The following is a 55,738-nucleotide window of genomic DNA, read 5'->3' on the forward strand; positions in this document are numbered from 1 at the left end:
CGGCAGCGCGACCGGCGGGCTGCTGCCCAAGGTGATCGCCGCCTATAACTGCGGGCCGCTGCCGGTCGGCGAATGGAACGGGCGCGGCTTCGACAAGGGCGACCCGCTACTCTACATCGAAAGCATCCCCTATTGGGAAACGCGCGGCTATGTCGCGGTCGTCATGCGCAATTACTGGATGTACCAGCAGAACGCGGGCGACCCGTCGCCCAGCCGCAAGGCGCTGGCCGAGGGGCTATGGCCGCGCTTCCCCGGCCTGCCCGGCGCATCGGCGGTGCGGATCACCGCCGGACCGACCGAAACCGCGCTGCTCAGCGCGCAGTAGCCGGCGGCGAAACCGGCGGCGCGTCGTCGCGCTTGTCGATGAAGGTGGCGAGGTCGGCGCTCATTACCGCCCACCAGTCCAGCGCGTCGGCGAAATTGGCCGGGGTCATCCGGCCGATGGTGGTGACGTCCATCGTCGCGCCAAGGTCGCCTTCCTTGTCGATATAGGTCTTGAGAAAGCGCTTTCCGGCGTTCCATTCGTTGACCATGTCGAGGGTGAAGCCCGCTTCCTTGCGATACCAGCTATAGAATTGCAGCGAGGAACAGCCGCTGTCCGGGCGGCAGCCGTAGAATTCGATGATGAACGGCGCGCCGTTGGCGGCGCTGACGATATAAGGCGCGCCCTTTTCGTTATGCTTCAGTTCCGCCTTGTAGCCGGCATCGCGCACCGCGCCCGCCACCACCTCGGCCCGCGACACGTCGATCGGCCGGTCCCGGTCCGCGCGCGGCTGCGCCGCCGCGCCATCCGATAGCGCCGCCATGGCCATGATTGCGATCAACGCTGCCCGCATAACCCTCCCCGTCTACATCCGGGGCCAGCATAACCCCATGCTCCGCAGGGACAACGCCCCTAAGCCGCCGAAGGCTGCATAACCGCCAGTTCGTGCCCGTCCGGATCGCGAAAATGAAACCGCCTGCCGCCGGGGAAGGCAAAGATGGCGCGGGTGATGGCACCGCCCGCCGCCGTCACCGCCGCCAGAGTCGCATCAAGATCGTCGACCTCGACGACCGGCAGCGCCGCCGCCGTCTGTTCCGCCACGTCACCCTGAAAACCGACATCGGTATCGCCGCTGGTCGTCGCCGCATAGCCTGGCCCGAAATCGGCGAACGTCCACCCGAACGCCGCCGCATAGAACGCCTTTGCCGCCGCCACGTCCGCGCTCGGCAGTTCCAGATAGTTGAGGCGTGCCATCCTGATCTCCATTGTTCTTGATATGTTCTATAAGTACTGCCATCCTCCGTCAATGGATTCGCGCAAACGCCCGGTTCGCGGCGCGACGCTCAACCGCGAGAGCAGCCGCTTCAACCTGCCGGAACGGGCGGCGGATGGCGACTGGCTGGATGCGCAGGAGTCGATCGACGGCGCCGTCGCACCGGTCCGCACCACCGTCACCGTCGAGGCGCCCAGGACGATCATCAACCGCAACCAGTCGCCCGACATCCCGTTCGACCGCTCGATCAACCCTTATCGCGGCTGCGAGCACGGCTGCATCTACTGCTTCGCGCGACCGAGCCATGCCTGGCACGACCTGTCGCCCGGCATCGATTTCGAGACGCGGCTGTTCGCCAAGCCGGATGCGGCGCGGCTGCTGCGCGCGGAGCTGGCGAAGCCGGGCTACACGCCGGCGCCGATCGCGATGGGGACCAACACCGACCCCTATCAGCCGATCGAGGCGACGTGGAAGATCACCCGCGCCATCGTCGCCCTGCTCGCCGAAACGCGCCACCCGCTCAGCATCACCACCAAGTCGGACCGGGTGGTGCGTGACATCGACCTGCTGGCGCGGATGGCGGAGTACCAACTGGTCGGCGTCGCCCTGTCGATCACCTCGCTCGACCCGCGCATCGCGATGACGCTGGAGCCGCGCGCGCCGCACCCGGAAAAGCGGCTGGCGGCGGTCAAGGCGCTCGCCGCCGCCGGGGTGCCCGCCTATGTCTCGATCGCCCCCGTCATCCCCGGTATCACCGACCATGAGCTTGAACATCTGGTGGCGCGGGCGGCGGAGGCGGGCGCGCGCGGCGTGTCGTTCATTCCGGTGCGGCTGCCGTTCGAAGTGGCGCCGCTGTTTCGCGCCTGGCTCGACACGCATTTCCCAGATCGCGCGGCGAAGGTGATGGCGACGATCCAGGCGATGCGCGGCGGCCGCGACAATGATCCGCGCTTCTTCGACCGGATGCGCGGCCACGGCCCCTATGCCGATCTGCTGCGCACCCGCTTCCACATCGCCGCGCGCCGGCACGGGCTTAACCGCGAACGCGGCGTGCTGCGCAGCGACCTGTTCCAGCCGCCGGCAGGGGCGCAGCTGCGGCTGCTGTAAGGTGCCGCCGGAGCCGCGATGCCGGCTTCGTCCGTCGGGAGATCAGGCGACCTTCAGCCGGTAATCCTTGTACTCGGCGCGCAATGCGGTTTTCAACAGCTTGCCGGTCGCGGTGTGCGGCAGTTCGTCGACAAAAGCGATTTCGTCGGGAAGCCACCATTTCGCGACCCGGCCGGCAAGAAAGGCGATAATCTCCGCCTCGGTCACCGTCGCGCCCGGCTTGCGGACAACCAGCAGCAGCGGTCGTTCGTCCCATTTCGGATGATAGACGCCGATCGCCGCCGCCTCCGCCACCCCGGGGCAGTCGACGGCCGCATTCTCCAGATCGACCGAACTGATCCATTCGCCGCCGGATTTGATGACATCCTTCGACCGGTCGGTGATCTGCATCGTCCCGTTCGGGTGAAGCACGGCGACGTCGCCGGTGTCGAACCAGCCGTCCGCGTCGATCGCCGGGCCGGTTTCGTCGCGGAAATAGCGGTCCAGCACCCACGGCCCGCGCACCTGCAACCGGCCGGAACTGGCGCCGTCACGCGGCTGGACGACACCGTCATCGTCGACGACGCGCAGTTCGACGCCGAACGGCACCCGCCCCTGGCGCACCACCTGATCGACTTGCGCCTCGAAATCCAGATCGTCCCAGTCATGGCTTGGCGCGCCGCAGGTACCGATCGGCGAGGTTTCGGTCATCCCCCACGCATGGCCGACGCGGATGCCCATTGTCATCAGCCGCTCGATCATCATCCGTGGCGCTGCCGAACCGCCGATCGTCACCAGTTGCAGGTGCTGCGGCGCCTCGCCGGTTTCGTCGATATGCTTGAACATCGCCAGCCACACCGTCGGCACCCCGGCGGAATGGGTGACCTTTTCCCGGTTCATCAGCAGGCACAGGACCTTGGGATCGTTGACCGCCGAACAGACCATCTTCACCCCCGCCATCGGCGCCGCGAACGGCAGGCCCCAGGCGGCGGCGTGGAACATCGGCACGATCGGCAGCGTCACCGCGCGCGGCGACAGGTCGAACACCGCCGGCGACACCTCCGTCATCGCGTGGAGCAACGTCGAACGGTGGGTGTAGAGCACGCCCTTCGGGTTGCCGGTGGTGCCCGATGTGTAGCAGAGCATGCAGGGGGCGCGTTCCGGCCCCTCGACCCAGCGGTAATCGCCGTCTTCGGCCGCGATCAGGCTTTCGAAGCCGTCGGCGCCGGCCGGCGGGTCAAAGCAGATGAAGTGCTCGATCGTGGTGAATTGCGGTTTCAGCCGGTCGACCAGCGGCTGGAATGCGCGGTCATAGAACAGCACCCGGTCGCCGGCGTGATTAGCGATGTAGACGATCTGCTCGTCGAACAGCCGCGGGTTGATCGTGTGGATCACCCCGCCCATGCCGATCGCCCCGTACCAGGCGACGATGTGACGGCCGTGGTTCATCGCCAACGTCGCAATCCGATCGCCCGGCGTCATACCCAGCCGTTCCAGCGCCTGCGCCAGCCGCCGCGCGTCGCGGTGGACGCCGGCCCAGTCGCTGCGGCTTTCCTGCCCGTCCGCCCAGTAAGTGACGACTTCCCGCTCGCCATGCTCGCGCGCCGCATGGTCGATGATCCGCGGCACACGCAGTTCGAATTCCTGCATCCCGCCCAGCATACTCTCCTCCATCTTATTCAGGCATGGTCAGGCCTGAACGCGAGGGAATCAAGCGCAATCAGGATACCAGGGCAAGGCGGGGTGCTTCCGCCGCGCGCAGTGTCGCGTCGGTGACACCAGCCAGCTTCTCGACCCGCGCCTGCACTTCGGCGTCGAGCAGGAAGTCGCGGCCCAGGCGCAGGTCAACGGCGGTGCCGTCGTCCAGCACCGCGTGGAGAATCAGCGCGCCGCGCCCGCCGCGCAGCGACGAGACCAGCGCCGCCAGCCCCGGCAGCACCACAGCGTCGTCAACCGTCACATGCAGTTCAAGTCGGGCCGACCCGCTCAACTGCTCGAACGGCTGAATGCGCTTGACGGTGACGCGCGGGCTGTCTTCCCCCGGTTTGCGGTCAAGCTCGACATGCAGCAGGCCGCAGCCGCCGTCCCTGGCCGCCGCCTCCAGCTCCGCCGCAACACCGTCGTCAAAGCAGCTGGCGACAAACTGGCCGGTCGCGTCGGACAGGGTGCACATCAGATAGCGCCGTCCCCGCGCCGAGGTGCGCCAACGCGCATCCTCGACCAGCGCCGCCATCACTGCCCCGGTGCGGCTCGCCTCCTCGCCGGCCGGCTGGCCGCACAGCGCGCCGTAACTGCGGGCGCTGTGCGCCACCGCCAGATGGCGATAGCGGTCGACCGGGTGGGCGGAGAAATAGAAGCCGAACGCCTCCTTCTCCTGCGCCATCCGTTCCGCCAGCGTCCACACCGCGTCGGCGGGCAGGCGGATGCCGGCGGCCGGGCTGGCGGAACCGGCGCCGAACAGGCCGCCCTGCCCGCTGATCCGCGCATCGGCGGCGCGGGCGGCGACCGCCAGGATCGTCTCCGCCGCCGCATAGGCACCGGCGCGGGCCGGGACGAGCGCGTCGAACGCGCCACCGGCGATCAGGCTTTCCAGCTGGCGCTTGTTCAACATCTTCGGGTCGACCCGGCCGGCGAAATCGTCGAGCGAGGTGAACGGCCCGCCTTTCGCCCGTTCCGCGACCAGCTGGTCCATCGCCTTTTCGCCGACCCCCTTCAGCGCGGCGAGCGCATAGCGGACGGCCAGCCCGTCACCCCGCTCCTCGACGGTGAATTCCGCCTCGCTGGCGTTGATGTCGGGCGGCAGGCACGGCAGCTCCATGCGCCGCATATCGTCGACGAAAATGCCGAGCTTGTCGGTCAACGCCATGTCGTAGCACATCGACGCGGCGTAGAAGGCGTGCGGGTGATGCGCCTTCAGCCAGGCCGTCTGATAGGCGAGCAGGGCATAGGCGGCGGCGTGGCTCTTGTTGAAGCCGTAGCCGGCGAACTTGTCGATCAGGTCGAACAGCTCGTTGGCCTTTTCCGCGTCGATCGCGTTGGCGGCGCAGCCGTCGACGAAGCGCTGGCGCTGGGCATCCATTTCCGCCTTGATCTTCTTGCCCATCGCGCGGCGCAGGAGATCCGCCTCGCCCAGGCTGTAGCCGGCGAGCACCTGCGCCGCCTGCATCACCTGTTCCTGATAGACGAAGATGCCGTAGGTCTCGGCCAGTATCCCCTCAAGCAGCGGGTGGGGATAGGCAATCGCCTCCCGCCCGTTCTTGCGGGCGCCGAACATCGGAATATTGTCCATCGGCCCCGGCCGGTAGAGCGAGACCAGCGCGATGATGTCACCGAAATTGGTCGGGCGGACGGCGGCGAGAGTGCGCCGCATCCCTTCCGATTCCAGCTGGAACACGCCGACCGTGTCGCCGCGCTGGAGCAGTTCGTAGACCTGCGCGTCGTCCCACGGCAGGCCGTCCAGATCGACCGCGACGCCGCGTTCGGCAAGGATCGTCACCGCCTTTTTCAGCACCGACAGGGTTTTCAGGCCGAGAAAGTCGAACTTCACCAGCCCGGCGCCCTCGACATATTTCATGTCGAACTGGGTCACCGGCATGTCGGAGCGGGGATCGCGGTACAGCGGCACCAGTTGCGACAGCGGCCGGTCGCCGATGACGACGCCGGCGGCATGGGTCGAACTGTGGCGCGGCAGCCCCTCCAGCTTCTGCGCCAGGTCGAACAGCTGCTTCACCTGCGCGTCGGCTTTGTATTCGGCGGCCAGCTCCGTCACGCCATTCAGCGCGCGTTCCAGCGTCCATGGGTCGGTCGGGTGGTTGGGCACCAGCTTGGCCAGCCGGTCGACCTGACCGTAGCTCATCTGCAGGACGCGGCCGGTGTCCTTCAGCACCGCGCGCGCCTTCAGCCGCCCGAAGGTGATGATCTGGGCGACATGCTCGCGGCCGTACTTCCCCTGGACGTAGCGGATCACCTCCTCGCGCCGGGTTTCGCAGAAGTCGATGTCGAAGTCCGGCATCGACACGCGTTCCGGGTTGAGGAAGCGTTCGAACAGCAGGCCGAGGCGGATCGGGTCGAGATCGGTGATGGTCAGCGCCCAGGCGACGACCGATCCGGCGCCGGAACCGCGCCCCGGCCCGACCGGAATGTCGTGCTGCTTCGCCCATTTGATGAAGTCGGCGACGATCAGGAAATAGCCGGGAAAGCCCATCTGGGTGATGATGCCGATCTCGAACTCAAGCCGGTCGCGATAGACCTGACGGTCGATAGTGTCCGGCAAACGGTCCAGCCGCGCCTCCAGTCCGTGGCGCGCGTCCTCGGCCAGCCGCGTCGCCTCTCCCTCCCTGTCGCCGGCGAGGCTGGGCAGGATCGGCTTGCGCTTCGGCGCGGCGACGGCGCAACGCTGCGCCACCACCAGCGTGTTGGCGATCGCTTCCGGCAGATCCTCGAACAGCGCCTTCATCGCCTTGGCCGGCTTCATCCACGCATCCGGCGAGCTGTGCTTGCGGTCCTCGCTTTCGACATAGCTGGACGAGGCGATGCACAGCATCGCGTCATGGGCGGCGTGGAACTGCTCGTCGGCGAAGCAGCACGGGTTGGTCGCGACCAGCGGCAGTTTGCGGCCGTAGGCGAGGTTCAGCAGATGCGGCTCGGCCTTGCCCTCGACCTCGTCCAGCCGGCGGACGATCTCGATATACAGCCGGTCGGGAAACAGCGCTTCCAACCGGTCGGCATAATCCTCGGCATCGCGCATCTGTTCTTCGGCATAGAGGCGGGCGAGCGCCCCCTCGCCGCCGGCGGTCAGCGCGATCAGCCCGGCGGTCCGCCCCTCCAGCGCGGCGAAATCGACATGCGCCTGCTCTTCGATCGGCCGGTCGAGATGGGCCATAGACGCCAGCGCGCACAGATTGTCGTAGCCGGTTTCGTCCTGCGCGTAGAGCGCCAGCCAGTCGAACAGGCGCGGTGCGCCCGCCGGCAAGTCCGGCCGGGCGATGCACAGCATCGTACCGATAACCGGCTGCACCCCCGCCTTCTTCGCCGCGTCGGAAAAGGCCATCGCGCCATAGAGGCCGTTGCGGTCGGTGATCGCCGCCGCCGGAAAGCCCAGCTCACGCGCCCGCGTGGCGATCGCCTTCGGATCGATCGCCCCGTCGAGCATGGTGTAGGCGGAAAAGATCCGGAGCGGAACGAAGGCGGCATGCGGCATCGGCCGACTATGGGCGTTCGTTTCGATTCGGGGAAGGCGTCGGGGCTTGTTCGCGTTGGGCGGAACCGGCACCAGCCCGCGCCCCCGCCCGGCCTCCCACATGATACTGCCGTTGGGAGGCCGGGCGGGGGCGCGGGCCGGTGCCGCTCAAACGCAACAAACCCCGTTGATGGAGAATGATTGGTTAACCATGTCGACCTATGCTTGCCGCCACCTTGGCAGCAGGGGGAAACCGCGATGGACTATCAGGGAACGACCTTCAACGGCGGCCTGGTCCGGCTGGACGGCAACCGCTTCATCGACTGCGTCTTCGACGGCGCGGTGCTGTGTTACGACGGCGGGCCGATCCACATCGTCGGCTGCAGCTTCAAGAATATCGGCGGCTGGCGGTTCGGCGGCGCGTTCGGCACCGGGCTGGACATGCTCGGCCAACTTTACCGCGGCGACCATGAACAGGGCCTGCGGATCGTCGGCCAGGCGATGTTCCGCCCCGCCGCCCCCGCCGACAAGGCGGCCTGAAGGGGCGCGGGCCGGCGCCGCCCGCACCCGGCGCCTAGATTTCCACCTGACTGCCCAGTTCGACGACGCGGTTGGTTGGCAGGCGAAAGAATTCCATCGCGCTTTCGGCGTTGCGCAGCATCCAGGCGAACACCTTTTCGCGCCAGATCGCCATGCCGGGGCGCGCCGATGGCAGCAGCGTCTGCCGGGCAAGGAAAAAGCTGGTGTCCATCATCTTGATCGCCGGGCCGCAGCCGGTCAGCTGCTTCAGCGCCGCCGGCACGTCCGGCTCCTGCATGAAGCCGTAGACGACGACGAGCCGGTGGAAGCCGCGGCCAAGGTCCTCCAGCCGGCACCGCCCCTCCGGCTCGACATAGGGTGAATCGGCGATCTTGACCGTCAGCAGGATCACCCGTTCGTGCAGCACCTTGTTGTGCTTCAGATTGTGGAGCAGCGCGTGCGGCACGCCGTCCGGCGTCGACGTCATGAACACCGCCGTGCCCGGCACCCGGGTAGCGGAACTGGCGGCGGATTCGATGAAGATCATGATCGGCATCGCCGCTTCGCGCATCCGCTCGATCATCAGCTTGCGGCCCTTCGCCCAGGTGGTGAGCAGGGTGAAGGCGATCAGCCCAATCAGCAGCGGGAACCAGCCGCCGTCCGGCACCTTGGTCAGGTTGGCGGCGAAATAGGCGCCGTCGACCAGCGCGAACACCGCGACCAGCGGCACGGCGTACAGCGGGTTCCACCGCCACAGCGTGAACAGCAGCACCGCCAGCAGGCAGGTGTCGATGAACATCGCGCCGGTGACGGCGATGCCATAGGCCGATGTCAGGTTGGACGATGTCTGGAAAAACAGCACCAGCAGGATCACCATCACCATCAGCATCCAGTTGATCATCGGGATATAGATCTGCCCGACCGTCGATGCGCTGGTATGGAGAATCTTCAGGCGCGGCATGAAACCAAGCTGGATCGCCTGATGGGTGACGGAAAAAGCGCCGGAGATCACCGCCTGGCTGGCGATGATCGCGGCAAGGGTGGCGATGCCGACCAGCGGCAGCTGGAACCATTGCGGCGCCAGCAGGTAAAACGGGCTGACCAGCGCCGCCTGCCCTTCGACGAACAGCAACGCCCCCTGCCCCATATAGTTGAGCATCAGCGCCGGCAGCACGAAGGCCAGCCATGACACGCGGATCGGTCCGCGCCCGAAATGGCCCATATCGGCGTAAAGCGCCTCCGCCCCGGTCACAGCCAGCACCACCGAGCCAAGCGCAAGGAAAGCGGCCTGGCTGTTGGCCAGGAAGAAATGCACCGCCCAATAGGGGTTAAACGCGCTCAACACCGCCGGATAGCGAAAGATGCTGATCGCGCCTAACGTCGCGATCACGGTGAAATAGGTCAGCATGATCGGCCCGAACAGCGCGCCGACCCGCGCCGTGCCGCTGCTCTGGATCGAAAACAGAAAGACCAGGATCATCACCGCAATCGGCACGACCAGCCCGCCGAACGCCGGCATAGCGATCGCCAGCCCCTCGACCGCCGACAGCACCGACACCGCCGGGGTGATCATGCTGTCGCCATAGAACAGCGCCGTCGCGAACACGCCGAGCAGAACGATGCCGCCGGTCCATTTCTTGGTCCCCATGCTGGCGTTGATCAGCGCCAGCAGCGCCAGGCTGCCACCTTCGCCCTTGTTGTCGGCGCGCATGATGATCGCGACATATTTGATCGTGACGACCAGAATCATCGACCAGAACATCAGGCTGATGACGCCCAGGATATGCGCCGGGTCCAGCGTCAGCTTGTGGTGGCCGGCAAAGGTTTCGCGAAAGGCGTAGAGCGGGCTGGTGCCGATATCGCCGAAGACGATGCCGACCGCGCCGACCGCCAGCTTCCACCGGCCCTGCCCCGGCTCATGGCCGCGCGCGCCGGCATCGGGGCCGGCGGGCACCGCCGCATCGACGGGGATGTTCACCCGCGTCGTCCTTCGCTGTTCAGACGCATGACTGGCATAACGGATACTAAGCCCCGAAGCCCCCCTTGGCCGGCGCGGCGCCCTAGCACCGCGTTCACCGCACTGCAACAGCGGCGTTTATCGGCCTCAGCGCGCCTTCAGCATCATGTCGACCGCGCGCAGGCGCAGGGCGATGTCTTCCCGCCAGGGCGCGTCGGCCGGCGCCCGCGCCAGCATCCCGGCCCATGTCTCGCGCGCTTCCTCCAGCCGCCCAGACTGGGCAAGCGAAAGGCCGAGGAAGAACGGCGCGGCGGGCGCAGCGGGCGCGATCGCCATCGCCCGGTGATAGGCGTAGACCGATGCTGGCGACGCCTGCCCGCCGGCATGGACAACCAGCGCGTTGCCCAGGCCGGTCCACAGATCCGGGCTGTCCGGGTAGTCGCGCAGGCCGCGCTTCACATAGCCGACACCGGCCTCGGTCAGTCCGGCGCGCATCATTCCTTCCGACGCGATCAACCAGGCGACATCGCTGCCGAACCGGTTGCCAAGCTCCTGCCGCTTGGCGATCGTCGCCTCATCCACCCTGGGCTGGGTGGCGCGCGGCTTGGCCGGCTTGCCGATCAGGCCGGGGCTGCCCTGCAACGCATAACCGCCCAGGCCAAGCAACAGCGCCGCCAGCACCGGTTCACGCGTGATGCGCGGCATATGGCCGAACCGCCACAGCGCCAGGCCGACGGCCATCGCCAGTATGAACGCGATCAGCCAGCCGGTCACCGCCGCCTCCGGAACCGCCGCCGGGCGACAAACGCGCCGGCGGCGACAAGCAGCAGCGGCGCCGCCCATAGCGGCCAGTTGACCGGCTTCGTCGACGGCGCATAGCTGACCCAGTCGCCATAGCGTTCGATCAGCCAGCGGCGGATCGCCTCCGGCTCCTCCCCGGCGGCGACGCGGCGACGGATCAGCGCGCGCATGTCACCCGCCATATCGGCATCGCTGTCGGCGATCGACTGGCCCTGGCAGACGAGGCAGCGGATCGTCCGCATCAACGCCGCCGCCTTCGCCTCCTGCGCCGGGTCGGCAAGCTGGGTGTCGGCATAGGCGGCGGCGGCCATCCGCGAATCGGCCAGCGCCGGCGCCGCCGGGGCCAGCAACAGGGCCAGAACCAGCGCCCGCGCCCTCATCGCGCACCCTCCAGCGCCGCGAGGATCGCCGGCACATCCTCTTCGCGAATCGGGCCGACATGCTGGTGGCGGATGATGCCGCGCCCGTCGATGACGAAGCTTTCCGGCACGCCGGACGATCCAAACGCCATCTGCACCCGCGAATCATGGTCGGCGCCGATCCGCGCGAACGGATCGCCCCAGCGGGCGAGGAAGGCGGCCAGATCGTCCGGCCGGTCGCGGATCGCGATCGCGTCGATGACGACGCCCTTGTCCTTCAACGCCATCAGCACGGGCGCCTCGGCGGCGCAGGGCAGGCACCAGCTGGCAAAGATGTTGAGCAGACGCGGCCTGCCGTCGGCGAACGCGGCGCTGTCCAGCCCCGGCTTGCCCGGCACCGCCGCCGGCAGGGCAAAGACAGGCGCCGGCTGGCCGATCATCTTCGACACGACGACATGGTCGGCCGGGCGCACCAGCCCGAAGACGATAAAGCCGACGAGCAGCGCGAACAGCCCCAGCGGCGCCCAGAGCACGACCTTCCTCATAGATAGGCCCGCCGGTCATGTGCCGTGCGCTCCCGCCGCAGCCGGCCGATCAGCGACAGCGCGCCGCCGAGCGCGATCAACCCGCCGCCACCCCAGATCAGCGTCACGAATGGCTTCCACCACAGCCGCAACTGCCAGCGGCCGTCATCGTCGCCCTTGCCGAGCACCACGTAGAGCTGGCCGTCGAGGCGGGTGGCAATCGCCGATTCGTTGGTCTCGGTCGGCGGGTTGGGGAAGAAGCGCGCCTGCGGTTTCAGCGTCACCGGCGCGCCATCGCCCCGCCGCGCGACAATCGTCCCTTCCAGCGCGGTCCAGTTCGGCCCGGCGATCGGGTCGACGCCGACGAAGCGGACGCTGTACGGGCCGACCGCCACTGTGTCGCCCGGCCGCGCCGCGACCAGCTTCTCCTTGGTGAAGGAGCTCTCGCTCGCCATGCCAAACAGGCTGACCGCGATACCGAGATGGGCGATGACCATGCCCCAGGTGAACAGCGGCGTGCGGCGCAGGTTGCGCTTCCACAGCGGCGCCAGGCTGGCGGCGCCGACCCCGGTCGCCAACGTCAGGCCAAGCAGCGGCAAGACGCCGATCGGGCTGACGAGCAGCACCACGCCCAGCGTCACGACGCTCAGCAGCACCGGCAGCGCGATCCGCCGCGCCAGCGCGCCCAGTTCGTCCCGCCGCCAGCGCAGCAGCGGCCCGGCGGCCATCAGCGCGACGAGGATCAGCGCCAGCGGCCCGGCGGCGGCGTTGAAATAAGGGGGGCCGACCGACAGCTTCTCGCCGTTCACCGCCTCCACCCCCAGCGGATAGAGCGTGCCGACCAGCACGACGCCGAGGATCGCGCTCAGCAGCAGATTGTTGCCGACCAGCGCGCCCTCGCGGCTGACCGGGTCGAACGGCGTGCCCTCGCGGATCGTCGGCGCGCGCAGCGCGAACAGCGCCAGCGCCCCGCCGATGTAAAGGATCAGCAGCGCCAGGATGAAGCTGCCCCGGCGCGGATCGACGGCAAAGGCGTGGACGCTGGTCAATATACCGGACCGGACGAGGAAAGTGCCGATCATCGACATCGAGAAGGCGACGACCGCCAGCATCACCGTCCACGTCCGCAGCCCCTGCCGCGTCGCCAGCACCGTCACCGAATGGAGCAGCGCCGTCGCCGCCAGCCAGGGCATCAGCGACGCATTCTCCACCGGGTCCCAGAACCACCAGCCGCCCCAGCCCAGCTCGTAATACGCCCAATAGCTGCCGGCGGTGATGCCGATGGTCAGCATGATCCACGCCGCCAGCACCCACGGCCGCATCGCCCGGGCGAAATCGGCGCCGACGTCGCGGGTCACAAGCGCGCCGACCGCGAAGGAAAAGGCGACCGACAGGCCGACATAGCCGAGGTAGAGTGTCGGCGGGTGGAAGGCGAGGCCGGGGTCCTGCAACAGCGGGTTCAACCCCATGCCGTCCGCCGGTGCCGGGTTGAGCCGCGCGAACGGGTTCGATGCGAACAGCAGGAAGGCGTAGAACCCAATCCCGATCGCCGCCTGCGCCGCCAGCGTCGCGATCAGCGTCGGCTCGCGCAGCCGCCGCTCCGCGACGCCGACCAGCGCGCCGGCGACGGCGAGGATCGTCACCCACATCAGCATCGACCCTTCGTGGTTGCCCCACGCGCCGGCCCATTTGTAGAGCATAGGCTTCATCGAATGGCTGTTCTCGACGACCAGCTTCACCGACATGTCGGACCGCACGAACAGAACGATCAGACAGGCAAAGGCAAACAGCGCCAGCACCCCCTGCACGATCGCCAGCGGCCGGATCGCGGCGCCCAGCGCGGCGGCACCGGGCCCTCCCCCCACGCCGCCCATCCCGAGCGAAGTCGAGGGACCCGCACGGGCTTCCCCCCCTCCGTCCATCCCGAGCGTAGTCGAGGGACCTCCGATGGCTGGCCCGGTGCGTCCCTCGACTACGCTCGGGATGGACGAGGTAGAGAATGGCTGGGATGTGGCTTTGCCCGCCCCATCACCCGCGCCGGGGGCAACCCCCGCCGCCCGGAGCGCGGACAGGCCGAGCACCAGTTGCAGCGCCGCCAGCGCCGCCGCCAGCCACAGGGCGGCAAGGCCCGCCTCGGCGATCATTGCTCCAGCGTCTCGGTCTTGTGCTCGGCGCCGGCCAGTTGCGGCGGCATGTAGCGTTCGTCATGCTTGGCAAGAATGGTGTCGGCGTCAAACACGCCGTCGGTGCCGAACCGGCCGTCGGCGACAACGCCGCTATTTTCCTTGAACAGATCCGGCACGATGCCGGTGTACCGGACCGGCACGGTCGCGCCCCCGTCGGCGACGGTGAAGCGGATAGTGACGCCGTCCGGCTCGCGGACGATCGACTTGTCGGCGACCATGCCGCCCAGCCGCATCGCCTGCCCCGGCGGCACCCCGCCCAGCCGGGCGATGTCGGCGGGGGAATAGAAATAGGCGGCCTGATCGCGCAATGCCGACATGGCGAGCAGGGTCGCGCCGATCATCGCCGCCACGGCCAGCAGCACCAGCACCAGCCGCTGATGTTTCGCCTTCATCGGTCGCGCCGCAGGTCGGCGGAAGCTTTTTCGGCGGCCCGCATCGCCAGCCAGGCCCAGACACCGGCGGCAAGGGTGCCGCCGATCGTCACCGCATAGGCGGCGATCACGAACGGCCAGGGGTTCATACCGCCGCCATCCGCCGCAGCCGCGCCTCGACCTTGGCGCGGGCGAGCAGCGTGCGCATCCGCATCAGCACGATCGCTGCGAAGATCAGGGTGAAGCCAAGCGCGGAAAAGATCAGCGGATAAAGGATCGCCGCGTCGATTTTCGATCCGCCAAGCGTGATGCTCGCCGGCTGGTGCAGGCTGTTCCACCAGACGACGGACCGGTTGATGATCGGGATGTTGACCGCGCCGACCAGCCCGAAGATCGCCGTCGCGCGGCTGACCCCGCTGCGCTCGTCGCCGGCGTTGGCCAGCGCGATATAGCCGAAATAGAGGAACAGCAGCACCAGCATCGACGTCATCCGCCCGTCCCACTGCCACCATGTGCCCCAGGCCGGGCGGCCCCACAGCGACCCGGTCAGCAGGCAGAGCGCGGTGAACAGCGCACCCGGCACCGCGACCGCCCGCGCCGCAACCCCGGCGAGCGGGTGCCGCCAGACGATCTGGGCAAGGCTGGCAATGGCGATGCCGGTCCAGCCGCCCATCCCCAGCCAGGCGGCGGGGACGTGAACGTAAAGGATGCGGACCGTCTCGCCCTGCAGATAGTCGGGCGGCGACAGGAACAGCCCGGCGTAGAGGCCATATCCGGCCATCAGCACCCCGGCGGCGGCCAGCCACGGCGTCACCGGCCGGGCGATCGCAAGGAAGCGGGTCGGGTTGGCGAAACCATGCATCGCCGCCGCCTTAGCGGCTTGGGTCGGCGGTTGGAACCGCCTTCACGCTCAACCCCTGCCGATCAGCCGGCGGGCGATGCGATCGGCGACCGCGGCGGCCGGATCGCCGCTCTCCGCGCTTTCCGCCCACACCTGTTCCAGCCGCTCGGGAATCCGGGCGATCAGCGTGTCGACTTCGGCCGGTGACGCCTGACCGGCATATTCGAGGGCGACGTTAATGATACCGCCGGCGTTGATCACATAGTCCGGCGCGAACAGGATGCCGCGCGCGTGGATGCGGGCGCCGTCCGCGTCGGTCGCCAGCTGGTTGTTGGCCGATCCGGCGACAATGGCGACGCGCAGCGCGGCGATCGATTCGGCATCCAGCACCGCGCCCAGCGCGCAGGGGCTGAGGATGTCGGCCTCCACCGTCAGGATCGCATCCTTGTCGACGGCGGTCGCGCCCAGTTCCGCGGCCAGCGCCTTCGCCTTGGCGCCGTCGAAATCGGCCAACGTCAGCCGCGCGCCATCCGCCGCCAGCAGCCGGGCGAGCGCGCCGCCGACGCTGCCGACGCCCTGAATGGCGACGTGGACGCCACGCATGTCGGTCCGGCCCAACGCCCGCGCCGCCGCCGCGCGGATGCCGAGATGGACTCCGCGCGCGGTGTATGGCCCCGGATCGCCGCCGACCGCGCCCGCCGCCGCCGGCAGGCCGGAAACAAATTTGGTCTGTTCGGCGATCGCGACGACGTCGCCGGTCGAAATGCCGACATCTTCCGCCGCGACATAGCGGCCGTCGAACGAATCGATCGCCCGGCCGAAGGCGGCGAGCATCGCCGGCGTCTTGGTCCCGGCCGCATCGGCGAGGATCACCGATTTGCCGCCCCCGAACGGCAGCCCGGCCATCGCGTTCTTGTAGCTCATCCCCCGCGACAGCCGCAGCGCGTCGATGATCGCGGCGCGCGGTTCGGCATAATGCCAGAAACGGATGCCGCCCGCCGCCGGGCCAAGAGCGGTCGAGTGAATCGCGATGACCGCGTTCAGACCGCTCGCCGGGTCGTGATAGAGATGAACGCCTTCGTGATCGTCGAAATCGGGATAATCCCAGGCCACGCCGAAGTCCCTGTGCGGTAGGAAGAAAATGGGGCGACTGACGGGACTTGAACCCGCAACTTCCGGCATCACAAGCCGGCGCTCTAACCAATTGAACTACAGTCGCCGCAAAACGGCCCGCCGGGCCGCGGCGGCACATAAGGGCGCCACCCCCCAAGCGTCAAGCAAAGCCGCTTGACCCGGTGACCGATCCTTCGCAACGCAGGCCGATGCAAAGCACCGATACCGACATCGCCGCAACCATCGCCGGCCGGCCCGGCGTGCAGCGCGTACCGTCACCGAAACTGACGCTGTTTATCGCCCGCGCCTTCCTGACCCCGGCGGAATGTACCGAACTGGTCGCCCTGATCGACGCCGGGCGGCGGCCGTCGACGGTTGCCGACTATAACGGCGACAACGCCTTCCGGACCAGCGAGACCTGCGATCTGGACGGCGCCAACCCGGCGGTCGCCGCGGTCGAGGCGCGAATCGCCGCCTTCACCGGCCTCGATCCAAAGCATGGCGAACCGCTGCAGGGCCAGCGTTATGCCATCGGGCAGGAATTCAAGGCGCATACCGACTATTTCGAACCGGACGGCCCGGATTTCGCGCGCTTCTGCAGCGTCGCCGGCAACCGCAGCTGGACGGTGATGGTCTATCTGAACGAAACCGAAGCGGGCGGCGCCACCCGGTTCAAGGCGATCGACAAGATCGTCCAGCCGGAAACCGGCAAGCTGCTCGCCTGGAACAACCGGCGGCCGGACCTGACGCCGAACCCGTCGACCATCCACCACGGCATGAAGGTCCGCGCCGGGACCAAATACGTCATCACCAAATGGTTCCGCGAACGGCCCTGGGGCTGGTAACGGGCCGTTCGCGGGCGCGGCGCGCAAGCGCGGCCTGCGCCGGGGCCGCCCGCTGGGCCGGGCTGCCCCGAAGCGGGACTTACAGCTTCACCCCGATCCCGACCGAGAAGGACATGCCGGGGATATAGCGGTTATAGTAGATCCGGTTGGCGCCGGCCTGCTGAAACTCGCGATATTTCTGGTTGGTGATGTTGCGCGCTTCGAACTTCATCTCCGCCTCGACGCCGAACAGCGACACACCCTGACGGGCAACGAAGTCCAGCCGCAGGCCCGGCCGCTCGCGCACGTCGGGCTGGCCGGACGGGCCGCGCGTCGTCACCCGGTCGCTGGCGTAGCTGAGCAGCAGCGTCTGCTGCGACAGCCGGTCGGTATCCTCCAGGCCGATCTGCAGGTTGACCAGATGGTCGGACTGTCCGGTCATCGGCGCGCCGTCGTGGAAGAAATTCAGCGCCGGCTGGACGACGCCGTTGATCACCGTCACATCGCCGGCGCCGACCTTCAGCTTCGACTGGGTATAGGTATAGTTGCCGATCAGGATGAGCCGCCGGCTGGCGAAGAAATCGCTGTCGGACCAGCGCGACAGATCGATATGCTTCTGCGCCTCGATCTCGATGCCATACAGGTCGGCCTTCGGCGCGTTGGCGAAGCTGGTTGTGATGTCGGAACTGAAGATCGACGAATAGGCTTCGATCGGGTTGTCCAGCTTCTTGTAGAAGCCGGCGAACGTCACCCGCTGTTCCGGCGCGAAGAACCATTCGTAGCGCGCCTCGGCATTCCACAACGTGCTGTCGACCAGCGACGGGTTGCCCTGAAAGGTGCGGTTCGAATCGGTGTCGATATAGACCTGGCGGATCAGCTCGCGGAACTGCGGCCGCGCCAGCGTGCGCGAACCGTTGAAACGCAACTGCATCTGCGGCGCGACGTCGATCGTCGCGGTCAGCGCCGGCAGCCAGTAATCCTTCTTCAACCGGGTGTTGAACGCGGTGCCCAGCCCGGTGCCGAACAGGTCGACCGCCTCCACCGTCTGCAAACCCCGCTCGTAGCGGACGCCGGCGGTGATATTCACCGTCGGCAACACCTGCGCGATGACCTGGCCGTAACCGGCGTGAACGGTCAGCCCGGCATCGAACGCGGCGGTGCCGTCGCTCGCCGTCGTTTCCAGCAGGGTGATGCCGTAGGTCTGGATCGTGTAGTCGGACAGCAGATAGTCCGGCCGCAGCTGCTGCACCGAAACCGGCAACCCGGCGGCGCGGTACTGGAACGCCCGGCGCACGGATGTGCGGGCGGTGTCGGAATAGGCATAGCCGGCACCCAGCTTCAGCGCCGGGCTGATCCGGTAGCCAAGATCAATGCCGCCGGAATAGAGATTCTCGTCCAGATCGCTGAACGCGACGCTGGCGTCGCCCTTGTTGCCGCCCAGATCGTTGACGAACTTGGCGCCGGTCGGGTCGGCGGCCTGATTGGTGCGGACGTAGGTAAAGCTGCGCTCGTACGGCGCCTCGCGCTGCGAATTGGCATAACCGCCGCGCAGGTCGAGGTTGACGTCGCCAAGGGTGAACGCGCCGACCAGCTGGGTATTGATCAACTGGCGCTCGTACCAGGCGGTGCCCTGTTTCAGGATGTCGCGGCCCTGCTGGTTGGCGTCGGTCCCGGTGGACAGATCGGCCTGCTTCAGCGTGTCGCGAATGTAGAGGTTGGTCCAGCGGATGCGGTTGTCGCCGAAATCGAGGCCGAAACCGACCAGCCCGTTCACGACAACGCGGTTGTCGGTGATGACGTGATTATAGCTGGTCTGGGTGCCGGACAGGTCGGCGTCGAGCGAAAGCTGCTGCAGCGTCTGGCGGGTCTGCCATTTGTTGCTGATCCCGGCGGCGGCGATCACGCCCAGCGTCGCGTCGCCGATGGCAAACGACCCGCCACCGCTCAGGTCGACGGAGAAATTGACCGGGATGCTGTCGTTTTTCTGGAGCAGGGTGGTGTTGGCGTTGGCCAGGCTCGACGCGATCAGGCCAAGGTCGGCCTTCGAGAAATCGGCGCCCTCCATGATCGGGTTGCCGCTGGCGAGGGCGGCGGCGAAGCGGCGCGGCATCGCGCGGGCGCCGTCGTCGAAACCGGTCCAGTCGGTCGCGCTACCGTAATAGGTGTAACCGAGCTGGCCGGTGGTCTCGCTGTTGCCGCTCAGCGACCCGCTGACCTTGAAGAACGGTTCGTCCGGCGTCGCGATCGTTGTCAGGTTGATGACGCCGCCGCCGAATTCGCCGGGGAAATTTGCCGAATAGCTTTTCTGGACCAGCGAGGATGCGATCACCTCGGTCGGGAAGATGTCGAGCGGCACGACGCGCTTCAGCGGTTCGGGGCTGGGCAGCGGCGAACCGTTGAGCAGCGCCAGCGAATAGCGGTCGCCAAGCCCGCGGACATAGACGAAGCCGGAACCGACGACGCTCAGTCCGGTCACGCGTTGCAGCGCACCGGCGATGTCGCCTTCGCCGGTGCGGGCGATGTCGAGGTTGGAGAGGACGGAAATGACCTGCGGCGACGCCTGTAGCACATCGACATTGGCGCGGCCGGTGACGACGATGTCGTTGTCGGCGCCCCCCGGCACCGAAATATCGACCGATCCCGGCGGGCCTTCGGCCGGGGCGGCGGGCGCGGCGGCCGGCTCCGGCGCGGCGGCCAGCGCGAGCGTGGTCGGCTGCCCGACCTGGGCGAAGGCCGGCGGCGCGACGATGGCCGTCGAGGCGAAGAGCAAGCGCGCCAGCGAAAGCGGCTTAGACATGGATGGTCCCCCCGGGGGTCAGCAAGAAACAAGGGGCGCGGCGGCGGCGACAGGTGCCGCCGCCGCGCACGATCGGCCTCAATAAACCGGCAGGCTGCTGCACAGGCCGCCGGTGCCGCCGAATTCGGCGGTGGCGGAGTTGCAGGTCCAGTTCTGGTACCAGGTGTCGGCCGCGTCGCGGACCGCGCCGATATAGTCGGTCCGCACCAGGAAGCCGGTCGAGTCGTTCAGCGTCGACGCGTCGAAGGCGGTGACCCCGCGTTCGTTGGCGCCGTTGACGAACAGGTCGGTCAGCGTCGAGGTGAAAGCCGAATTGTTGTTGGTCCCGGCGGTGAACAGCGCGGCGATCGCGTCGCTGGTCACCCCGCCGGTGCCGTTGAACGGCGTCGTGCAGCCGCTCAGCACCACCGAATGGAACTTCGGCGGGCCGGCCTCGTCCTTGGCGGCGTCCGCCGCCTGCATCGCGGCGGCGGCGTTGACCCGCAGGCACGGCAGACCGGCCGGGGTCGACAGAATGCCGTTGACCATCGTGTAGTCGGCGCCGCCGCGGATCAGCACCGCCGCGTTGTTGGAATTGGTCGCGACGCGCGAGATGAAGGTGAAGTTGGCCAGCCGGACGTTCTGGCGCGGCTTCGCATCCTCGTTGCCGTTCGAGTCGGCCTCGATCAGCGAGTCGCCGACCGCGCCGCCGGCGCGCTGCACCGCGATGACGAACTGGATGAAGCCCTTGTAACCGACGTCGGTATCAAGGGTGTCGTCCTCGTTGCCGGTCAGCACCAGATACTTCATGTTCGGCCGGCCGCCGAACACTTCGATGCCGTCATCGGAACTGTTGTGGACCTGGATATGGTCGAGCTGGGTCGCGGAACCGACGCCGCTCGGCGTCAGGCCCTGCAATTCCTTGTCGGCCGACAGGACATAGCCGGAATAGCGGATCTGGACGTAGCGCATCCGGCCGCTGTTGTCGTTCGGCTGGGCGCCGCCGTAGAGCGCGTTCGACGTGCCCTCGGTATCGCGCTCGCATGCCACCGTGCCTTCCGCCGCGCCGGGCGCCAGGCAGTCGGTGATCGGCGCACGGCCGAGCAACACGACGCCGCCCCACAGCTGCGAGGTCTGGTCGGTCGCCGATCCGGTGACGTTGCCGCGCCCGGTGAAGATGATCGGTCGGGTCGGCGAACCGACCGCGTCGATCCGGTTGCCGCGGTTGACGACCAGGTAGGACACACCGGTCGAACCGAAAATGACGACGCCGGGGTCGATGGTCAGCGTCACCGCGGTGTTGGTGCTCGCCGCGCCCTGATCGGTGCCGACATCGACGCGGCCGGGCAACGAATAGACGACGCCGGGCACGTAGGGCACCTGGGTGTCGGCGGTGAAACGCGCCGGGAAGGCGCAGTTGCGATAGGTACCGGTCGGGCCGGAAATCGGGCCGAGATCGGTGAACGGGCCGGCCGGGCAGGCGTCCGCCGGCGTGACCAGGCCGGGGCCGGACGGCGTCGGCGACGGGGCCGGGGTGGGTGCCGGGGTCGGTGCCGGGGTGACGATCACGCCTTCGCCGGGGGACGCGACATCGTCGGCGCCACAGGCGGCGAGTGGCATGACGGCGCCGAGCAAGAGAAGCAGTCGAATCCGCGACATCGGGAAACCCCCATCGAATGTTGAAAAGCTGTGCCCTGCCGGCACGGCCGGGCTGAGGGGGCTCTAGGGACGGCCGATGATGCTTTGATGGCGCCTGGGTTATGGTTGCGTGACAGCAAGGTGACGGTTCGATGACAGCGTGCCGGGCCGGGATGGGCGGGATGGACGGCGGCGCGATTTGTCCGCAAGCGGGCCGGATGAACAGCGGCGAGTCGATACGGCGCCCAACCGGCTGGCGGGGCGAGGCGCGGGCGACGCTGGCGCTCGCCACCCCGCTGGTGCTCAGCAATCTGGCGCAGGCGATGATCGCGACGACGGACGTGCTGCTGCTCGGCCGGCTGGGGCCGGACGCGCTCGCCGCCGGCGCGCTCGGCGTCAATCTGGTCAACGCCTTCCTCATCTTCGGCATCGGCCTGATCACCGCCGTGTCGCCGATGATCGCACGCGAGATCGGGCGCAAACCGCATTCGGTGCGCGACGTCCGCCGCACCGTGCGCCAGGCGATGTGGAGCGCGGCGCTGCTCGCCCTGTTGTTCTGGGTGATCCTCGCCTTCGCCCGCCCGATCTTCGGCCTGCTCGATCAGGACCCGGCGCTGGCGCGGGAAGCGGCGGCCTTCACCCACATGATGATGTGGGGCATGCTGCCCTTCTTCCTGTTCCTGGTACTGCGCTGGTTCATGGCGGCGCTGGAAATGCCGAACTGGGCGCTGGTCATCGGCGCCGGTACCGTCGTCGTCAACGCGGTGCTGAACTACGGGCTGATCTTCGGCCGGCTCGGTCTGCCGGCGATGGGCGTGGCCGGCGCCGGGCTGGGCAGCGCGATTACCAATCTGCTCGGTTTCCTCGCCGCCGTCATCGTCGTCTCGGTCCACCCGCGCTTCCGTCGCTACCGGCTGTTCGGGCGGTTCTGGAACGCGGACTGGCCGCGCCTGCTGGAACTGTGGCGGCTCGGCCTGCCGATCGCGATGACGCTGGGTTTCGAGGTGACGGTGTTCAACGCCGCCATCTTCCTGATGGGGTTGATCGGCACGGCCGAAATCGCCGCCCACGCCATCGCCATCCAGATCGCGGCGCTGTCGTTCATGGTCCCGCTCGGCATCGGGCAGGCGGCGACGGTACGCGTCGGCCTCGCCTTCGGCCGGCGCGACCCGGCCGGCATCGCCCGCGCCGGCTGGACCGCCTATGGTCTTGGTACCGGTTTCATGTGCGTGATGGCGCTGATCCTGCTGGTCGCGCCCCGGCCGATCGTCGGCCTGTTCATCGACCTGACCGATCCCACCAATGCGCGGGTGGCGACGCTGGCGGTGCATTTCCTGCTGATCGCCGCGATCTTCCAGATCGTCGACGGCGCCCAGACGGTCACCGCCGGCATGTTGCGCGGCATCCACGACACCCGCGTACCGATGCTGTTCGCGCTGTTCGGCTATTGGGCGATCGGCATGGGGGTCGGCGCCGGGCTGGGCTTCGGGGCCGGCATGGGCGGCATCGGCATCTGGATCGGGCTGGCCAGCGGCCTCGCCGTCGTCGCGGTGCTGATGACCTGGCGGTGGATGCGGCGCGAGCGGCTCGGCCTGCTGGCACGCTAAGGGCGGCGGCGCTATCCAGCGCGGGTGGACCAGCCCGCCGACGCCCCGCCGCTGCGCAAGATCATCCATGTCGACATGGATGCCTTCTTCGCGTCGGTGGAGCAGCGCGACGACCCGGCGCTGCGCGGCCGCCCGGTCGCCGTCGGCTATGCCGGCGCGCGTGGCGTCGTCGCCGCGGCCAGCTACGAATCGCGGGCGTTCGGCGTGCGCTCGGCAATGCCGTCGGCGCAGGCGCTGCGGCGCTGTCCCGACCTTGTCTTCGTGGCGCCGCGCTTCGACGTCTATTCGTCGATATCGCGCCAGATCCGCGCGATCTTCGCCCGCCACACCGCGCTGATCGAACCGCTGGCGCTGGACGAAGCCTATCTGGACGTGACCGGCGCGCCGTCGGCAACCGCGATCGCCCGGGCGATCCGCGCCGCGATCCACGCCGAAACCGGGCTGACCGCATCGGCCGGCGTCTCCTACAACAAGTTCCTCGCCAAGCTGGCGTCGGACCAGAACAAGCCGGACGGGCTGTGCGTCATCACCCCGGCACAGGGACCGGCCTTCGTCGCCGCGCTGCCGATCCGGCGGTTCCACGGCGTCGGGCCGGTGACGGCGGCGAAGATGGCGCGGCTCGGCATCGCCACCGGTGCCGATCTGCGCGCCAAAAGCCTGGCTTTCCTCCAGGCCGAGTTCGGCCACTCGGCCAACTATTTCCACCGCGCCGCGCGCGCGATCGACGACCGGCCGGTCAGCCCCCACCGCGCCCACCGCTCGGTCAGTGCCGAGCGCACCTATTTCCCTGACCTGACCGCCGATGCGGCAATGCACGAGGCGCTCGACGCGGTGATCGCCGCCATGTGGGCGCGGGTAGAGCGGATCGGGGTCGGCGGGCGGACGGTAACGCTGAAGCTGCGCTACGCCGATTTCCGCACCGTCACCCGCTCGCACAGCACCGCCGCCGCGCTGACCGAACGCGCACCGGTCGCGGAAACCGGCCACGCGCTGCTCGCCGGCCTGCTGCCGGCGGCACAGGGCGTCCGCCTGCTCGGCCTCACCCTGTCCAATCTGGTCGACGGGCGGGCGGCAGGCGACGGCCAGCTTGACCTCGCGTTGTGAGAGGCATTGTCATGCGGCTGCAACAGGATGGACCGAAGGGGGTGCCATGACCAATCCCATCTCCCGCCGCGCGCTGATCGGCGGCCTCGCCATTGGCGCGCTCGGCGCCCCCGCCATCCTGCGCGCCCAGCAGCTGTTCACCGCCTATCCGTTCACCCTCGGCATCGCCGCCGGCGATCCGTCGGCCGACGGTTTCGTGCTGTGGACCCGCCTCGCCCCCGACCCGCTGGAACCGCATGGCGGCATGCCGCTCGCCCCGGTCGAGGTTGAATGGCAGGTGGCCAGCGACGCGGCGATGCGCGACGTGGTGCAGAAAGGCACCGCCCTCGCCCGCCCGGAACTGGCGCACAGCGTCCATGTCGAGGTCGCCGGGCTGTCGCCCGGCCGCCCCTATTGGTACCGCTTCGCGATCGGCCGCGAACGGACGACAATCGGCACGGCGCGCACCCTGCCCGTCGCCGGCGCCGCGATCGACCGGGCACGCTTCGCCGTCGCCGGCTGCCAGCAATGGGAAGACGGGCTCTACACCGCCTATCGCCACATGGCGGCGGAGGATCTGGATTTCGTCTTCCACTATGGCGACTATATCTACGAAAACCGCAGCCAGCCCTTCCCGATCGGCTATGACGGTCGCGCCCGCGCCCATGTCCGCGACTGGGTCGGCGGCGAACTGTTCAGCCTCGACGATTATCGCCGCCGCTATGCGCAGACCAAGGGTGACCCGGACCTGCAGGCCGCCCACGCCGCCGCCGCCTGGTTCACCACCTTCGACGACCACGAGATACAGAATAACTGGGTCGGCCTGATCGATCAGAAGAATACGCCGCCGGAAATCTTCGCGCTGCGCCGCGCCGCCGCCTTTCAGGCCTATTACGAGCATATGCCGCTGCGCCGCGCCTCCTTTCCCGGCCCCGCCGGTATCCAGATCTATCGCCGCGCCCGCTTCGGCACCCTGCTCGACGCGCATTTCCTCGACACCCGCCAGTTCCGGTCGGACCAGCCGTGCGGCGACGGCTTCAAGGTCGACTGCCCCGGCGAAGACGATCCGAAGGCCAGCGTCCTCGGCGCCGCGCAGGAGGAATGGCTGTTCGGCAACCTCGCCCGGCGCGAGACGCGCTGGAACCTTGTCGCTCAGCAGGTGATGATGATGCGCCTCGACCGCCGCACCGGCGACGAGCCGCAGCCGATCCGCAACATGGACAGCTGGGCCAGCTACACCGTGCCGCGCGAACGGGTGCTGTCGCGCTTCGCCAGCCTCGGCAATGTCGTGGTCGTCACCGGCGACGAGCACCAGAATTTCGCCGGAGAGCTGCAGACCGGACGCGGCGCGCCGGCGGCGGTGGAATTCGTCTCCACCTCGATCAGTTCCGGCGGCACCGGATCGGACAAACGGGTGAACACCGACCGGATCATCGCCCGCAACCCGTTCCTGAAGGCGACCAACGACCAGCGCGGCTACCTGCTCGCCACCGTCACCCCCGATCTGTGGCAAAGCCAGTGGCGGGTCGTCGACCAGGTGACGCAGCCGGGCGGCACCATCTCCACCCGCCGCAGCTTTCACGTCGAACGCGGCAAGCCGGTGCTGGCAGACGCCTGAGCGGCGCTACCGTCATTGTGGGCCGGTGCGGGGGTAACTCTTGACGTGAAACGGCCGGCTCACACCTCGCCGGCAACCGCCTCGCGCCCCTCGGCAAGCAGGGCGGAGAGCAGCGCGTCGCCGCAGGCGCGCAGCGCTTCCGGCCGGGTCGACCGGACGACGAAATTGGCGCCGACCCGGCCTTCGCGGAAAAACGGATAGCTGCCGATCTGGCAGCCGGGATGGGCGCGCTCGGTGTCTGCCAGCAGGTCGGCGATCTCGCTTTCCGCCACCCAGCAGCCGATCGTGGTCGACAGCAGCGGCTTGCCACCCTCCAGCTTGCCGGACAGCGAATCGAGCATCATCGCGGTGATGTGCGGCACCCCGGCCATGATGAAAATATTGCCGTGGCGGATACCCGGCGCGCCCGACATCCGGTTCTCGATCAGTTCGGCCCCCTCCGGCACCCGCGCCATCCGCAGCCGCGCCTCGGTCAGCCCGCCGCGCGTCTTGTAATACGCGTCCAGCATCGCGCGGGCGCGCGGGTGGACGACAACCGCGACGCCCAGCGCGACGGCGATCGCGTCGACGGTGATGTCGTCGTGCGTCGGCCCGATGCCGCCGGTGGTGAACAGGTAATCGTTGCGGGCGCGCAGCATGTTGACCGCCTCGACGATCGCGTCGGTCCGGTCCGGCACCACCCGCACTTCCGCCAGGCGGATGCCCTGCAGGTTCAGCCACAGGGCGATCTGGGAAACATTGCGGTCCTGGGTGCGGCCGGACAGAATCTCGTCGCCGATGACGACCAGTGCTGCGGTCCAGATACGATCCGTGGTCATAACGCTGCCATAGCGATCCTCGCCGCCCTTTGCGAGGGCGCGCGCCGTCGCTATATCGCGGGCATGACAACTTATATCACCGCCACCGACGACACCGTCCCCGCCCGCTCCAGCGCGATCAAGCTGCACGGGCCGGAGGCGTTCGAAGGCATGCGCCGCGCCGGTCGGCTGGCGGCGGAAACGCTGGATGCCCTCGTCCCCCATGTCGTGCCCGGCGTGTCGACCGAGGCGCTCGACGCGATCGTGCGCGACATCAACATCGCCGGCGGCGGCACCCCGGCGACGCTCGGCTACCGCGGCTACACGCATAGCTGCTGCATCTCGATCAACCATGTCGTCTGCCACGGCATCCCCGGCGCCAAGACACTGAAGGACGGGGACATCGCCAATATCGACGTGACGGTGATCGTCGACGGCTGGCACGGCGACAGCAGCCGGATGTTCCTGGTCGGCGATGTCGGGGTAAAGGCCCGGCGGCTGGTCGACGTCACCTACGAAGCGATGATGCTCGGCATCGAACAGGCGCGGCCCGGCAACCATCTCGGCGACATCGGCCATGCGATCCAGAGCTTCGCGGAAAAGCACCGCTACGGCGTCGTCCGCGATTTCTGCGGGCATGGCCTCGGCCGGGTGTTCCACGACGCGCCGGAGGTCGTCCATGTCGGCCGCCCCGGCACCGGGCCGGAACTGCGGCCGGGCATGTTCTTCACGATCGAACCGATGATCAACATTGGCCGGGCGGACGTGAAAGTGCTCGATGACGGCTGGACCGCCGTTACCCGCGACCGTTCGCTGTCCGCCCAGTTCGAACATTCGATCGGCATCACCGAAGACGGCTGCGAGATCTTCACCAAAAGCCCGGCCGGGCTGGACCGCCCGCCTTACTGACACCCATGCAAGCGGGGCGTGACAAGCCCCGGCCACTGGCGCACACTCCCCGCCTATCGACGGCGACCGAGGAGGGGGACCGATGCGCGCGGGGCTATTGTGCCTGGGTCTGGCGACAATGCTGGCGCTCGCCGGCTGCGCCCAGCCGCAGGGGGCGGACAAGGTCGACGGCGCCTATCTCGCCAGCGGCGGCGACGGGGCGGACTGGCCGGCGGTCGGCTACAGCTATGCCGAACAGCGGTTCAGCCCGCTCGACCAGATCAACGCGAACACCGTCGGCCGGCTCGGCATCGCCTGGTACGCCGACCTGCCCGATCCGCGCGGACAGGAAGCGACGCCGGTCGTCGTCGACGGCATCCTCTACGTCACCGGCCCCTGGTCGAAGGTATTCGCCTACCGCGCCGCGACCGGAGAGGCGCTGTGGGCGTTCGACCCCGGCATCGCCCGCGACAAGGCGGCGCAGGCGTGCTGCGACGTCGTCAACCGCGGCGTCGCGCTGTGGAAGGGCCGGCTCTATGTCGGCGCGCTCGACGGGCGGCTGATCGCCCTCGACGCCGCGACCGGCAAAAAGCTGTGGAGCGTCCAGACCACCGATCCGGCCAAACCCTACACGATCACCGGCGCGCCGCGCGTCGTGAAGGACATGGTGATCATCGGCAATGGCGGCGCGGAATTCGGCGTGCGCGGCTATGTCACCGCCTATGACGCGGCGACCGGCGCGAAGAAATGGCGCTTCTACACCGTCCCCAACCCGACCGGCGCCGCCGACGGCGAGGCATCCGACGCCATCCTGAAAACCGCCGCGACAAGCTGGTCGGCGAACGGCCAGTGGAAGGAATCGGGCGGCGGCGGCACGGTGTGGGACGCGATCGTCTACGACGCGGAACTGGACCAGCTCTATATCGGCGTCGGCAACGGGTCGCCGTGGAACCACGGTCTGCGGTCGGAGGGCAAGGGCGACAATCTGTTCCTGTCGTCGATCGTCGCGCTGAAGCCGGAAACCGGCGAATATCTGTGGCACTATCAGGAAACGCCGGCCGAAAGCTGGGACTATACCGCAACCCAGCCGATCGTGCTGGCGACGATGACCATCGGCGGGGCGGAGCGCAGGCTGCTGTTCCACGCGCCGAAGAACGGCTTCTTCTTCGCAATCGACCGGACCAGCGGCAAACTGATAAGCGCCGACCCGTTCGTCGCCAACGTCAACTGGGCGAGCGGATATGATCCGGCAAGCGGACGGCCGATCGAGAACCCGGCGGCGCGCTATTACCAGACCGGCCAGCCGTTCCTGTCCGGCATCGCGCCGATCGGCGCGCATAGCTGGCAGCCGATGGCGTTCAGCCCCAAAACCGGCCTCGTCTACATCCCGGCGAACGAAATCGGCTTCGCCTATTTGCCGCCGCTGACGCCGGAGGATGAGGCGCGCGGGCCAATTGGCTTCAATGTCGGCGCCAACCTGGCGGAAGGGGGCCTGCCGGGCGACGTCAACGTCATCAAGGCGGCGATCGCGGCGACGCGCGGCAAGCTGGTCGCCTGGGACCCGGTGGCCCGGACCGCGCGCTGGACGCTCGATTTCCCGACGCCGTGGAACGGCGGGCTGATGGCGACGGCGGGCAATTTGCTGTTCGGCGGCACCGCGACCGGCGAATTCAGCGCCTGGGCGGCGGACAGCGGCACACGGATGTGGACGCTCCCCGTCCAGTCCGGGGTGATGGCGGCGCCGTCGACCTTCACCGTCGACGGCGTACAATATGTCGCCTTCACCACCGGTCGCGGCGGCGTCTGGCCGCTCAGCGCGGGACTGGCCGGCCTGCCGACCGCGCAATTGCCGGACCTGCCACGCCTGATCGTGCTGAAACTGGACGGCAAGGCCCGCCTGCCCGCGCCACCCGCCGTCGCGGCCGCGCCGTTCGCCCCGCCCGCCGCGACCGGCAACGCCGGGCAACTGGCGGCGGGCAAGGCGCTGTTCGGGCGCTACTGCATGGTCTGCCACGGGGCCGAGGCCGCCGGTGGAGGGGTGACGCCCGATCTGCGCCGGTCGGCCGTGCTCGCTAATGCCGACGCCTGGCGCGCTATCGTCGTCGACGGGGCGCTCGCCGAACGCGGCATGGTCGGCTTTGCCCGCGTGCTCGATTCGGCCGGGGCGGAATCGCTGCGCCACTATGTCATCGACCGCGCGCAGTGGATGCGGGCCAATGCCGATTTGCTCGCACCCGCACACTAACCCTGCCTGATTTTCGGGCAGACCGGCGATTCCTGCCTGAATAACAGGCAAAGTGGCGCGGCGCGGGCGGCACGAACCCTTATGCCGTTGCGGTCCCCACGCTGGCACGCTTATTGAAACAGGCTGACTGGAAGCAGTTGCAGCATGCGCGCGTGAGCCGGGGATCAGACGTGAAGAAGATCGAAGCGATCATCAAGCCGTTCAAGCTCGACGAGGTGAAGGAGGCGCTGCACGATGTCGGCGTATCCGGCATCACCGTGACCGAGGCCAAGGGCTTCGGCCGCCAGAAGGGCCATACCGAACTGTATCGCGGCGCCGAATATGTCGTCGACTTCCTGCCAAAGGTGAAGCTGGAGGTCGTCGTCGATGACGCGCTGGCACCGCGGGTGGTGGAAGCAATCGCCGCCGCCGCCCAGACCGGGCGGATCGGCGACGGCAAGATCTTCGTCCTCCCCGTCGAAACCGCGCTGCGCATCCGCACCGGCGAGCGCGATTCCGAAGCCCTTTGACCCCAACACCCTGCTGCAAGGACTGAAACGCATGGCGAATACGGCCGCACACCTGTTGAAGCGGATCAAGGACGAGGAGATCGAGTGGATCGATCTGCGGTTCACCGACCCGCGCGGCAAATGGCACCACCTGACCATGGTGTCGGGCGTGATCGGCGAGGATGAACTGACCGACGGGCTGATGTTCGACGGCTCGTCGATCGGCGGCTGGAAGGCGATCAACGAATCCGACATGATTCTGAAGCCGGATCTGGACGCGGTTTATACCGATCCATTCACCGCGACGCCGACGCTGATCCTGATCTGCGACGTGGTCGAGCCGTCGACCGGCGAACTCTATGCCCGTGATCCGCGTTCCACCGCCAAGCGGGCGGAGGCCTATCTCGGCGCGACCGGCATCGGCGACACCATCTATGTCGGCCCGGAAGCCGAATTCTTCATGTTCGACGACGTCCGCTTCGAAACCGGCTACGCAACCAGCTATTACAAGATCGACGACGTAGAGCTGCCCGGCAACAGTGGCCGCGAATATGACGGCGGCAACCTCGCCCACCGGCCCCGCGTCAAGGGCGGCTATTTCCCGGTCGCACCGGTCGACAGCGCCGTCGACATCCGCGGCGAGATGGTTTCGACCATGCTCGAAATGGGCCTGCCCTGCGACAAGCACCACCACGAAGTCGCCGCCGCGCAGCATGAGCTGGGCCTGACCTTCGGCACGCTGGTCGAAACCGCCGACCGGATGCAGGTCTACAAATACGTCGTCCACATGGTCGCCCATGCCTATGGCAAGACGGCGACGTTCATGCCCAAGCCGATCCGCGACGACAACGGGTCGGGCATGCACACCCACATGTCGATCTGGGAAAAGGGCAAGCCGCTGTTCGCCGGCAACGGCTATGGCGGCCTGTCGGAAACCTGCCTCTATTTCATCGGCGGCGTGGTCAAGCACGCCAAGGCGCTGAACGCCTTCACCAACCCGTCGACCAACAGCTACAAGCGGCTGGTGCCGGGGTATGAAGCACCGGTGCTGCTCGCTTATTCCAGCCGCAACCGTTCCGCGTCGTGCCGCATCCCCTACGGCGCCGGCGCCAAGGCGAAGCGCGTCGAGTTCCGCTTCCCCGATCCGCTCGCTAACCCCTATCTCGCCTATGCGGCGCTGCTGATGGCCGGGCTCGACGGCATCCAGAACCGCATCCATCCCGGCGAGGCGATGGACAAGAATCTCTACGACCTGCCGCCGGAGGAACTGGCCGACGTGCCGACGGTGTGCGGCAGCCTGCGCGAGGCGCTCGACAGCCTTGAGGCGGATTACGACTTCCTGCTGAAAGGCGACGTGTTCGCCAGGGAACAGATCGATTCCTACATCGCCCTGAAGCGCGAGGAAGTCGTCCGCTGGGAAACCACGCCCAGCCCGGTCGAATACGACATGTATTATTCCGGCTGACCGATCGCCCCGTCATCCCGGCGCAAGCCGGGATCTCCCCCGCCCCCCCACGGCAAAGGAGAGTCCGGCTTTCGCCGGAATGACGGGCATTGCGAGTCGCGCAGGGGCGCGGCAATCCATGGGCCGGGGCCGGATCGCCACGGCGCTGTGCGCCTCGCGATGACGGATGCTCCGCACGGGAAAGGCGTTTCAGGGCGCGATTGCCGGCGCGCCTCTCCCCGGCTCGCGTTCAGATATGCAGCGCGCCACCATAGGCGCTGAGCACGCTCTCGTGCATCGTCTCGCTCAGCGTCGGGTGCGGGAAGATCGTCGCCATCAGCTCCGCCTCGGTCGTCTCCAGCTGGCGGGCGATGGTGAAGCCCTGGATCAACTCGGTCACTTCCGGCCCGACCATGTGCGCACCGAGCAGTTCGCCGGTCTCGGCGTCGAAGACCGTCTTGGTAAAACCGTCCGCCTCGCCCAGCGCGATCGCCTTGCCGTTACCGATGAACGGGAATTTGCCGACCTTGATCGCCCGTCCGCTTTCCCTGGCCTTCGCCTCGGTCAGCCCGACGGAAGCGACCTGCGGCCGCGCATAGGTGCAGCCGGGCACGCTGCCCGGCGCGATCGGGTGAACGCCCGCCTTACCGGCAATCGTCTCGGCGGCGATCACCGCCTCGTGCATCGCCTTGTGCGCCAGCCACGGCGCGCCGCAGACGTCGCCGATCGCGTAGATGCCCTCGGCCGACGTGCGGCAATAGCCGTCGATCTCGATATGGCCGTTCTTCGCCTGCCGCACCCCGGCTGTGTCCAGCCCGATGCCCTCGACATTGGGGACGATACCGATCGCGACGATCGCGTGGCTGAACTCGGCCTTTTCGACCTTGCCGTCCTTGCCCTTTATCTCGGCGGTCACGCCCTTGGCGGTCGCGGCCAGCGACTGGACGCCGGTGCCGGTGTGGATCGTCATCCCCTGCTTCTTGAGCGCCTTGGCGACAAAGTCGGACACCTCCGCATCCTCGACCGGCAGGACGCGGTCGAGCATCTCGACAATCGTCACCTCAGCGCCAAGGTCGTTGTAGAAGGACGCGAATTCGACGCCGATCGCGCCGGAACCGATGACCAGCAGCTTCGTCGGCATCTCGTCCGGCACCATCGCGTGGCGATAGGTCCAGATCCGCTTGCCGTCCGCCTTAGCAAACGGCAGCTCCCGCGCGCGGGCGCCGGTGGCGACGATGATGTTCTTTGCCCGCAGCTCCACCGTCTTGTCGCCCTGCGTCACGGTCAGCGCGCCCTTGCCGGCCAGCGCGCCGACGGCTTCGTAGACGGTGACCTTGTGCTTCTTCATCAGGCCCTTGACGCCCATGTTCAGCTGATCGGCGACCTTGCGGCTGCGCTGGACGATCCTGCCGAGGTCGAATCCCGCCGTCGCGGTCAGCCCGTAATCGGCGGCATGGGCCATGTAGTGATAGATTTCGGACGAGCGTAGCAGCGCCTTGGTCGGAATGCAGCCCCAGTTGAGGCAGATGCCGCCCAGCCGCTCGCGCTCGACGATGGCGCATTTCAGGCCGAGCTGGCTGGCGCGGATCGCCGCGACATAGCCGCCGGGGCCGGAACCGAGGACGATAAGGTCGTAAGTGTCAGCCAAGATACGCTTCCTTCAAAATGCCCGTCCGCCCCCGCCGGCGGCGCCTACGCCACCAGACCCAGCGGCTGTTCGACCAGTTCCTTGAACGCCTGCATCAGCCGGGCGCCGACCGCGCCGTCGATCGCGCGATGGTCGAAACTGCCGGTCGCGGTCATCACCGTCGCCACCGCCAGCGCGTCGTCGACGACATAGGGCCGCTTCTCGCCGGCGCCGACCGCCAGAATCATCCCCTGCGGCGGGTTGATCACCGCGTCGAACTGCTTGATCCCGAACATGCCGAGGTTGGAGATCGACGCGGTGCCGCCCTGATATTCCTCCGGCTTCAGCTTGCCGTCGCGGGCGCGCGCCGCCAGGTCCTTCGCCTCCGCCGCGATCTTCGACAGCGCCTTGGCACCGGCGTCGCGGATCACCGGGGTGATCAGCCCGCCGTCGATCGCCACCGCCATCGATATGTCGGCACGGCTATAGCGCAGCAGCGTGTCGCCGGCGAAGCTGACATTGGCGTCGGGCACCCGCTCCAGCGCCACCGCCAGCGCCTTGATCAGCAGGTCGTTGACCGACAGCTTGATCTCCCGGCTGCGCAGGCTGGCGTTCAGCTCGCCGCGCAGCGCGAGCAACGCGTCCAGGTTGCAGTCCATCGTCAGGTAATAATGCGGCACCTGCTGCTTCGATTCGGTCAGCCGCCGCGCGATCGTCTTGCGCATGTTGGACAGCTTGATCGCCTCGTGCGGAATATCGGTGTCGACCGGCGCCGGCGCGGCCGCCGGTGTGGGCGCGGCAGCGGCGGGGGCGGGCGCAGCGGCGGGCACGGCCGCCGGCGCGGCACCGCCGCCGCTCGCCGCGACAACGTCGGCCTTGACGATGCGCCCGCCGGGGCCGGTGCCGGTCAGGGCGGCAATGTCGACGCCGCCGGCCTCGGCCAGCCGCCGGGCAAGCGGGCTGGCCTTGACCCGGTCGCCGGGCGCGGCCTGAGCAGCAGGCGCAGCGGCCGGGGCCGGCTTCGGTGCTTCAACCTTCGTTTCCGGCGCGGGCGCTTCGGCCTTGGCTTCCGGGACCGGCTTCGCCGCCGGGGCCGCCGCCGCGTCCTCGCCCTCGCCGGCAATGACCGCGATCACGGTGCCGACCTTCACATTGTCGGTGCCCTCGGCAACCAGCAGCTTCGCGATGGTCCCTTCGTCAACCGCCTCGAACTCCATCGTCGCCTTGTCGGTCTCGATCTCGGCGATCAGGTCGCCCGCCTGAACGGTGTCGCCTTCCTTGACCAGCCATTTGGCGAGCGTGCCTTCCTCCATCGTCGGTGACAGGGCCGGCATCTTCAGTTCGATCGGCATGGGCAGGCACATCCTCATTATCGTCATGGGCAGCGGAACTGGCGCCCTCTCTCGACCAAGCCCGGAAAACGGTCAAGACCATGGCTTGCGCGCGCCGCCGTCATGCTTCACCTTCGCGCCGCCGGGCGGTTTCCACCGGAAGGGGGACGACGAAAACGCATGCGCACCTATCTGGTGGTGATCGACGAAACGACCGAGTCGGAAAGCGCGCTGCGTTTCGCCGCCCGCCGCGCGGCCAAAACCGGCGGCGGCGTGCAGATACTGGCGCTGCTGCCCAAGCCTGAATTCGTCCAGTGGGGTGACGTGCAGGCGACGATAGAGGAAGAGGCGCGGCTGCGCGCCGAGGCGCTGGTCACCGGCGCCGCCGGCACCCTGCTCGCCGAATCCGGCATCCGCCCGTCCATCACCGTGCGGCAGGGCGACCCGATCAAGCTGGCGCGTGAGATGCTGGCCGCCAACCCCGACATCGCCGCGCTCGTCCTCGGCGCGGCGGCAACCGGCGGGCCGGGGCCGCTGGTCACCCACTTCACCGGCGTCGCGGCGGGTAGCCTGCCCTGCCCGGTGATGATCATCCCCGGCTCGCTCGACAGCGACGCGATCGACCGCCTCAGCTAGCCCCTACCGCCCGCTCCACGCGCTTGCGCGGCTCAGGCCGTCCCGTTCCGGGCCAGCCGCGGCGCGAGCAGCGCGACCAGCGCCTCGCAACCGGCGGCGTCTTCCGCGTCGAACCGGCCGGGCGTCGGTGCGTCGATGTCGAGCACGCCGATCAGCCGCCCGGCATGGACGATCGGCACGACCAGTTCGCTCGCCGATGCCGAATCACAGGCGATATGGCCGGGAAAGGCGTTGACGTCCGCGACAAGCTGGGTCGCGCGGGCGGCGGCGGCGGTGCCGCACACGCCCTGACCCATCGGGATGCGGATGCAGGCGACCTTGCCCTGAAACGGCCCGAGCACCAGCGCGTCACCAACAAGGCGGTAGAACCCGGCCCAGTTGATGCCGGGCAGATATTCCCACAGCAGCGCGGCGGCGTTGGCCATGTTGGCGACCGCGTCCGGCTCGTCGGCGGTCAGCGCGTCAAGCGCCCCGGCGATCTCGCGATACAGCGCCGCTTTGGGCGCCGCGCTGTCGATGTCGAAATGATGCATAACCCGTCCTGTCAGTCGAGGGTGATCCGCCCGCGCCCCTTTTTCACCGCGGCACGGATCGCCTTGCCTTCCAGCCGCTTTTCCCGCGCCGACTTGCCCGGCCGGGTCTTGACCCGCCGCACCGGGGCGACATGCGCCTTTTCGACCAGTGCCGCCAGCCGCGCCCGCGCCTCGGCCCGATTCGCTTCCTGGGTACGGTGGACGCGGGCGGTGACGACGATCGCGCCGTCCTGGGTCCAGCGGCTACCGGCCAGCACCTTCAGTCGCGCGAACACCGCCGGGTGCAGGCGCAACGCATAGACGTCGAGGCGCAGTTGCGCCGCCGTCGCCACCTTGTTGACATTCTGCCCGCCGGGGCCGGACGCGGTGATGAACCGCTCCTCGATCGCGTCTTCCGGCAGGACAAATGCTTCAGGCATCGAACCCGGCCAGACGGAACCGTTCGGGCAATGGCGCACTTGCCTCGACCGGTGGCTTCGGGTCGCGCGGCAGGCGGATATGACTGGCATGGAGCAGCATCGCGCTACCGCCCTTGCCGTAAACCGGGTCGCCGACGATCGGCATGCCAAGGCCCGATGCCGCATGAACGCGCAGCTGGTGGGTCCGCCCGGTTTCCGGAACGAAGCGGATCAGCGCCCGTCCGCCCCGTTCCGCCAGCCGGGTCCAACGGGTGACGGCGGCCTTGCCCTTCTTGGCAGGGATCATCCGCCAGCCGGCCTCGCGGCTGCTGATCTTCGACAGCGCCAGATCGATGACGCCGCTCTCCGCCTCCGGCACGCCTTCGACCACGGCCAGATAATGTTTCTCGACCAGCCCGGCCTCGAACGTCTGGGCAAAGCGTTTGTGCGCCTTGGCGTTGCGGGCAAGCAGCAAACAACCGCTGGTGTCGCGGTCGAGCCGGTGGACGGCAACCGGCCACCGGTGAAAGCCAAAGGTCAGCCCGGCCAGGTGATTCTCCAGGCTGAGCGATCCGTCGCGCGGTCGGTCGACCGGCAGGCCGGCAGGCTTGTCGATGACGATCGCCTCGCCGTCGATGAACAGGACATGGTCGCTTAGCATTGCCGGCATATGGCCCCGCCGGCGACAAAGCGAAAGCCCCGCCCGGCCGGATTGTCCGGCCGGGCGGGAATGACCGTGGGTCAGGCGGTCAGCTTGGCCGCCGTATTCGCCACCCGCTTGCCCAGATAACGGGCACCGGCCAGTTCATCCGGGTGCGGCTGGCGGCTGCCGTCGCCACCGGCGATCGTCGTCGCGCCATACGGGGCGCCGCCGATCACATGGTCATGGCCCATCTGCTGCGGGAAGCCGTAGTCGAGGCCGACGATGGTCATGCCGAAATGCAGCAGGTTGGTGATGATCGAGAACAGCGTCGTTTCCTGCCCGCCATGCTGGGTGGCGCTGGCGGTGAAGGCGGCGCCGACCTTGCCGTGCAGCACGCCCGACTGCCACAGTCCGCCGGCCTGATCGAGAAACGCCGCCATCTGCGACGAAATGCGGCCGAAACGGGTGCCGGTGCCGACGACGATCGCGTCGTAATCGGCAAGGTCGGCGATCTTGGCGACCGGCGCCGCCTGATCCAGCTTGAAATGGGCGCCGCGCGCGATCTCCTCCGGCACGGTTTCCGGCACCCGCCTGATGTCGACGGTGGCGCCTGCCGCCCGCGCGCCTTCGGCAACCGCCTCCGCCATCGCCTCGATATGCCCGTAGGCGGAATAATAGAGCACCAACACCTTCGCCATCACCTGAACTCCTGCTTGAAAGAATAGAAAAGGGGTGGCCCCGCGCGCCGGGAAAAGGGGGGAGGCGCGCGGGGCCGGGGGCAACATTTATTCGGCGTCGACCAGCACCAGTTCGCTGTCGGCGTCGGCGGTGATCGTCACCGTCTGGCCGCCGCCGATCGCGGCGCCGTCGCGCGCCGCCAGCCTTTCGCCGTTGACGCTGACGCCGCCGGTCGCCGGGACGAGATAGGCATGCCGTCCCTCGCCCACCGCATAGTCCAGCGTCTCGCCCGCCTTCAGCGTCGCGCCCATTACCCGCGCATCGGCGCGGATCGGCAGCGCACCGCCATCGGCGATGTCATCGGCGATGTCATCGGCAAAGCCGCTGGCCAGCGTCACGAACTGCCCGGCACGGTCGCCCCTGGGGAACGGCTTGGCGCCCCAGCTCGGCGCGCCGCCCAGCCGCTTCGGCTCGATCCAGATCTGGAAGATCGTCGTCGTCTCCGCCTCCAGATTATACTCGGCATGGCGCACGCCGGTGCCGGCGCTCATCACCTGCACGTCGCCGGCGGCGGTGCGGCCTTCATTGCCCATGCTGTCCTTGTGGGTGATCGCGCCGGACCGGACATAGGTGATGATCTCCATGTCGCGGTGCGGGTGGGCGGGAAAGCCGCTGTTCGGGGCGATCTCGTCGTCGTTCCACACGCGGATCTTGCCCCAGCCCATCCGGGCCGGGTCGTAATAATCCGCGAAGGAAAAATGATGCCGGGCGTTCAGCCAGCCATGGTCGGCATGGCCGAGGCTGTCGAAGCTGCGTTTCTCGATCATCGTCGGTCTCCTTGGCGGGGCTGCGATCCCCGCTTGCTTGCGATCAAGATAGGCCGCATTATCGCAACGAAAATAGAAACATTGGAAACGGATCGTTTCTGATTATGCGCCTTCCCGATCTCGAAGCCTGGGCGATCTTCGCCACCGTCGTCGAACAGCGCAGCTTCACCGCCGCCGCCCAGACGCTCGGCCTGTCCAAAGCCACAGTGTCGAAAGCGGTCACCCGGCTCGAAACCGCGCTCGGCGCCCAGCTGTTCCACCGAACCTCGCGCATGCTGACGCTGACGGAGGCGGGACGCACCCTCGCCCCGCGCGCGCAGGCGATGCTGGGCGAAGCGCAGGCGGCGGAGGAAGCGGCGCGCGACGATGCATCGGCGCCCGGCGGCCGCGTCACCCTCGCCGCGCCGATGACCTTCGGCCTGCAACGGGTGGCGCCGGCGCTGGCGACCTTCCTCTGCCGCTACCCGGCGATCACCGTCGACCTGAAGCTCAGCGACGCAAAGGTCGATCTGGTCGCGGAAGGGATCGACATCGCCCTGCGCATCGCCAGCCTGCCGGACAGTTCGCTGCGCGCCCGCCGGGTCGGCAGCGTCGCCGCCCATATCGTCGCCGCCCCCGCCTATCTCGCCCGGCGCGGCCACCCGCGCCACCCGGCCGAACTGGGCGAACATGCCTGCCTCGGCTATTCTCTGTTGCCGACGCCGGGCCTGTGGCGGTTCACCGGGCCGGGCGGGGCGGAAGTGGCGGTCAGGCCCACCGGCCCGCTGGTCGCCAACAGCGGCGACGCCCTGCTCCCCGCGTTGCGCGCCGGGCTGGGCATCGCGGTGCTGCCCGAATTCATCGTCGGCGCCGACATCGCCAGCGGCGCGCTGGAACCGATCCTGACCGACTGGCGTTTTCCGCCGGTCGCGCTGCACCTGATAACCCCGCCCGGCATATTGCGCCCGGCGCGGGTTACCGTGCTGATCGACCATCTGATGACGGCGCTTGCCGACTGCCCGCGCTGATCGACTGCTTATCTGCCGTCGCCCACGCTCAGCCGGTGCAGCGTCCGCGGCTATTCCGGGTCAGGAACTGCGGCTGCTTCCCCGGACGGGTCGCCCGATGACGCGGCGGCTTGTTCGCCGCCGCCGGATTTGCGCCCGCGCACCCGATCCTTGACGCCAACCACAATCCCGATGACGCCGATCACGGACATGACAATGCAGCCCAGCGACAGAAGGTCCGCCACGGGCGAGCCGGGGCGCGTCATCATCGATATCGCGATAAAGGCGGCCTGCGCCACCAGCACAATCGCGATGCCCCGTGACAATGGATTCCGTCGCATCCAGCGCGGCCGCTCTGGGCGCGGTCCATGCGAAACAGAGCCGGCCGGCGCCCAGGACTGCGGGCGGGCGTGACTGGCCTCATAAGCGCTTTGCCCGGCGGACGCCGCCGCCGAAGTGGCGGGTCCGGCCAGCGGGCCCAAGGTGGCGTGCCGATTATATTCGTCGAGTGACATGAATTCCCTCCCCATCAAGTCGCGCCATCCGCCGCGATTATCTGCATCCGCATCTCCCTAACGCACAATTTATCATTGCTAATTTCTGGAAAGGCAAGCCGGCGCGGTTCACACCATAAATAGGTGAAATGCGGGTCTGGCCAGAAATTCCGGCCGTTGTTCTTAACGCCATATTAAGGTTTGTCGTTCACATCCCGAATGGTTAATGTTTTATCCGCGGGCAGTGGGGCGGGATCGCCGTCGCGCCGTAACGGGGGACGACCTGATGCGAGTGTTGCTGATCGAAGACGAGCCGACGACCGCCAAGGCGATCGAGCTCATGCTGACGACCGAGGGCCTCAACGTCTATACGACCGACCTGGGCGAGGAGGGCCTCGACCTCGGCAAACTGTATGACTACGACATCATCCTGCTGGACCTGAACCTGCCGGACATGCACGGCTATGACGTGCTGAAAAAGCTGCGGACCGCCAAGGTGCAGACACCGGTGCTGATCCTGTCCGGCGTCAGCGAGATGGATTCTAAGGTTCGCTCCTTCGGCTTCGGTGCCGACGATTACGTCACCAAGCCGTTCCACCGCGACGAACTGGTTGCGCGCATCCACGCCGTCGTCCGCCGTTCCAAGGGCCATAGCCAGTCGGTCATCCGCACCGGCAAGCTGGCGGTCAATCTCGACGCCAAGACCGTCGAGGTCGACGGCAGCCGCGTCCACCTGACCGGCAAGGAATATGCGATGCTGGAGCTGCTGTCGCTCCGTAAGGGCACGACGCTGACCAAGGAGATGTTCCTCAATCATCTCTACGGCGGCATGGACGAGCCGGAACTGAAGATCATCGACGTGTTCATCTGCAAGCTGCGCAAGAAGCTCAGCCTCGCGTGCAGCGGCGACAACTACATCGAAACGGTCTGGGGCCGCGGCTATGTCCTGCGCGATCCGGACGAAGAGATTCTCGCCGAAAAGGCGGTTGCCTGATCCCACCCGCTGTTGCGGGCGCAAACGGCCGGCGGGGCGACCCGCCGGCCGTTTCGCGTTGCGGGCACGCCCCCACCGTCCCTGCAAGCAATCCATGAGACCGCGCAAGGTCCCGGATAGCCCGGTGAGAAAACCCGCCAGCGGTTAACGCCCCTCGCCGTTGGCGAGAGGGTGGCGGACTGTCAGAGTTTTTCGACCTTCGCCTGCAACGCGGCAAGCTGCGCCTTCAGCGCGGCGATCTCGTCGTCCTGCGCGCCCGGCTGCTCGGCCGGGGCGGCGCGGCCGGGCTTGGCGCCGGTCTTGAACGCGTCGGCGGCCGCCTCGAACATTTCCATGTTGCGCCGCGCGATCTCGGCGAACGGGCCGCCGGCGAAGGCGCCCTTCATCGCATCCTGGAACTGCGCCTGGTTGCGGCGAAACGCCTCCATCGACGCTTCCAGATATTGCGGCACCATCGCCTGCATCGAATCGCCGTACATCGCGATCAGCTGGCGCAGGAAATTGACCGGCAGCATCGTCTCGCCACGCGCTTCCTCGTCCATGATGATCTGGGTCAGGACGCTATGGGTGATGTCCTCGTCGGTCTTCGCGTCGACGACCTTGAACTCGCGGCCCTCGCGGGTCATCGCCGCCAGATGCTCCAGCGTGATATAGCTCGACGTCTCGGTGTTGTAGAGCCGGCGGTTGGCGTATTTCTTGACAATGACGACGCCCGAATCGCCCGAACGAGTTTTGGCCATGACGCTGCCCCGTAATGGTGAAGCGACCCGCCTAGCATCAATCGATACCGCGTCGCAACATGGCCCACGCCCGTTGCCGCTGTTCCTTGCCTTGCTGCGCGCCGAAACCGCAGCATCGCCGGAACGGCGGGCGGCGGCGCTGGCCGGGCTTGCCGCCTATCAGCAGGCGCCCCGCCCCACCCCGCCTACGCCGCCGCCGGTCGTCGCCTCGGCCGGGCGCGCGCGCCTGCTCGGCTTTGGCGGCAATGGGCCGCCGCTGCTGCTCGTCCCGTCGCTGATCAACCCGCCGGCCATTCTCGCGCTGGGCGAACAGCATGGCTTCGCCGGCTGGCTGGCAACGCAGGGCTTCCGCCCGTTGCTGCTCGACTGGGGCAGTCCAGCGCCGGGCGAGGCGGCACTGTCGGTCGCCGGTCACGTCGAAACCCTGCTGCTGCCGCTGATCGATGCGCTCGGCGAACCGCCGCTCGTCGCCGGCTACTGCCTCGGCGGGACGATGGCGCTGGCCGCGGCAATGCTGCGGCCGCTGCGTGCGCTGGCGCTGATCGCCGCACCGTTCCGCTTCACCGGCTTCGGCGACGCTGCGCGCGCTGACATCGCCGCGCTGTGGGCGCGGGCGGAACCGCCGGCAAAGGCGATGGGGCTGGTGCCGATGGAGGTGCTGCAAACCGGCTTCTGGCGGCTCGATCCCGGCCGGACGATCGGCAAGTATGAGGCGTTCGGCCGGCTCGACCCGGCCAGTGCCGCAGCGCGGAATTTCATCGCGGTCGAGGATTGGGCCAATGCCGGCGCGCCGCTGACCTACGCTGCCGGGCACGAACTTATGACGGATTTCGTCGCCGCCGACCGGCCGGGCAGCGGCGGCTGGGCGGTCGGCGGCCGCGTCGTCGATCCGGCGGCGCTCGCCTGCCCGGCGATCGAGGTTATCTCGACCAGCGACAGGATCGTGCCGGCGGCGTCGGCGGTGGGCCTGCCCGAACGGATCAGCCTCGGTGCCGGCCATGTCGGCATGGTCGTCGGCGGCCGTGCGCGCCAGCAGCTATGGCAGCCGCTGGCCGCATGGCTTTCGCGTGCCGCCTCCGCCTGATATTGCAAGTGCGAAGAAATTCCTGAGGAGTCGTCACCCATGTCCGATATCGTCATCACCGCCGCCAAGCGCACGCCGGTCGGCAGCTTCCTCGGCGCGTTCGCCGCGACCCCGGCGCACGAACTCGGCCGTGTCGCGATCGAAGCGGCGCTCGCCCAGGCCGGAATCGGCGGCGAGGACGTGTCGGAAGTGATCCTCGGCCAGGTGCTGACCGCGGCGCAGGGCCAGAACCCGGCGCGGCAGGCGGCGATGGCCGCCGGCGTGCCAAAGGAAGTGCCGGCCTGGGGCGTCAATCAGGTCTGCGGCTCCGGCCTGCGCGCCATCGCGCTGGCGGCACAGGCGGTGGCGACCGGCGATTCGCTGATCGTCGTCGCCGGCGGGCAGGAAAGCATGTCGCTGTCGACCCACGCCCAGCAGTTGCGCGGCGGCACCAAGATGGGCTCGGTCGAACTGGTCGACACGATGATCAAGGACGGCCTGACCGACGTGTTCAACGGCTATCACATGGGCATCACCGCCGAAAATCTGGCGGAGAAGTACCAGATCAGCCGCGAGATGCAGGACGTGTTCGCCGTCCGCTCGCAGAACCTCGCCTCCGCCGCCCGCGCCAGCGGCCGGTTCCGGGACGAAATCGCGCCGGTGACGCTCAAGACCCGCAAGGGCGAGACAGTGGTCGCCGACGACGAATATATCCGCGACGGCGTGACGGTGGACGGCATTGCCGGCCTGCGCCCGGCGTTCAAGAAGGACGGGACCGTCACCGCCGCCAACGCCAGCGGCCTGAACGACGGCGCGGCGGCGCTGGTCGTCACCACCGCCGGGGAAGCGGCGCGGCGCGGCACGCCCGTGCTCGCCCGCATCGCCAGCTGGGCCTCGGCCGGCGTCGACCCGGCGATCATGGGCATCGGCCCGGTGCCGGCGTCTCGCCGCGCGCTGGAAAAGGCCGGCTGGAGCGTCGGCGACCTCGACCTGATCGAGGCGAACGAGGCGTTCGCCGCGCAGGCGCTGTCGGTCGGCAAGGACATGGGCTGGGACCCGGACAAGGTGAACGTCAATGGCGGCGCGATCGCCATCGGCCACCCGATCGGCGCCAGCGGCGCCCGCGTCCTCATCACCCTGCTCTACGAGATGCAGAAGCGCGATGCGAAGAAGGGGCTGGCGACATTGTGCATCGGCGGCGGCATGGGCATCGCCCTCTGCGTCGAACGCTGATCCGTCGCTGATCCGCCCGCCCCTTCACCGGGGCGGGCAATCAGCCGCGCGGCGCGACCGGCAGGTTGTCGATCAGCCTCGTTCCGTCGATCCGCGCCGCGACCAGCAGCCGCGCCGGCCGGTCCGGCGCCGGGTCGGCGGTCAGCGTCTCGGCATCGCGCAGGTCGAGATAATCGATCGCCTCGAACCCGGCCCGCTCTATCGCGGCGCGGGCATGGGCGATCGCCTCGGCCGGGTCGCCGCCCTTCTCGATGGTCATCGCCGCCTCGCCCAGCGCGCGCGGCAGGGCGCGGGCCTTCACGCGGTTTTCCTCGGTCAGATAGGCGTTGCGCGATGACAGGGCGACGCCGTCGGCATCGCGCTGGGTCACCACGCCGATCACCTTGATCCCGGTGTCGAGGTCGGCCGCCATCCGGCGGATCACCGCCAGCTGCTGGTAATCCTTCTCGCCGAACAGCGCGATGTCGGGCCGCACCTGGTTGAACAGCTTGGTGACGACGGTGGCGACGCCGTCGAAATGGCCGGGCCGGGCGGCGCCGTCCATCGCCTCGGTCACGCCAGAAACCGACACGGTGGTCGCAAATCCGGCCGGGTACACCGTCGCCGCTTCCGGCATCCACAGCAGCGACACGCCGGCCTCGCGCAACATGTTGGAATCGGCGGTCGGACGGCGCGGATAGGTCGCCAGGTCCTCGCCCGGCCCGAACTGCGTCGGGTTGACGAAGATCGAGACGACGACGTGGCGGGCATGCACCTTCGCCTCGGCGATCAGCGCCATATGCCCGGCATGCAGCGCGCCCATCGTCGGCACCAACGCCACCGTCCCCTCGGCACGCAAGGCGGCGATCGCCTTGCGAAGGGGCGCAAGCTGACGGATCGTTTGCACGGCGACGAGGGCTCCGATAAGGCGGGGGAAGCGCCCTTTAACGGGGCGCGGGGCACAGTATCAAGCAAAAGGCGCTGGCAACGGACATGGCTTCGGCGGGCAGGCACATCATCGTCTTCGCCAACGAGAAGGGCGGGACCGGCAAATCGACGACGGCGGTGCACGTCGCGGTCGGCCTCGCCGCGCGTGGCGCGCGGGTCGCCGCGCTCGACCTCGACCACCGGCAACGCACCCTCGGCCGCTATCTCGACAACCGGGCGGAAACGATGAAGCGGCGGGGCATCGCCCTGCCCCAGCCGGTCTATGCCACCTGCGACGCGACCGATCCCGACGGGTTCGAGGCGGCACTGGCGGCGGTGGCGGACGGCGCCGATTTCGTGGTGATCGACACGCCCGGCCGCGACGATCCGGTCGCCCGCCACGCCGCCACCCGCGCCAACACGCTGGTCACGCCGATGAACGACAGCTTCGTCGATTTCGACCTGATCGGTCAGGTCGATCCGGAAAGCTTCAAGGTCAGCCGGCCCAGCTTCTATTCCGAACTGATCTGGGACGCGCGCAAGGCCCGCGCCAAGGCGGACGGCGCGACAATCGACTGGGTGGTGCTGCGCAACCGCCTCCAGCATATCGAGGCGCGCAACATGCGCCGGGTCGGCGATGCGCTCGGCCAGTTGTCGAAACGGGTCGGCTTCCGCCTGATCCCCGGCCTTGGCGAACGCGTCATCTACCGCGAACTGTTCCCCAGCGGGCTGACCCTGCTCGACATCGCCGCATTGAAGGATGTCGGGATGAGCCACGTCGCCGCCCGGCAGGAACTGCGCGAACTGGTCGCCGGCCTGCAGCTCCCCGAAACGGCGAGGGCGGCCGCGGCCTGATGCTGAAACTGATCGCGATCGCGATCTTCGCGGCGCTGCTGTGGGCGTGGCTGCGCACCCCGGCGCGCCGCGCGCCGATGCCGCTGGCCGAGGCGCGCTCGCTGCTCGGCCTCGATGAAGGCGCCGATGCGGACGCGATCCGCGCCGCCCACCGCCGGATCATCGCCCGCGTCCACCCCGATGCCGGCGGCAGCGCCGAACTGGCGCGGCGGACCAATATCGCCCGCGATCTGTTATTGGCGGAGGCGGCACGCCGCCGCCAGCCCCTGTCCTGAACGCCCGAGGGAGTTTCCATGTCGCATATTTTCCACCCGACCTCGCTGCGCGAATATGACATCCGCGGAATCGTCGGCCAGACGCTCGGCACGGCGGACGCGCTGGCGATCGGGCGCGGCTTCGCCACCCTGCTGCGCCGCGCCGGCGGCACCCGCGTCGCCGTCGGCTATGACGGCCGCGCCTCATCGCCGGTGCTCGAAAAGGCGCTGGTCGACGGGCTGACGCAAAGCGGCGTCGACGTCGTCCGCGTCGGGCTGGGGCCGACACCGATGCTCTATTACGCCGAAGCGGTGCTGGAGGTCGACGGCGGCATCATGATCACCGGCAGCCACAACCCGGCCGACTATAACGGCTTCAAGATGGTGTTCCAGCACCGGCCCTTCTTCGGGGAAGACATCCAGATCCTCGGCCGCATGGCGGCGGAGGGCGATTGGGACGATGCCGAGACGCGCGGCACGGTCGGCGAATTCGCGATCCTCGACCAGTATGTCGAACGGCTGACCGCCGGCTATGCCGGCGGCGCCTACCGCATCGGCTGGGACGCGGGCAATGGCGCCGCCGGCCCGGCGCTGGAGAAGCTGGTCAAGCTGCTTCCCGGCGAACACCACACGCTCTACACCGATGTCGACGCCGCCTTCCCCAACCACCACCCCGACCCGACCGAGGAAAAGAACCTCGCCGACCTGAAGAAGCTGGTCGCCGACAACGGGCTGGATTTCGGCATCGCCTTCGACGGCGACGGCGACCGCATCGGCGCGGTCGACGGCAAGGGCCGGGTGGTGTGGGGCGACCAGCTTCTCGCCATCCTCGCCGAGCCGGTGCTGCGCGCGGAACCGGGTGCGACGGTCATCGGCGACGTCAAGGCCAGCCAGGCGCTCTACGACCGCATCGCCGAACTCGGCGGCACGCCGCTGATGTGGAAGACCGGCCACAGCCTGATCAAGTCGAAGATGAAGGAAGAAAACGCGCCGATCGCCGGCGAGATGAGCGGCCACATCTTCTTCGCGCAGGACTATTACGGCTTCGACGACGCGCTCTACGCGGCGGTGCGGCTGATCGGCGCGGTCCGCCAGTCCGGCAAGTCGCTGACCGAGTTGAAGGACGCGATCCCGCCGCTGGTCAACACGCCGGAAATGCGCTTCCAGGTCGACGAAAGCCGCAAGTTCGCGGTCGTCGACGAAGTGCTCGACCGGCTGGAGGCGGACGGCGTCGCCGTCAACCGCACCGACGGCGCCCGCGTCAACACACCGGACGGCTGGTGGCTGCTCCGCGCCTCCAACACCCAGGACGTCCTCGTCGCCCGCGCCGAGGCGAAGGACCAGGCCGGCCTCGACCGCCTGCTCGCCCAGATCGACGACCAGCTCGCCAAATCGGGCCTGAAGCGCGGCGAGCAAGCGGGCCACTAACCGCGCGGACCGGGCGCTATTCCGCCCGCTCGAACACGCGAAATCCGGCCACCACCCCGGCCGGGCGGTAGCGGGCGAACAGCGCCGGGTAACCGGGCTGCGCGGCAAGGAAGCGCAGATAGTCGAACGCTGTTTCGCCGAACCCCGGCTTATTCGGCCGCTCGTCGACCAGAATCAGCACCGGCGGGCGGTCGTTCAGCCGGTGAAGCACCGTCGCCAACTGGCGCAGCCCTGCCGCGCGCGCCTGATCGGCGCGGCGCCCGGCCGCCTGTTCCCCGGCGCGCACCAGCGCCGGCAATTGCTGCATGCAACAGGCATCCGCGTCCCAGCCCACGCCAGCCAGCAGCAACGCCGGGTGGATATCACGGGGTGACGTCGTGAAAGCGAAGACAGTGCCGCCGCGCGCCTTTTCCGCGAACAGCGCCGCCAGGGCATCAACATGGGTCACCATGCCGTTGGCGGTCCGCGCCAGGGTCGGATAGGCTGTCGCCGCCCCAAAGCCGGCGATCAACGCCAGGCCGAGCGCGGCCATCGGCACCGGTCCGCCGCGTGGCCGGAACAGCGCGACACAGCCGACCACGCCAAACCCCAGCGCCGGCAGGAAGTGATAATACCAGCCCTTGTGCTGCAGCAGCGCCGCCGCACCGGCGGCCATAAATGCGACAATCATCGCCTGCGCCGCCAACGGCATCGGCCGCCCCCGATGCGCCCGGATCAGCACCGCCAGCGCGCAGCCCATCGGCAGCAGCGTCGACAGCGCGCCGCGCCACAGCCGCGCCGCGGATTCGTCATACGCCCAGTAACCGGCAACGGCTTCGGGCACGACACTGCCCAGATAGGCCGGCGCCCAGAGCATAACGGCCGCGCCATACAGGCAGCCGACGCCGCCCAGAACCAGCGTTTCAACCCGCAGGCATGCCAACAGCTTCCGGTTGCGCAGCGAGACCCACACCGCCAGCGCGGCGGGGATGATCAGAAAATACGGCTTCAGACAAAACCCTATCGCCGCGAACAGGCCGACGGCAAGGCTCAGGCCCGGCGGGATCGGCCGCGCGCGGCTGGCGGCCGCCGCCGCCATGCAATACGGCACGGCGGTGATCAGCAGCAGATGCTCGCGCTGGCCGTAATCGTAGCCGGGGGCGAATAGCATCACCGCGGCGGCGGCCAGCACCACCCCGCGTCCGCCCGCCCCGTCGCCGCCATGGCGCAACGTCACTTCGGTCAGACGCACGCTCGCCAGCGTCAGTGCGGCAACGCACGCGACGAAGACCGGGTATCGGGGCCAGCCGCCGCCATCGGCCAACGCGACGGGCACCGTCAGCAGCCACCATGCCAGCGGCGGATTGACGTCGACGATGTCGCGCCCGAACCGCCCGCCGTCCAGCAGGCGCCCGGCGCTGGTCAGTATCCACGCGACGTCGTGGTTGGGCACGCCGGACAACTGGATGGCGATGGCGATTACGGTCAGCGCAAGCAGCATCGGCCAGGACGACAGGCGCGCCCGCGCCCATCGACCGTCCCTCATCCTGTCTGGAAACGATGTCGCCACGCCTGGCATCCCTCTGCCGCGTTGCGGGTACGCCCACCTGCGCCGGACGTGGTTGATATTTCGTTTAGCGCGGCCTGCCGCCGCCTAATCCGCCTCGTCTTCATAGCCGATCAGCTCCAGCGCCCGCGCCTTGATCTGGCGGGTCTCGCACCAGTGGAGCAGCGCGTCCTCGCGGCCGTGGGTGATCCACACCTCTCTTGGCGCGATCTCGGTCAGCGTCGCGGTCAGCTCGTCCCAATCGGCATGGTCGCTGATGATCAGCGGCAGCTCGACATTGCGCTGGCGGGCCCGCTGGCGCACCCGCATCCAGCCGGAGGCCATCGCGGTGATCGGGTCGGGCAGCCGGCGGCTCCAGCGGTCATTCAACGCCGATGGCGGGCACAGCACGACATGGCCGCGCATCGCGTCGCGCGGCGTCTCGCTCGCCGGCAACAGGGTGCCGAGCGCGACGCCGTGGTCGCGGTAGAGGTCGCACAGCCGCTGCAGCGCGCCGTGGATATAGATCGGCGCCTCATGGCCGACCGCCCGCAACTCGGCGATCACCCGCTGCGCCTTGCCCAGCGCATAGGCGCCGACCAGCACCGACCGGTCCGGGTTGGCGTGGAGCGCGGCGAGCAGCTTGTCGATCTCGTCGCCGGTCGGCGGATGGCGGAACACCGGCAGGGCAAAGGTCGCCTCGGTCACGAACACGTCGCAGGCAACCGGCTCGAACGGCGGGCAGGTCGGGTCCGGCCGCCGCTTATAGTCGCCGGAAACGACAACCCGCTCGCCGCCATGGTCGAGCACCGCCTGCGCGGAACCGAGAACATGGCCGGCCGGCGCCAGCCGCGCCGTCACCGGGCCGAACGCCGCCGTCTCGCCATAGGGCAGCGGGTGGCCGGGCTGCGGCCCGTAGCGCGCGTCCATGATCGCCAGCGTTTCCGGCGTCGCCCAGACGGCGCCGTGGCCGCCGCGCGCATGGTCGGCATGGCCGTGGGTGACAAGCGCGCGCGGGCGCGGGGTGGCCGGGTCGATCCACAGGTCCGCCGCCGGGATGTAGAGGCCGTCGCGATGCGCCTCGATCCAGCGACCGGGCCGCGCCATCAGTCCGGCGTCGGCCCGCCGTCCGCCACCATCTCCTCAGCCTGCGCCGCCGGCCGGGCGCGCCCGGACAGCCAGCCGCCGACCAGCCCGGCGAGCAGCTTGGTGCCGATCGAGAGCGACGCGGCGCGCCAGTCGTTGCCCGCGTCCGGCATGACGAGAAAGGCGGCCAGTTCCGCCACGATGCTGACGCCGGCGACAACGAGGCCGGCGATCAGCGCCGGGCGCATCGGCATGTGCCGGGCGGCGCGGCGGGCGAACAGGCCGATCAGAACGACGCCGGCCCACACGTAGAAACGGCTGACCGAATCGCCGTAATAGACCATCGTCCGTCCCGGCTGGAGCAGGACCATCTCGACCACCCCCCAGACAAGGGTGGCGAAAAGAAGCGCGGCAAAAGCCAGCACGCCATGCGCCAGCGCGCGCGGATAGGGGTTGGGACTTTCCATAGCGGACTGATCTAACCCGCTTGATCGGCGTTTGAACAGCGATGATGACTCTGAAGATGCCGGAACCCCGTCGTTGACCGCCCTGCCGCCGCCGATCGCGGCCTGGTTCGCCGCGCGCGGCTGGCAGCCACGCCGGCATCAGCTTGCCCTGTTGGACGCGGCGCGCGCCGGCCGCCACGCCCTGCTCGTCGCGCCGACCGGGGCGGGCAAGACCCTCGCCGGCTTCCTGCCCAGCCTCGTCGATCTGGTCGAAAATCCTACAGACGGCCTCCACACCCTCTACGTCTCGCCGCTGAAGGCCCTCGCCGTCGACGTCCAGCGTAACCTTCTCATCCCGATCGGTGAGATGGGCCTGACAATCCAGGTCGAAACCCGCAGCGGCGACACCCCGTCCGACCGCAAGGCACGCCAGCGCGCCCGGCCGCCACACATGTTGCTGACCACCCCCGAATCGCTCAGCCTGCTGCTCTCCTATCCCGACGCGGCGATGCTGTTCGCCGGGCTGCGCGCGGTGGTGATCGACGAGGTCCACGCCTTCGCCACCCAGAAGCGCGGCGACCTGCTGTCGCTCGCGCTCGCCCGCCTCCAGCGGATCGCGCCCGGCCTGCGCCGCGTCGCGCTGTCAGCCACCGTCGCCGACCCGGACGGCTACCGCGCCTGGCTGGCGCCGTGGGGCGACATCGATTCGGTGGCGCTGGTCGAAGGCGACAAGGGCGCGGATCCAGACATCGCGATCCTGCTGCCCGAAGGGCGGGTGCCCTGGGCCGGTCATTCCGGTCGCTATGCCGTCGCGCAGGTGATGGCGGAGATCGAGACCCATCGGACGACGCTGGTCTTCTGCAACACCCGCAGTCTGGCCGAACTGATCTTCCAGGACCTGTGGGCGGCGAACGCGCAGAAGCTGCCGATCGGCATCCACCACGGCAGCCTGTCGCGCGAGGCGCGGCGCAAGGTCGAGGCGGCAATGGCGGCGGGGCAGTTGCGCGGGCTGGTCGCCACCGCCAGCCTCGACCTCGGCGTCGACTGGGGCGATGTCGACTGCGTCGTCCAGATGGGCGCGCCCAAGGGATCGTCGCGGCTGCTCCAGCGGATCGGCCGGGCCAACCACCGGCTCGACGAGCCGTCGCAGGCGGTGGTCGTCCCCGGCAACCGCTTCGAATATCTGGAGGCGCGCGCCGCGCTCGACGCGGTTGAGGCGGGGGAGCTGGATCAGGATCCGTTCCGCCCCGGCGGCCACGACGTGCTGGCGCAGCACATCATGGCGTGCGCCTGTGCGGCGCCGTTCGCCGAAGCGGAGCTGCTCGACGAAATCCGCAGCGCGACGCCCTATTCGGCGCTGGACGCCGACAGTTTCGAACAGGTGCTCGGTTTCATCGCGACCGGCGGTTACGCGCTGAAGGCCTATGACCGGTTCCGGCGGCTGACCCGCGGCGCCGATGGCCTATGGCGGGTCAGCCATCCGAACTTCGTCAAGCAGCACCGGCTGAACGCCGGAGTGATCGTCGATTCGCCGATCCTGACCGTCCGGTTCGGCAACGGGCGGGCGCTGGGCACGGTGGAAGAAGGCTTCGCCGCGACGCTGACGCCCGGCGACACGTTCTTCTTCGCCGGGCTGAGCCTGGAAGTGGTGCGGATGGACACGACCGATCTAGTGGTGCGCGCCACCCGCCGGCCGGCGCGCATCCCGACCTATGGCGGCGCGCGGATGCCGCTGTCGACCAACCTGGCGCGGCGGGTGCGCGGCCTGCTGTTCGACCGCAGCCAGTGGCCGCGCTTCCCCGACGACGTGCGCGAATGGCTGGAGGTGCAGGAACGCCGGTCCCGCCTGCCCCGCCCCGGCGAGTTGCTCGTTGAAACATTCCCGCATCAGGAACGGCAGTTCATGGTCGTCTACAGCTTCGAAGGGTGGAATGCCCACCAGTCGCTGGGCTTCCTGCTTACCCGGCGAATGGAGGCGGCCGGGCTGAAACCGGCCGGTTTCGTCGCCAACGATTATGCGCTGGCGGTTTACGGACTTGAACCGATCTCTGACCCGGCGGCACTGTTCTCGCCCGAGATACTGGATCATGAGTTCGTCGAATGGGTACAGCAATCGGCGTTGCTCAAGCGCGCGTTCCGCGAGGTGGCGGTGATCGGTGGGCTGGTCGAACGCCAGTTTCCCGGCAAGCGCAAGACCGGCCGGCAGGTGACCTTCTCCACCGACCTGATCTACGACGTGCTGCGCCGCTATGAGCCGGATCACCTGCTCCTGCGCGCCGCCTGGGATGACGCCCGCGCGCGGATGACCGACGTCGGCCGGCTCGGCGCGCTGATCGATCGCGCGGCGGAAACGATGCTGCACGTCGCCCTGCCCCGCGTATCGCCGCTCGCGGTTCCGGTGCTGGTGCTGATCGGTCGGGAATCCGTGGTCGGCCGCAGCGCCGACGACGCGCTGCTGATCGAGGCGGAAAGCCTGGCGGCGGAAGCGATGACCGCCGGCTGAGGCGGCTTGCCGCGCTGGCCCACCTGGCGTATTTTCGGCCGCAAGGGAGAGGCCGATGTTTAACGCTTCCCGGTCCCTGTGTGCCGCTGCCGCGCTGCTGGGCGCCACGCCCCTTGCCGCCAACACCCCGCCCGCGATGCTGCCCGGCGTTCCGCTGGTCGGCCCCCTGCCCGACGATCCAGCCACCCAGGCTCTCGATTTCGGTACCGACGCCACGCAACGCATGACGGTGCCGGTGACGATCGGCGGTGCCGGCCCCTATGACTTCATCGTCGACACCGGCGCGGAACGAACGGTCATCTCCTCCCAGCTCGCCCGCAAGCTGGGCCTGCGTGAAGGCGAAACCGCTCGCCTGCACAGCATGACTGAGGTCGGGTCCGTCCGCACGGTCATCATCCCCAGTCTGGAAATGACCCGGACGCGGGTGACCGATATCCAGGCCCCCGCGCTCGACGGCATCCATCTCGGCGCGGTCGGCCTGCTTGGGCTGGACAGCCTGAAGGCGCAGCGCGTGGTCATCGACTTCAAGCGCGGGCAGATGACCGTCTCCCCCGCCGAGCGCCGCCGCTCGCCCGCGAACGAGCCGGATGTCATCGTCGTCAGCGGCAAGAGCCGTTACGGCCAGCTGATCCTCGCCGATGCGCGGGTCGGGTCGACGCGGGTTCGGGTCATCGTCGACACCGGCGCCCAGATCAGCGTCGCCAACATGGCGCTGCGTCGCAAGCTGGCCGGCACCCGGCGCGACACCGGCATGACCCCGGTGGAACTGCTGAGCGTCACCGGAGGCCGGCTGGACGCGGGCACGATGATGATCAGGCAGATGCAAGTCGGCGACGTGACCTTCCGCAACCTGCCGATCGCGTTCGTCGACGCGCATCCATTCCGCAAATTCGGGCTGGCGGACACCCCGGCGCTGCTCCTCGGCATGGATGCGCTGCGCCTGTTCGACCGGGTGGCGGTGGACTTCACCAACCGCGAAGTGCGTTTCCTGATGCCGAGCGGCGCGGAACGCGGCGGCCCCGCAGCCCTTGCCACCAACACTGTCCACGGACGGGACAGTCCGCCAACCGGTCTTGCGGGCGGATCGAAATAGGCTTTAACCTTCCCGCAAGGGGGGAGGATCATGGCTCGTCGTCTATTCCGTTTTGCGCAACATGGCGCGGCTGCGGCGATGCTGGTCGCGCTCGGCGCCTGCTCAGGCCCTCTGCGCCCCTCGCAAGGCTCTGCGGACAGCTTCCATAACCAGTTGCTGGTGCTCGACAGCCATCTCGACACGCCGGTTCATTTCGGACGGCCCGGCTGGAACATCGCCGACCGCCACAGCTTCACCGACGATCTGAGCCAGGTCGATCTGCCGCGGATGGTCGACGGCGGCCTCGACGGCGGCTTCTTCGTCATCTTCACCCCGCAAGGTCCGCTGACGTCGGATGCCTATACCAAGGCCCATATATTCGCGCTGAAACGGGCAAGCGAAATCCGCCAGGTGGTTCAGCGCCACCCCGGCGCGCTCGCCCTCGTCACCACCCCGGCGGAGGCGCGGCAGGCGGCCGCAGACGGGCGCCGCGTGGTGTTCCAGAGCATAGAGAACAGCTATCCGCTCGGCACCAGCACCGCCGCGCTGGAGGATTTCTACGACCGCGGCGTCCGCATGGCCAGCCCGGTCCATTCGCGCAACAACCAGTTCGCCGATTCGACGACCGACACGCCGCAGTGGCACGGCCTCAGCCCGCTCGGGCGCGAATGGGTGGCGGAGATGAACCGGCTCGGCATGGTCATCGATGCCAGCCATGCGTCCGACGCGGCGTTCGACCAGATGCTGGCTCTGTCCCGCGCCCCGATCATCCTGTCGCATTCCGGGCCGAAAGCGGTCTTCGACCATCCGCGCAACATCGACGATGCCCGCCTTACCGCGTTGGCCGCAAAAGGCGGCGTCATCCAGATCAACAGCGTCTTTCTGGCGCCGACCAACCAGTCTGCGGCCTGGCAGGCGCTGCTCGACGAACAGCGCAACCTGAACGCAATGACGCCAGCGGAGCAAAAGGCGCTGGCGCGCCGCACCGCCGCCGAGGAAAGCCGCGATCCTTACATCACCGCAACATTCGAACTGTTCATGGCCAGCCTGCTACATACGCTGAAGCTTGTCGGCCCGGACCATGTCGGAATCGGGGCTGACTGGGACGGCGGCGGCGGTGTGCGAGGCATGGAGGATGTCGCTGCCCTGCCCCGAATCACCGAGCGGCTGAAAGCAGCCGGCTATTCCGACGCGGATATCGCCAAGATCTGGTCGGGCAATCTGCTGCGCGTCGTACAGGCCGCGCAGGACGCAGCCGCTCGCTGACCGCTTGCGGCGCCGCAGCGATCCGCACTAATGTCGACACACGGGCGGGCGCCTGGCCCGGTTCCGTCCACCCGAAACCGACCCTGGGCAGCGGCATGGTTCCATTCTCATTTGCTGGCTATGCGCTGGCCGCGCTGCCGCAGGGCGCGCTGTTCTGGCCGGCGCGACGGGCGCTGCTCGTCGCCGACCTGCATCTGGAAAAGGCAAGCTGGTTCGCCCGTTTCGGCCAGATGCTGCCGCCCTATGATTCGCTTGCCACACTGACCGGGCTGGACACGCTCACCCGCGCAACCGGTGCTGAGGAAATCTGGTGCCTTGGCGACAATTTTCACGACAGTGGCGGCGCCGAACGACTGCCGCCCGCCGCGCAGACACTGCTCGGCCGGCTGGCCGCGCGCACCCATTTCCACTGGATCACCGGCAACCATGACCCGGCGCTCACCGACGGGCATGGCGGAACGGTGCTGGCCGAGGCGGTGGTCGACGGCCTCGTTCTCCGTCACGAAGCGGACCCGGCGGAACGCCGCCCGGAATTGTCCGGCCATTTCCATCCCCGGCTGCGGGTCAGTCGGCGGGGACGAGCAATCGCGCGGCGCTGCTTCGTCGCCACCGAG

General features: G+C 68.5%; 52 protein-coding genes and 1 tRNA gene (2 of these 53 running past the window's edge). 23 read left to right on the forward strand and 30 right to left on the reverse strand.

Annotated features, from left to right (window positions below; genetic code table 11):
• Positions 1-325, forward strand: partial view of a transglycosylase SLT domain-containing protein gene (locus tag ACMT1E_RS11595; RefSeq protein WP_414900393.1) — the end only. Its footprint begins 1,433 nt before the window's first position; the window shows 325 of its 1,758 coding nt (coding positions 1,434-1,758); its start codon lies beyond the left edge, outside the window; its stop codon occupies positions 323-325.
• On the opposite strand, the gene ACMT1E_RS11600 is transcribed toward ACMT1E_RS11595, so the two are convergent.
• Together ACMT1E_RS11600 and ACMT1E_RS11605 are read right to left on the reverse strand one after the other, a co-directional pair.
• The gene (locus ACMT1E_RS11600; protein ID WP_414900394.1) at positions 312-836 is read right to left on the reverse strand and encodes a YbjN domain-containing protein; all 525 of its coding nucleotides are present in this window, start codon (positions 834-836) and stop codon (positions 312-314) included. The two genes, ACMT1E_RS11595 and ACMT1E_RS11600, sit on opposite strands and share 14 nt — an antisense overlap.
• A gap of 59 nt (positions 837-895) precedes the next feature.
• A complete protein-coding gene (locus tag ACMT1E_RS11605) occupies positions 896-1,237 on the reverse strand; it encodes a VOC family protein (RefSeq protein WP_414900395.1) in 342 nt (113 codons plus the stop codon).
• Between the two features lie 52 nt (positions 1,238-1,289).
• On the opposite strand from ACMT1E_RS11605, the gene ACMT1E_RS11610 reads away from it, so the two are divergent.
• Positions 1,290-2,363 (forward strand): PA0069 family radical SAM protein, encoded by a 1,074-nt coding sequence (locus ACMT1E_RS11610; RefSeq protein WP_414900396.1) that lies wholly within the window; start codon positions 1,290-1,292, stop codon positions 2,361-2,363.
• Between the two features lie 42 nt (positions 2,364-2,405).
• On the opposite strand, the gene ACMT1E_RS11615 is transcribed toward ACMT1E_RS11610, so the two are convergent.
• Positions 2,406-4,004 carry a long-chain fatty acid--CoA ligase gene (locus ACMT1E_RS11615; RefSeq protein WP_414900397.1) on the reverse strand — a complete coding sequence of 533 codons (1,599 nt, stop codon included), beginning with the start codon at positions 4,002-4,004 and terminating at the stop codon, positions 2,406-2,408.
• 58 nt (positions 4,005-4,062) lie between these two features.
• Positions 4,063-7,542 carry a DNA polymerase III subunit alpha gene (gene dnaE, locus ACMT1E_RS11620; RefSeq protein ID WP_414900398.1) on the reverse strand — a complete coding sequence of 1,160 codons (3,480 nt, stop codon included), beginning with the start codon at positions 7,540-7,542 and terminating at the stop codon, positions 4,063-4,065.
• Positions 7,543-7,779: 237 nt separating this feature from the next.
• On the opposite strand from dnaE, the gene ACMT1E_RS11625 reads away from it, so the two are divergent.
• A complete protein-coding gene (locus tag ACMT1E_RS11625; protein ID WP_414900399.1) occupies positions 7,780-8,061 on the forward strand; it encodes a hypothetical protein in 282 nt (93 codons plus the stop codon).
• Positions 8,062-8,095: 34 nt separating this feature from the next.
• Here ACMT1E_RS11625 and ACMT1E_RS11630 read toward each other — a convergent pair whose 3' ends face one another.
• From ACMT1E_RS11630 to ACMT1E_RS11675, 10 genes are all read right to left on the reverse strand, one after another.
• Positions 8,096-9,994, reverse strand: coding sequence for a potassium transporter Kup (locus ACMT1E_RS11630; protein WP_414903406.1), 1,899 nt, complete (start codon positions 9,992-9,994; stop codon positions 8,096-8,098).
• A 150-nt stretch (positions 9,995-10,144) separates the two neighbouring features.
• Positions 10,145-10,771 (reverse strand): tetratricopeptide repeat protein, encoded by a 627-nt coding sequence (locus ACMT1E_RS11635; RefSeq protein WP_414900401.1) that lies wholly within the window; start codon positions 10,769-10,771, stop codon positions 10,145-10,147.
• Entirely contained in the window at positions 10,768-11,178 is a 411-nt protein-coding gene (locus ACMT1E_RS11640; RefSeq protein WP_414900402.1) for a cytochrome c-type biogenesis protein CcmH, read from the reverse strand. The genes ACMT1E_RS11635 and ACMT1E_RS11640 overlap by 4 nt, the downstream gene beginning before the upstream one ends.
• Positions 11,175-11,702 (reverse strand): DsbE family thiol:disulfide interchange protein, encoded by a 528-nt coding sequence (locus tag ACMT1E_RS11645; RefSeq protein ID WP_414900403.1) that lies wholly within the window; start codon positions 11,700-11,702, stop codon positions 11,175-11,177. The genes ACMT1E_RS11640 and ACMT1E_RS11645 overlap by 4 nt, the downstream gene beginning before the upstream one ends.
• Positions 11,699-13,825, reverse strand: coding sequence for a heme lyase CcmF/NrfE family subunit (locus tag ACMT1E_RS11650; RefSeq protein WP_414900404.1), 2,127 nt, complete (start codon positions 13,823-13,825; stop codon positions 11,699-11,701). The genes ACMT1E_RS11645 and ACMT1E_RS11650 overlap by 4 nt, the downstream gene beginning before the upstream one ends.
• Complete coding sequence (gene ccmE / locus ACMT1E_RS11655) at positions 13,822-14,259, reverse strand: cytochrome c maturation protein CcmE (RefSeq protein ID WP_414900405.1); 438 nt, start codon at positions 14,257-14,259, stop codon at positions 13,822-13,824. Before ccmE ends, ACMT1E_RS11650 begins: the two co-directional genes overlap by 4 nt.
• Complete coding sequence (locus tag ACMT1E_RS11660) at positions 14,256-14,387, reverse strand: hypothetical protein (protein WP_414900407.1); 132 nt, start codon at positions 14,385-14,387, stop codon at positions 14,256-14,258. Before ACMT1E_RS11660 ends, ccmE begins: the two co-directional genes overlap by 4 nt.
• Entirely contained in the window at positions 14,384-15,100 is a 717-nt protein-coding gene (gene ccmC / locus ACMT1E_RS11665; RefSeq protein WP_414900408.1) for a heme ABC transporter permease CcmC, read from the reverse strand. Before ccmC ends, ACMT1E_RS11660 begins: the two co-directional genes overlap by 4 nt.
• A 48-nt stretch (positions 15,101-15,148) precedes the next feature.
• The gene (locus tag ACMT1E_RS11670; protein ID WP_414900410.1) at positions 15,149-16,192 is read right to left on the reverse strand and encodes a Glu/Leu/Phe/Val family dehydrogenase; all 1,044 of its coding nucleotides are present in this window, start codon (positions 16,190-16,192) and stop codon (positions 15,149-15,151) included.
• A gap of 29 nt (positions 16,193-16,221) precedes the next feature.
• Positions 16,222-16,298 (reverse strand) — tRNA-His (locus ACMT1E_RS11675).
• A 103-nt stretch (positions 16,299-16,401) separates the two neighbouring features.
• On the opposite strand from ACMT1E_RS11675, the gene ACMT1E_RS11680 reads away from it, so the two are divergent.
• The gene (locus ACMT1E_RS11680; protein ID WP_414900411.1) at positions 16,402-17,037 is read left to right on the forward strand and encodes a prolyl hydroxylase family protein; all 636 of its coding nucleotides are present in this window, start codon (positions 16,402-16,404) and stop codon (positions 17,035-17,037) included.
• A 79-nt stretch (positions 17,038-17,116) separates the two neighbouring features.
• On the opposite strand, the gene ACMT1E_RS11685 is transcribed toward ACMT1E_RS11680, so the two are convergent.
• Together ACMT1E_RS11685 and ACMT1E_RS11690 are read right to left on the reverse strand one after the other, a co-directional pair.
• Entirely contained in the window at positions 17,117-19,813 is a 2,697-nt protein-coding gene (locus tag ACMT1E_RS11685; protein ID WP_414900412.1) for an outer membrane beta-barrel protein, read from the reverse strand.
• A 78-nt stretch (positions 19,814-19,891) separates the two neighbouring features.
• The gene (locus ACMT1E_RS11690; RefSeq protein WP_414900413.1) at positions 19,892-21,451 is read right to left on the reverse strand and encodes a hypothetical protein; all 1,560 of its coding nucleotides are present in this window, start codon (positions 21,449-21,451) and stop codon (positions 19,892-19,894) included.
• A 197-nt stretch (positions 21,452-21,648) separates the two neighbouring features.
• Between ACMT1E_RS11690 and ACMT1E_RS11695 the strand changes: the two genes are divergently transcribed.
• The 3 genes from ACMT1E_RS11695 to ACMT1E_RS11705 all read left to right on the forward strand — a co-directional run bounded on the left by ACMT1E_RS11695 (position 21,649) and on the right by ACMT1E_RS11705 (position 25,738).
• The gene (locus tag ACMT1E_RS11695; protein ID WP_414900415.1) at positions 21,649-23,037 is read left to right on the forward strand and encodes an MATE family efflux transporter; all 1,389 of its coding nucleotides are present in this window, start codon (positions 21,649-21,651) and stop codon (positions 23,035-23,037) included.
• A 75-nt stretch (positions 23,038-23,112) separates the two neighbouring features.
• Complete coding sequence (gene dinB / locus ACMT1E_RS11700) at positions 23,113-24,141, forward strand: DNA polymerase IV (protein WP_414903408.1); 1,029 nt, start codon at positions 23,113-23,115, stop codon at positions 24,139-24,141.
• Positions 24,142-24,187: 46 nt separating this feature from the next.
• Entirely contained in the window at positions 24,188-25,738 is a 1,551-nt protein-coding gene (locus tag ACMT1E_RS11705; RefSeq protein ID WP_414900417.1) for an alkaline phosphatase D family protein, read from the forward strand.
• Positions 25,739-25,797: 59 nt separating this feature from the next.
• Here ACMT1E_RS11705 and ACMT1E_RS11710 read toward each other — a convergent pair whose 3' ends face one another.
• Positions 25,798-26,556, reverse strand: a complete 759-nt coding sequence (locus tag ACMT1E_RS11710) for a competence/damage-inducible protein A (RefSeq protein WP_414900419.1) — start codon at positions 26,554-26,556, stop codon at positions 25,798-25,800.
• 63 nt (positions 26,557-26,619) lie between these two features.
• On the opposite strand from ACMT1E_RS11710, the gene map reads away from it, so the two are divergent.
• From map to glnA, 4 genes are all read left to right on the forward strand, one after another.
• Complete coding sequence (gene map / locus ACMT1E_RS11715; RefSeq protein WP_414900420.1) at positions 26,620-27,444, forward strand: type I methionyl aminopeptidase; 825 nt, start codon at positions 26,620-26,622, stop codon at positions 27,442-27,444.
• Between the two features lie 82 nt (positions 27,445-27,526).
• Entirely contained in the window at positions 27,527-29,668 is a 2,142-nt protein-coding gene (locus ACMT1E_RS11720) for a PQQ-dependent dehydrogenase, methanol/ethanol family (RefSeq protein ID WP_414900421.1), read from the forward strand.
• 170 nt (positions 29,669-29,838) lie between these two features.
• Entirely contained in the window at positions 29,839-30,177 is a 339-nt protein-coding gene (locus ACMT1E_RS11725; protein ID WP_136162271.1) for a P-II family nitrogen regulator, read from the forward strand.
• 31 nt (positions 30,178-30,208) lie between these two features.
• Positions 30,209-31,621: a type I glutamate--ammonia ligase gene (gene glnA / locus ACMT1E_RS11730; RefSeq protein ID WP_414900423.1), complete on the forward strand. Its 1,413-nt coding sequence runs from the start codon at positions 30,209-30,211 to the stop codon at positions 31,619-31,621.
• A 229-nt stretch (positions 31,622-31,850) separates the two neighbouring features.
• On the opposite strand, the gene lpdA is transcribed toward glnA, so the two are convergent.
• Complete coding sequence (gene lpdA, locus ACMT1E_RS11735; RefSeq protein WP_414900425.1) at positions 31,851-33,248, reverse strand: dihydrolipoyl dehydrogenase; 1,398 nt, start codon at positions 33,246-33,248, stop codon at positions 31,851-31,853.
• 44 nt (positions 33,249-33,292) lie between these two features.
• Positions 33,293-34,579, reverse strand: coding sequence for a pyruvate dehydrogenase complex dihydrolipoamide acetyltransferase (locus tag ACMT1E_RS11740; RefSeq protein ID WP_414900427.1), 1,287 nt, complete (start codon positions 34,577-34,579; stop codon positions 33,293-33,295).
• A 159-nt stretch (positions 34,580-34,738) separates the two neighbouring features.
• Here ACMT1E_RS11740 and ACMT1E_RS11745 point away from each other — a divergent pair, with 159 nt between their 5' ends.
• A complete protein-coding gene (locus ACMT1E_RS11745) occupies positions 34,739-35,194 on the forward strand; it encodes a universal stress protein (RefSeq protein ID WP_414900429.1) in 456 nt (151 codons plus the stop codon).
• A gap of 32 nt (positions 35,195-35,226) precedes the next feature.
• Here the strand turns inward: ACMT1E_RS11745 and ACMT1E_RS11750 are convergent, their stop codons facing one another.
• The 5 genes from ACMT1E_RS11750 to ACMT1E_RS11770 all read right to left on the reverse strand — a co-directional run bounded on the left by ACMT1E_RS11750 (position 35,227) and on the right by ACMT1E_RS11770 (position 38,273).
• On the reverse strand, positions 35,227-35,727 hold the full coding sequence (locus tag ACMT1E_RS11750; protein WP_414900431.1) for a GAF domain-containing protein: 501 nt from the start codon (positions 35,725-35,727) through the stop codon (positions 35,227-35,229).
• A gap of 11 nt (positions 35,728-35,738) precedes the next feature.
• Positions 35,739-36,146, reverse strand: a complete 408-nt coding sequence (gene arfB / locus ACMT1E_RS11755; RefSeq protein WP_414900433.1) for an alternative ribosome rescue aminoacyl-tRNA hydrolase ArfB — start codon at positions 36,144-36,146, stop codon at positions 35,739-35,741.
• Positions 36,139-36,786 (reverse strand): RluA family pseudouridine synthase, encoded by a 648-nt coding sequence (locus ACMT1E_RS11760; RefSeq protein WP_414903410.1) that lies wholly within the window; start codon positions 36,784-36,786, stop codon positions 36,139-36,141. The genes arfB and ACMT1E_RS11760 overlap by 8 nt, the downstream gene beginning before the upstream one ends.
• An 80-nt stretch (positions 36,787-36,866) precedes the next feature.
• Positions 36,867-37,466, reverse strand: coding sequence for an NAD(P)H:quinone oxidoreductase (gene wrbA / locus ACMT1E_RS11765; RefSeq protein WP_414900435.1), 600 nt, complete (start codon positions 37,464-37,466; stop codon positions 36,867-36,869).
• A gap of 87 nt (positions 37,467-37,553) precedes the next feature.
• Positions 37,554-38,273: a pirin family protein gene (locus ACMT1E_RS11770; protein ID WP_414900437.1), complete on the reverse strand. Its 720-nt coding sequence runs from the start codon at positions 38,271-38,273 to the stop codon at positions 37,554-37,556.
• Between the two features lie 104 nt (positions 38,274-38,377).
• On the opposite strand from ACMT1E_RS11770, the gene ACMT1E_RS11775 reads away from it, so the two are divergent.
• Complete coding sequence (locus ACMT1E_RS11775) at positions 38,378-39,280, forward strand: LysR family transcriptional regulator (RefSeq protein WP_414900440.1); 903 nt, start codon at positions 38,378-38,380, stop codon at positions 39,278-39,280.
• A 50-nt stretch (positions 39,281-39,330) separates the two neighbouring features.
• Here the strand turns inward: ACMT1E_RS11775 and ACMT1E_RS11780 are convergent, their stop codons facing one another.
• Entirely contained in the window at positions 39,331-39,774 is a 444-nt protein-coding gene (locus ACMT1E_RS11780; RefSeq protein ID WP_414900442.1) for a hypothetical protein, read from the reverse strand.
• Between the two features lie 265 nt (positions 39,775-40,039).
• On the opposite strand from ACMT1E_RS11780, the gene ctrA reads away from it, so the two are divergent.
• Entirely contained in the window at positions 40,040-40,747 is a 708-nt protein-coding gene (ctrA, locus tag ACMT1E_RS11785; RefSeq protein ID WP_414900444.1) for a response regulator transcription factor CtrA, read from the forward strand.
• Positions 40,748-40,929: 182 nt separating this feature from the next.
• Here the strand turns inward: ctrA and phaR are convergent, their stop codons facing one another.
• Complete coding sequence (gene phaR / locus ACMT1E_RS11790) at positions 40,930-41,487, reverse strand: polyhydroxyalkanoate synthesis repressor PhaR (RefSeq protein WP_414900446.1); 558 nt, start codon at positions 41,485-41,487, stop codon at positions 40,930-40,932.
• Here phaR and ACMT1E_RS11795 point away from each other — a divergent pair.
• Both ACMT1E_RS11795 and ACMT1E_RS11800 read left to right on the forward strand, forming a co-directional pair.
• Entirely contained in the window at positions 41,486-42,571 is a 1,086-nt protein-coding gene (locus ACMT1E_RS11795) for an alpha/beta hydrolase (protein ID WP_414900448.1), read from the forward strand. The two genes, phaR and ACMT1E_RS11795, sit on opposite strands and share 2 nt — an antisense overlap.
• Before the next feature lie 39 nt (positions 42,572-42,610).
• On the forward strand, positions 42,611-43,783 hold the full coding sequence (locus tag ACMT1E_RS11800) for an acetyl-CoA C-acetyltransferase (protein WP_414900450.1): 1,173 nt from the start codon (positions 42,611-42,613) through the stop codon (positions 43,781-43,783).
• A gap of 40 nt (positions 43,784-43,823) precedes the next feature.
• Here ACMT1E_RS11800 and panC read toward each other — a convergent pair whose 3' ends face one another.
• On the reverse strand, positions 43,824-44,669 hold the full coding sequence (gene panC / locus ACMT1E_RS11805) for a pantoate--beta-alanine ligase (protein ID WP_414900452.1): 846 nt from the start codon (positions 44,667-44,669) through the stop codon (positions 43,824-43,826).
• 86 nt (positions 44,670-44,755) lie between these two features.
• Here panC and ACMT1E_RS11810 point away from each other — a divergent pair, with 86 nt between their 5' ends.
• From ACMT1E_RS11810 to pgmG, 3 genes are read left to right on the forward strand one after another with little or no spacing between them, the layout of a single operon-like run.
• Entirely contained in the window at positions 44,756-45,544 is a 789-nt protein-coding gene (locus tag ACMT1E_RS11810; RefSeq protein WP_136163288.1) for a division plane positioning ATPase MipZ, read from the forward strand.
• Positions 45,544-45,819: a J domain-containing protein gene (locus tag ACMT1E_RS11815; RefSeq protein WP_414900454.1), complete on the forward strand. Its 276-nt coding sequence runs from the start codon at positions 45,544-45,546 to the stop codon at positions 45,817-45,819. Before ACMT1E_RS11810 ends, ACMT1E_RS11815 begins: the two co-directional genes overlap by 1 nt.
• 18 nt (positions 45,820-45,837) lie before the next feature.
• Positions 45,838-47,226, forward strand: a complete 1,389-nt coding sequence (pgmG, locus tag ACMT1E_RS11820; RefSeq protein WP_414900456.1) for a phosphoglucomutase/phosphomannomutase PgmG — start codon at positions 45,838-45,840, stop codon at positions 47,224-47,226.
• Between the two features lie 16 nt (positions 47,227-47,242).
• On the opposite strand, the gene ACMT1E_RS11825 is transcribed toward pgmG, so the two are convergent.
• The 3 genes from ACMT1E_RS11825 to ACMT1E_RS11835 all read right to left on the reverse strand — a co-directional run bounded on the left by ACMT1E_RS11825 (position 47,243) and on the right by ACMT1E_RS11835 (position 50,304).
• Positions 47,243-48,751, reverse strand: coding sequence for a hypothetical protein (locus tag ACMT1E_RS11825; protein ID WP_414900458.1), 1,509 nt, complete (start codon positions 48,749-48,751; stop codon positions 47,243-47,245).
• Between the two features lie 108 nt (positions 48,752-48,859).
• Positions 48,860-49,858 (reverse strand): ligase-associated DNA damage response exonuclease, encoded by a 999-nt coding sequence (locus ACMT1E_RS11830; protein ID WP_414900460.1) that lies wholly within the window; start codon positions 49,856-49,858, stop codon positions 48,860-48,862.
• On the reverse strand, positions 49,858-50,304 hold the full coding sequence (locus ACMT1E_RS11835) for a hypothetical protein (RefSeq protein WP_414900462.1): 447 nt from the start codon (positions 50,302-50,304) through the stop codon (positions 49,858-49,860). Before ACMT1E_RS11835 ends, ACMT1E_RS11830 begins: the two co-directional genes overlap by 1 nt.
• Positions 50,305-50,377: 73 nt before the next feature.
• On the opposite strand from ACMT1E_RS11835, the gene ACMT1E_RS11840 reads away from it, so the two are divergent.
• From ACMT1E_RS11840 to pdeM, 4 genes are all read left to right on the forward strand, one after another.
• Positions 50,378-52,786, forward strand: coding sequence for a ligase-associated DNA damage response DEXH box helicase (locus ACMT1E_RS11840; RefSeq protein ID WP_414900464.1), 2,409 nt, complete (start codon positions 50,378-50,380; stop codon positions 52,784-52,786).
• A 55-nt stretch (positions 52,787-52,841) separates the two neighbouring features.
• On the forward strand, positions 52,842-53,879 hold the full coding sequence (locus ACMT1E_RS11845; RefSeq protein WP_414900466.1) for a retroviral-like aspartic protease family protein: 1,038 nt from the start codon (positions 52,842-52,844) through the stop codon (positions 53,877-53,879).
• 30 nt (positions 53,880-53,909) lie between these two features.
• Complete coding sequence (locus ACMT1E_RS11850) at positions 53,910-55,124, forward strand: dipeptidase (protein WP_414900468.1); 1,215 nt, start codon at positions 53,910-53,912, stop codon at positions 55,122-55,124.
• 95 nt (positions 55,125-55,219) lie between these two features.
• On the forward strand, positions 55,220-55,738 hold the 5' portion of the coding sequence (pdeM, locus tag ACMT1E_RS11855; protein ID WP_414900470.1) for a ligase-associated DNA damage response endonuclease PdeM. Its footprint extends 144 nt past the window's final position; the window shows 519 of its 663 coding nt (coding positions 1-519); its start codon is at positions 55,220-55,222; the stop codon falls past the right edge of the window.

Origin of the sequence: Sphingomonas flavalba (assembly GCF_047553045.1) — a bacterium.
GTDB lineage: Bacteria > Pseudomonadota > Alphaproteobacteria > Sphingomonadales > Sphingomonadaceae > Sphingomonas_L > Sphingomonas_L flavalba_A.

Coding starts and splice junctions, on each gene's coding strand:
- ccmC (WP_414900408.1), bottom strand. CDS start 15,100: ATGCATGGTTTCGCCAACCCGACCCGCTTCCTTGCGATCGCCCGGCCG.
- ACMT1E_RS11680 (WP_414900411.1), top strand. CDS start 16,402: ATGCAAAGCACCGATACCGACATCGCCGCAACCATCGCCGGCCGGCCC.
- ACMT1E_RS11830 (WP_414900460.1), bottom strand. CDS start 49,858: ATGGCGCGGCCCGGTCGCTGGATCGAGGCGCATCGCGACGGCCTCTAC.
- wrbA (WP_414900435.1), bottom strand. CDS start 37,466: ATGGCGAAGGTGTTGGTGCTCTATTATTCCGCCTACGGGCATATCGAG.
- arfB (WP_414900433.1), bottom strand. CDS start 36,146: ATGCCTGAAGCATTTGTCCTGCCGGAAGACGCGATCGAGGAGCGGTTC.
- glnA (WP_414900423.1), top strand. CDS start 30,209: ATGGCGAATACGGCCGCACACCTGTTGAAGCGGATCAAGGACGAGGAG.
- ACMT1E_RS11740 (WP_414900427.1), bottom strand. CDS start 34,579: ATGCCGATCGAACTGAAGATGCCGGCCCTGTCACCGACGATGGAGGAA.
- ACMT1E_RS11625 (WP_414900399.1), top strand. CDS start 7,780: ATGGACTATCAGGGAACGACCTTCAACGGCGGCCTGGTCCGGCTGGAC.
- ACMT1E_RS11695 (WP_414900415.1), top strand. CDS start 21,649: ATGAACAGCGGCGAGTCGATACGGCGCCCAACCGGCTGGCGGGGCGAG.
- ACMT1E_RS11850 (WP_414900468.1), top strand. CDS start 53,910: ATGGCTCGTCGTCTATTCCGTTTTGCGCAACATGGCGCGGCTGCGGCG.
- ACMT1E_RS11710 (WP_414900419.1), bottom strand. CDS start 26,556: ATGACCACGGATCGTATCTGGACCGCAGCACTGGTCGTCATCGGCGAC.
- ACMT1E_RS11760 (WP_414903410.1), bottom strand. CDS start 36,786: ATGCTAAGCGACCATGTCCTGTTCATCGACGGCGAGGCGATCGTCATC.
- dnaE (WP_414900398.1), bottom strand. CDS start 7,542: ATGCCGCATGCCGCCTTCGTTCCGCTCCGGATCTTTTCCGCCTACACC.
- ACMT1E_RS11600 (WP_414900394.1), bottom strand. CDS start 836: ATGCGGGCAGCGTTGATCGCAATCATGGCCATGGCGGCGCTATCGGAT.
- dinB (WP_414903408.1), top strand. CDS start 23,113: ATGGATGCCTTCTTCGCGTCGGTGGAGCAGCGCGACGACCCGGCGCTG.
- ACMT1E_RS11815 (WP_414900454.1), top strand. CDS start 45,544: ATGCTGAAACTGATCGCGATCGCGATCTTCGCGGCGCTGCTGTGGGCG.
- ACMT1E_RS11835 (WP_414900462.1), bottom strand. CDS start 50,304: ATGGAAAGTCCCAACCCCTATCCGCGCGCGCTGGCGCATGGCGTGCTG.
- ACMT1E_RS11690 (WP_414900413.1), bottom strand. CDS start 21,451: ATGTCGCGGATTCGACTGCTTCTCTTGCTCGGCGCCGTCATGCCACTC.
- ACMT1E_RS11605 (WP_414900395.1), bottom strand. CDS start 1,237: ATGGCACGCCTCAACTATCTGGAACTGCCGAGCGCGGACGTGGCGGCG.
- phaR (WP_414900446.1), bottom strand. CDS start 41,487: ATGGCCAAAACTCGTTCGGGCGATTCGGGCGTCGTCATTGTCAAGAAA.
- ACMT1E_RS11660 (WP_414900407.1), bottom strand. CDS start 14,387: ATGAACCCCTGGCCGTTCGTGATCGCCGCCTATGCGGTGACGATCGGC.
- ACMT1E_RS11780 (WP_414900442.1), bottom strand. CDS start 39,774: ATGTCACTCGACGAATATAATCGGCACGCCACCTTGGGCCCGCTGGCC.
- ctrA (WP_414900444.1), top strand. CDS start 40,040: ATGCGAGTGTTGCTGATCGAAGACGAGCCGACGACCGCCAAGGCGATC.
- ACMT1E_RS11770 (WP_414900437.1), bottom strand. CDS start 38,273: ATGATCGAGAAACGCAGCTTCGACAGCCTCGGCCATGCCGACCATGGC.
- ACMT1E_RS11795 (WP_414900448.1), top strand. CDS start 41,486: ATGACGCTGCCCCGTAATGGTGAAGCGACCCGCCTAGCATCAATCGAT.
- ACMT1E_RS11775 (WP_414900440.1), top strand. CDS start 38,378: ATGCGCCTTCCCGATCTCGAAGCCTGGGCGATCTTCGCCACCGTCGTC.
- ccmE (WP_414900405.1), bottom strand. CDS start 14,259: ATGAAGGCGAAACATCAGCGGCTGGTGCTGGTGCTGCTGGCCGTGGCG.
- ACMT1E_RS11845 (WP_414900466.1), top strand. CDS start 52,842: ATGTTTAACGCTTCCCGGTCCCTGTGTGCCGCTGCCGCGCTGCTGGGC.
- ACMT1E_RS11720 (WP_414900421.1), top strand. CDS start 27,527: ATGCGCGCGGGGCTATTGTGCCTGGGTCTGGCGACAATGCTGGCGCTC.
- ACMT1E_RS11650 (WP_414900404.1), bottom strand. CDS start 13,825: ATGATCGCCGAGGCGGGCCTTGCCGCCCTGTGGCTGGCGGCGGCGCTG.
- ACMT1E_RS11615 (WP_414900397.1), bottom strand. CDS start 4,004: ATGCTGGGCGGGATGCAGGAATTCGAACTGCGTGTGCCGCGGATCATC.
- map (WP_414900420.1), top strand. CDS start 26,620: ATGACAACTTATATCACCGCCACCGACGACACCGTCCCCGCCCGCTCC.
- ACMT1E_RS11705 (WP_414900417.1), top strand. CDS start 24,188: ATGACCAATCCCATCTCCCGCCGCGCGCTGATCGGCGGCCTCGCCATT.
- ACMT1E_RS11640 (WP_414900402.1), bottom strand. CDS start 11,178: ATGAGGGCGCGGGCGCTGGTTCTGGCCCTGTTGCTGGCCCCGGCGGCG.
- ACMT1E_RS11810 (WP_136163288.1), top strand. CDS start 44,756: ATGGCTTCGGCGGGCAGGCACATCATCGTCTTCGCCAACGAGAAGGGC.
- ACMT1E_RS11645 (WP_414900403.1), bottom strand. CDS start 11,702: ATGAGGAAGGTCGTGCTCTGGGCGCCGCTGGGGCTGTTCGCGCTGCTC.
- ACMT1E_RS11745 (WP_414900429.1), top strand. CDS start 34,739: ATGCGCACCTATCTGGTGGTGATCGACGAAACGACCGAGTCGGAAAGC.
- ACMT1E_RS11750 (WP_414900431.1), bottom strand. CDS start 35,727: ATGCATCATTTCGACATCGACAGCGCGGCGCCCAAAGCGGCGCTGTAT.
- pgmG (WP_414900456.1), top strand. CDS start 45,838: ATGTCGCATATTTTCCACCCGACCTCGCTGCGCGAATATGACATCCGC.
- ACMT1E_RS11685 (WP_414900412.1), bottom strand. CDS start 19,813: ATGTCTAAGCCGCTTTCGCTGGCGCGCTTGCTCTTCGCCTCGACGGCC.
- ACMT1E_RS11610 (WP_414900396.1), top strand. CDS start 1,290: ATGGATTCGCGCAAACGCCCGGTTCGCGGCGCGACGCTCAACCGCGAG.
- ACMT1E_RS11800 (WP_414900450.1), top strand. CDS start 42,611: ATGTCCGATATCGTCATCACCGCCGCCAAGCGCACGCCGGTCGGCAGC.
- ACMT1E_RS11825 (WP_414900458.1), bottom strand. CDS start 48,751: ATGAGGGACGGTCGATGGGCGCGGGCGCGCCTGTCGTCCTGGCCGATG.